Raw genomic sequence first — 57671 nt, 5'->3', positions numbered from 1 at the left:
ACCGCGCACAGAGATATTCTTCATTGGGCGCAGCCGCCTCACTTGCCCCTTTTTCAACAGCCGGTTACATTACCGTCCCGACCAGGCGGAACTGCTCCACATCCACCAGCCCCCGGTCCGTGATCTTCAGCGAGGGAATGACTGGCAGGGCCAGGAAGGAGAGCTGGATGAAGGGCTCTTCCAATGTGCAGCCCAAGGTCTTGGCGAGCCCGCGCAGCCGTTCGAGCGCCGTCGCCACCTCTTGCGGCGCCCGGTCGCACATGAGCCCGCCGATCGGCAGCGGCAAGGCCTCGAGGCTCGTCTCATCCAGCGCGACCACGATGCCCCCGTCGATCTCGCGCAGCCGGTTCAGGGCCACAGCCATAAGAGCCTCATCTGCGCCGACCACGATCGCATTGTGGGAATCGTGGTTGATGGACGTCGCGAGCGCGCCCCGTTGCATCCCGAATCCTTTGACAAACCCGACGGCGCGCCTCCCCGTCCCTCGATGCCGTTCGAAGACGGCGATTTTCAGCACATCCTGCGACACATCGCCGCGCACCGATCCGTCCAACACCGGCAACGTGGCTTCCAGCAAGTCCGTCACGATCTGCCGCCGCCGAACGCCGATCACCCGGACCCGCTGTTGCAACAAGCCGGGAGCAGCCGGAACCTGAAAGTCGGCTGCCGTACAGGCGGCGAGACGCAGGTTGGAACCATGGCCGGCCAAGGCCTGTGTCCGTGAGGAGATGGAGGCGACCTCCAACGCCGCCCGCTCCACGAGGGAGCCGCGCTTGTACACCGCCTCGACCGCCAGACCCGACTCCCACCGACCGGCCTCCTTCGGCCTGACCAGACAGAAATCCGCCAGGAACCCGGGAGCCACCACACCCCGATCCTCCAACCCGTAGGCCCGTGCCGTGGCGAAGCCGGCCGCGCGAAAGACAACCTCCGGCCTGAGGCCTGCGCGCAGCGCCTTGTCCACGATCCAGTTGATGTGGCCTTCGCGGACGATATCGGCCGGATTGCGGTCGTCGCTGCAGAGGCCGACGACGGCCGACGAATAGTCGTCCAGCAGCGGCAGGAGCGCGTCCGCATCCTTGGCGCAGGACCCCTCCCGGATCAGCACGTGCAGTCCCTTCTGCAATTTCTCCCGGGCTTCCTCCAGGGTCGTGGACTCATGACAACTGTGGATGCCCGCGGTGCCGTAGGCATTTAACTTCTTGCCCCGTAACCCCGGGCAGTGGCCGTCGAGCCGCCGTTCCTGGAAGGCCAGCAGCTTGCGCAATACGTCCGGCTCCCCGGCCAGGAGGCCCGGATAGTTCATCATCTCGGCCAGGCCCAGGACGCGCGGATGGTCGCAGAGAGCCGCCAGATCGTCGGCGTGCAGCTCCGCCCCGCTGGTCTCCAACTCCCGTTCGGGGCTGGTGGAGGGCACACAGCTGGACAGCATCACGAAGACATCAAGATCCAGACCATCCGTCGCCGCCAGGGCCCAGCGCAACCCGTCCACCCCGCGCACGTTGGCAATCTCGTGCGGGTCCCAGATCACGGTGGTCGTGCCTGAGGGCAGCACCATCTGCTGGAACCGGGCCGGCGTCAGGAGGCTGCTTTCGATATGGACGTGGGCGTCGATGAAGCCGGGCACCACGAGGAGGGAGGAGCCATCCAGCTCGCGCCGGCCCTGATAGACCTGCTGCGTGCCGGCGATGCGCCCGCGGTAGACGGCCACATCCCCGGGCAAAAACGCGCCGCTGTAGACATCCAGGAAACGGGTGTGCTTGATGACGAGGTCGGCCGGCTCGAGCCCCCGCGCGACGCGGATGTGGGCGGCGAGCTCTTCGGGCGTCCGGTAGGTGGTTTTGCCGGCCATGGGGTCTGCGCTCCGATGCTCGTGAGTCCACCATACTGGCTCCGGGCGCATCGGTCAAGGCGCGGCCGCTTCCCTCAGGCTCGGGATTCTGCTACACAGGAGGTCGGCGCGAACGCCGGAGGGACACGGTGAAGCTCCTGCACAAGATCATCGCCTGTTTCGTGACCTTCACGCTCCTGTTCGTCCTCCTGCGCACCACGGAGCACTTCAACAACCACATCCTCATGGATGAACTGCAGGAACTGAGCGGCGTGCCCTGACCGGAGGGTATGGATGGCTCTGGCCGGTTTAGGCAAACCGGCCGAAGAGAGTGACCGCCCTGAAGGTTAGGATCAGGAGGTTAGGAAAGGATTCAGGGAAGCTCGGGTCAGCACTTGGGCCCCGACGATTGAATGTACCGGATGGCCAAGCCCTTGAGCGATTTGACCTCCACGTCGTAGGGGACGGCCGCGCCCCCGCCATAGGCCGGATACCCGCCGTAATAGCCCATGCCATAGGGATAGGGCCCATACATCATCCCGCCGTAGCCGAATCCTCCGTACCCGAAAGGACTCATCATCATACCCGGCTGATAGGTGACTTGATGCTGGATCTGCTCTTCGGGCTTTGCGAAGACCACCGCGTCGGCCCCGATCCCGGCGGCTTTCTCCAGCATGTTCTGCTGCATGGTCCCGTAGCCGTCGGAGGTGTCCTCGACGCGTAGTTCCGCCAGGGCCACGTGCGGACAGGCCGGTACCTGCTGCAGCACCTCCACCTCCTCCACGGACCGTTTCGACGGGAACTGCTGGCTGGTGAGCCGGACCATGTCCACGCTGGCGCACCCGGCCAGCGCCAGCATCACGCCCAGGACAAGAACCGTGTGAGGACGCCGGTGGAGGATCTTCATCGCGACGGTCAAAACCGATTCAGGAGTTGTTGTTTTTTCTCTCGGTACTCGTCCTCGGTGACGAGGCCCCGTTCTTTCAGCCGTTGGAGCAACGCCAGCGAGTCTTCAACGGACGCTCCCGAAGCCGGCCCCGCCTGAGCCCCATCGGCCTTGCCCGGCGGCGCGGCAGGCTTGGAGCCGAGCGACGCCAACAGCAGCGGCTTGATGTCGATGGTGATGTCCGGCACCCCCGAGGCGATCAGGCGCCCCTGCAGTCCATACCGCCTGGCGAGGGTCTGAAACTCCCCCGGCGCCACGGCATAGAACGGCGGATAGGCATAGAGCGGCTGCTCCCACAAGAGCGCCCGGACGCCGGGAAGCGTGACCGGAAACCGATAGTTGGCCAGCAGCACGTGCAGCCGCTCCCCTTCGATATAGCAGGCGCCGGTCGTCAACTCGCTGACCTCCGTCGACGATCGGCGGGTCAGGGCGAACAAGACCCAATCATCCGTGCCGGCCTTGGCGAAGGCCTTGGAGAAGGTCTCGCTCAGGTAGGTTGTTTCCTCGGCGGTGAACGCCTCCGCCGGCGTCCCCTTCGAGGCCAGCAGCGGGAAGGCCTCCTCAATGCGCTGCATGCGCAGACTGCGCAACAGAAGCGTCCAGTCCTGTTGGCTCAGCGTGAACGGATGGGCGAACGACCGGCGCTCCGGTCCCGGCGCGTCGCTGCGGGCCTGCAGGCGGACGAACCGGTCTTCCTCTTCACATTGGCCGCAGACGATGCGGGCCGGCTGCGGGCCGGAACAAGCCTGGGCGAGATACGACACGCCCATGATGAGCAGCAGTGTCGGCCAAGACATCGTAAGAGGGTTCAAGATGTTCACGATCCTGTTACAGGGCGAAGTCGATGCCCGTGAAGAAGAGCTGCCCGACCGTGTCCCGGCCGTTGGTTCCCGTTGCCCTGGTCCGGAACCAATTGTATTCCGTGTGCCAGGCGACGTCCGTACGGGCTGATTGGTGGATATAGTAGCGGGTCATCCAGGTGTGGGAGTCCACGTTGTTGTAGTCGCCCGGAACCGTGCGGACACCCTGCTGCTCGTTGCGGATCAGGTCATAGCGGTAGAGAAGCATCCAGCCCGGCGTCCCGAAGAACGGCAGTTGGTTGGGGGACCAATCCAGTTCGGCGAATCCGCCGTTCCACACCGCATCCCGCCTGGGCCCCAACGTAGCGCTGTTGGCGATGAGGTCCTTGCTGTCCTTGGCATGGATGATCGAGCCAAAGAGGTTCCACTGGCCGTCGAAGGTCGTACTGGCATCGAGCGCGATCCGGTCGAAGGTCTTGCCGTTGGACGCGGTCCCATTGGCGGTCGTCAGCCCGTTGGGCGTGGTCGGGGAATCCCCGTGCCACCAGGACACGCCGACTCGGTGGCCGCTGACGATCCCGTACCCGTCGAAGGACTGGGTCGCGTGGCCGTAGAAGATCATGTTGCGCCCCCCGTTGTTCCCGAAAGGCCCGGTGGTCGAAAAGGCGTTCAGGGAATACCGGAAGTACCCGTTGGTCACCGAGGTGGACTTGATCCCGGCCAGTTCCGCTCCGTTCAGGCCCTGTTGCAACGACGACATGGTGGCGTTGCCGTAGCCATTGCTGACGGCGCTGTTCGACGGAAAGTTGGCCGAGTTGTAGGGAGTGCCAGCCCGATAGTTGTAGAACACGATGGGCGTGTTGAACTGGGTCGGGTTGCGGAACGCGCTGAAGGGCAGTTCCGGCTCGTACTTGCCGACCTTGAAATTCATCAAGTAGCTGTTCGCGTCCCCGCCCAGGAAGCGCTGGAGATTGTTGAACCGGACGAAGGCATTGGGCAGGTCTCCGCCCGTCGCCGCCGATCCATAGTTCCCGCTGTTCAGGGCCGGCGCATAGATGATGCCGTAGCTGATGTCCTTCGCCAGGACCCCGTAAGAGAGCAAATTGAGGGTCTTGAACCCGAAGCTGCCGGTGGAGACCTCGCCGCCACGGGCGCCGGGGGGACCGTAGGTCAGGCTCCGATAGCCCACCTGCGTCCGCAAGGAGACCGGCCAGTAGCCCATGTTGATGCTCTCGTGCTCCGGCAAGTCGCTCTCCGCGCCCAGTTGATAGCCATGGTCCCGGAACAGGTTGCCGAAGTCGTTGAGCTTGGGAAACCCGGGCACGTGACAGACGTTGCAGGCGAAATTGTATTTGCGGGCGAAGGCCGGGATCGCGTCCGCCTTCGGCACGAGCAGGCTCCACTCGTAGCTCAGGAAGGCGATCAGGCCGAAGACGATGATGATGAGGCTGCGTCGTTTCAACATGCGCATGATCACGGCGTCAGGGCCTCCGTCGAAGGGTCCGGGAACCGAGGGCACTCGTGCCTGCCGGGCGCCCGATCATGGCAACGTACAGAGGGACCGCAAATAGGCGACGATCTTCCAGGCCTCGATCTCTTTCAGCTTGCCGCTGTGCACCATGTCCACCATCGCCGTACCCGGCACTCCGTGGTCCATGGTCCAGAACAGCTCCCCATCGGTCCGTAGTTCATGCATTTTACAGCTGGTGAAATCTGCGGCGGGATGTTGGTACAGTTTGCTGCCGGCCGGCCCATCGCCTTTGCCGCCCTCGCCATGACAGTGGATACAGGCCCCCTTGCCCTCGAAGAGCCGCTTGCCTTCCGCCACGATCTCCGGCGGGGCGCTCTTGGCCGCTCCGAACGGAGCCTTCAGGGCCTTGGCCTCCTCCATATTCTGGGCCGGAACCTTTGGGGCCAGCGGATCATGCCGCGCACAGGATAGCAGTACGCCCACCAGCGCCACGAGCAGCAGAGAGAGAATGGCTCGAACTTCCTGGCGCATCATGACCGCGTTCCCCGATGACATCCCATTCCCCTATCGCCGCTTCGACCGGCAAGGATACCCCGATCACCAAACCGACGCAAGATCGCAGGCCCACAACGGCGGACCGGTCTTCTCAGCGCAGATACCGCTCCACCACTTGCGCCTCGACCTTGTGCCGCTGCTGCTCCAACTGATGCCGCTGCTGCCGCAGGCCGTCCAGAGCGCGCTCGTAGTCCTGCTCATGCTTGGTCCATTGCTCCAAAAGCTGGGCCTTGTTGTCCGGATGGGCCTTCACCTGCCGGAGCTGCTCCAGGGCAAACCGGAAGTGTTCGCGTTGGACCTTCAACTGTTGCTGGTGCAGCTGCCACCCGCTGAGGTCCAGGGCGCGAATTTCGCGCAAGGTGGGATCCGGGGTCTCCGGCACTTTTTGCAGATCGGCAAGCTGCTTGTCCAAGCGATCAACGTTGGCATCCAACTGGCCGAGGTGTCGCTCCAGCATGGTCACGACCAGGTCCGCCGGATGAGCCGCCTCGGGGGGCGGAGCCACCGCGGCGCAGCCCCAGCCGGTCAGCAGGAGGGCCGCCACTAGGTGGAGATAGATCCGCTCTCGCATAGCTGCTCCTTTCGTGTTCGTCAGGATGGCGGACCGCCTTGATGGAGAGCGGCCGTGGCCCCGTCTTTGTATCGAATCGCGATGCCCGATTGGTACTGGAGATACTCCACCCGATCCACCGGCGCCTGCACATACGTCCAGGGATCGAAAAAAAACGGCATCCCGCTCCCCATGCCGCCGAAAAGAGAATTCTGCATCCCGGGAGCGTTCGTCGACTGATAGGTCTGGCCCAGTCTGTTGGATTCGATCAGATCGTACTTGCCCATGACCACGGCATCGGCGCCATACCGGCCGGCAGAGACGAGGATTTTCCCTCTCAACGTATCCTCGTCCACGTAATCGGAGTCGCTGGTGGCAATAAACCGCGCCAAGTTCACGTGAGGCCGGGCCGGGTCAGCCTCCAAGGCTGCGGGCGGCCCGCCGGGGCGAGGGGGATAGGGCTCCAGCGACAGCGGCTCGACCTGGACCGAAACGCAGCCGGCCAGCCATGCCAGGGTCATGACCAATACGTAGCCTGAACAGGTCCAACGGTGTCGCATCGGGGGTTGATCCTGCTGGATTCGCCCGGCCTCTGTCAAGGAATGCGTGCGCCTCTCTCCAGTCAAGGCGTTCGGCCAACCTGTCATGAATTTTTCCCTTATCCGTCAAAGCCATGACGGCGTACAGTTCCACCAGGCGCAACGCCCGAGTCGCCTCGACACACCCAAGATACTGATATTAAAACTATTTCGGCACGATCACGCCCATATGGTACCTGGTGGCACGATTGATGCGTTGTCCCAGCAGCGCCAGTCAGTGTGGCTGTGTTTCCTAACCGAAAGGAGCGTGCTATGTGGAACCGTACCGATGGCCCCCAGAAGCAGGGGGGAGACGGCTTTGCCCAGACGACGGACGCGACCGACCAGGACACGAATCTCTTTGCCAATGAAGGAGCGGATAGCCAGGTCATGGCGTCCATCGCCAGGGGCATGGAGTTCAAGGGCTGTCTACGGTACAGCGGGACGGTCCGCATCGACGGCAAGATGGAAGGGGAAATCATCACCGACGGCACCGTGCTGATCGGGCGTGGCGCCGTGATCTTCGCGCAAGTCCAGGCCCGCAAAGTGCTCTGCCTCGGACAGATCACCGGCGACATCCTGGCCACCGAGAAAGTCCGGTTCCTGGCCCCGGCCATATTGACCGGCTCGGTCACGGCGCCCGTCGTGGCAATGGAAGAAGGGGTCCTGTTCAGCGGCACCTTGGAGATGCGGCAAGCGGACCAGCCCTCGGCGAAGCCCACCGTGGTCAGGGAAGCGCCCAGGGACAGGGATCGGGATGCCCTCCTACTGGCCCATACGGGGAACGGCCGGGCTGTGGCCGCCAGCTAAGCGACAAGCGAGCGATAGCTCAGTGGCGATGGGGCTCGAGGCGCCTGCGGCTCGCGGCCCCGGTGTCTTGCGGAAGCATCGTACGGAAGATGAGCGCGGAATCAGGCCGTGAGGCCGAGCAGCACGCAGCCCGTCACACGGGCTGGAGTGGCATTACGAAGGCTCGTCGGAGGCCGTCCGCAAGGACGAAGCAAGCCCGACCAGGGACAGGGTATAGATCAGCCACTTGGACGGGTCGAAATTGTACCAGCGGGGTCCGTTGCGGTAGTCGCTCTGATACGTATGGTGATAGTTGTGGTACCCCTCGCCGAACGTCAGCAGGGACACCCACCAACTGTCCCGGCTTGAGTCCGCCGACCCGTATTTCTGGCTGCCCCAGAGGTGGCAGACGGAATTGATGCAGAAGGTCGAATTGAGCACGAAGAACGTCCGCCCCACCCCCGCCAAGAGGAAGCAACCCACCCCGCCGCGCCATCCATTGTAGAGATAGCCGACGGCAAAAGGCAGCGCCAGCCCCGAGAGCACGATCGGCACGTACCACCGGTATTGCCACATCACCACCGCGTCCTGCCGCAAGCGGGTCAGGTATTTCTCGTCCTGATCGCGATGAGGATCTTTCAACACCACCCAGCCGCAGTGACTGAACCAAAAACCCCGTTGGGCATTGTAAGGGTCCTCGTCTTCATCGCAGCGGGCATGGTGCCGGATATGCGCGCCGGCCCATCTGAGCGCCGTGTTCTCCAAGGCCCAGCCGCCGGCGACAAGCAGCGCCCCCTTGACCCAATCGGGGCAGGTAAAGCTCCGGTGCGCGAGCAACCGATGATAGCCCACCGTAATTCCCAGACCGGTCACCACGTAGAGGAGGCCGAACATGGCCCAGTCCACCCAGCTGTACCCGACGTAGTAGCCGTAAGCGGGCACCCCGACCAACGCCACGAGGCAGACCAGGGCAAAGAGAAACGACGCCCCAAAACTGATGCGACGCGGAACAAAGGGACCGGCGGTGGCGGAAGATGAGGTCATTGGGCTGAAGCCCCCCTAGGTATATATGAAACGAGATACGAGTGGTGCGAGAACCTGCGAGAGAAGCGGGGGCGCCTCCCAGGAGGCGCCCCCGGCATATCAAACGACGGGGTTGTTAGAAGCGGCCGCCGCGGCCACCACGGTCGCCGCCGCCACCGAATCCGCCACGACCGCCGCCACCGCCCCCGGAGCGCGGCTCCTGCGGCTTGGCTTCATTGACGGTCAGCGTCCGGCCACCCATCTGGGTCGCATTCAACGCCGCAATCGCCTTCTTGGCATCCTCTTCCGTGGCCATTTCCACGAACCCGAACCCACGGGACTGGCCCGTGAACTTGTCCGTGATCACGCGCGCCGATTCAACGGTGCCGTGCGGCGCAAACAGCTCGCTGAGCTGCTGCTCGGTTGCGGAATACGGTAAGCCACCCACATAAATCTTCGAACCCATTGGGGTCCCTCCTCGCTAATGATATTGTCTTGGACTCGAGAAAAAAAGCACGATAGGAAGGAGCGGGCCGAAGGCGCGAAACATGAGGCGACTTGGTCTGGCTTCCGATCAGATTCCCGGGGCAAAACAACATCGGTTCCGGGCCTTGCTATTTGATGCTGCAGTGCCAGGCCCTAACAATGCAGCGTCCTCACCCTACCACAGGTCTGCCGGGAACGCAAGCACGAATCCGTCCCGCCGCACCTTGGGCGAAACGCCCCCTTCAGAGGCGCTCCCCGGTCTGGGCTTTGCGCACCTGCCGCGCCAGCTGATGCCGTTCCAGAAAATGGCCGACCTGAACCCCGATAGAGTTCAACATTTGCAGCAAATCGTGGTCCGGCTGCCGGACATCGTGACTGAAGAACTCCAGCACGCCCAGCACCCGGTCTCCGCTTAGAATGGGAAAGGCAAAGGCGCCGTGCAGGCACGCCTGCTCCGCCATCGGCGCGCGGGGGAAATTGCCGTCCCGCGAGACGTCGGAAATCCAGGCCGGCTTTTTCGACGCCCAGACCCGGCCGGGCAAGCCGATGCCGGGCGCAAAGGCCGCGCGCCGGCTGGCCGTTTCAAAGGCCGGGACCGTGTCGGCCGGCACATGCCAGAATTCGACGAACTCCAACTGGTTCGCCGCCTCATCCACCGTCCACATGAGCCCCACCGCCCAGTGCAGGCTGACGCAAATGGTTTCCAGGAGGCGGGGCGCCGCATCGTCCAAGGTGGAGGACTCCGCCAGAACTTTTGTCACCTCGTACTGCGCCTCCCGGCGGCGTTCGACCCTGGTCCGCTCGGTGATATCCCGCAAGGCCATCAACGCGCCGATCAGCTTGCCGGCGTCGTCCCGAATGGGCGACAACGTCCCTTCCACCATGACTTCGCGGCCCTGCTTGGACACCAGGACAATGGGAGGCAGCGACTTGGCCGTTCCATGGAGCGCCGGCTCGATCAGGCTATCCAGCGGTTGATCGGCCTTCCCCTGCCTGAACGTAATGGCCTCGTGGATTTTCTTGCCGAGCAATTCGTCCGGACTCCAGCCGATCAGCGCCTGAGCGGCCCGGTTCACGGACGTCACGAGGCCGGTCGGATCGGTCACGAGGACGGCATCGGCCGTGCTAGCCAAAGTGGCGGCCAACTGCGCTTCGTGCTTGAGGATGCGGGCCCATTCCTTGCGCAAGCGCAGGGAGGTCCAGAAGAGCAGGGTCAGCAAGGGCAGGCCCACGGCGGCGCCAGCAACCCCCACCTCGCCCATGATGCCATAGATGGGCCGGAGCACGTCTTTCCGCGCCACGTGCACGAGCACGCCCCATTGCAGCCCGGGAAACCGCCCGTAGCCTTCGGTCCGCGCATAGCCGGTCACGACTTTCACCCGCCGCGGAACCTGATCCTCCTCGACATAGCCGGCGGGCGCGGTCGAGGCGAGCAGCAGCGCGGAGGCCTGCCCGCGTTGCACCAGGTTCTCCCGGTCCGCCCGGCCCAGGGAGGAGTCGAACAGCAGCGATCCGTCCTTGGTCAGCAACCGCCATTGCACCATACCGCTGATCCCCCGCTCCAGTTGGAACAGACGGATCGTCCGCCCGAAGACCCCCTCCATCGCCGGCAACCCCATGCGCACGCTCACCGCCCCCAGGAACTTGCCCTCCGCGCTTTTGATCGGGGCCGTAAACGAGAGCGCCGCCACCCCGCCGGCTTCGGAGGAAACCTTGGCGTCTTCCACCAAGACCTCGTCCTTCTCCCGCACCGCCAGGAACCAACGGTCCTTACTGCGATCCTGCCCGACGTGTTGCAGATCGGTGGCCGCCACCAACCGGCCCCCCGCGTCCGTCACCCCCATCCAGAGATAGGCCGGGTGGACCTGCTGCCAAGCCGACAGATGTTTGGTTAAATGTTGCGGATCGGAGATGGCGGCATCCAGCGCCCCGGCCAGGATCTGGACCTCGCTGTAATGCTCGAACAGGAGCAAGTCCAGCTTGTCCGCAATGTCGGTGGCGGCGATCGCCAGGCTTTCTCCGGCAAAGGCCACCAGTTCGGTCTCCAGGTGGTGCAGAGCCAGGGTGCCCACGGCCAGCGCCACCACCGTCATGATGACGATCAGCCCCGGCAGCCAGGCATAGAGCTCGGCCCGTCGTTTGCGCATCTGCATGGAAACTACTGTAGCAGATTGGGCAGGCGATTGGAAAATCGGCGGGGAGAACCGTCCCCGACGGAAGGACGCTGACAAGCGCGCGCGGGACGGCTATACTCCTTCCCGCGCCATGGTACGCGCCCATGGCCATGGTAGGGAACACGGGAGCGGGGCGGCCGGACCGGGAGCCGTACAGGAGCCTCCGAAGATGAACCAGCATCCGCGCGCCGGACAGCCGGCCCTCCCCGAGCAACTCATCGACGTCACCCGGCTCGAACGGGAGTACGAGACGCGCCGGCCCGATCCGGCCGATCCGCAGCAGCGGGTCAGCTTCGGCACCAGCGGACACAGGGGCTCCGCCCTGCGCGGCACCTTCAACGAGGCCCACATCCTGGCCATCACGCAAGCCATCTGCGAACAGCGGCATCAGGCCGGCGTCACCGGGCCCCTCTACCTCGGCAAGGACACCCACGCCCTCTCCGAGCCGGCATTCCGGACCGCGTTGGAAGTCCTGGCGGCCAACGGCGTCCGGACGCGCATCGACCGGGAGGGAGGCTACACGCCCACCCCCGTCATTTCCCACGCCATCCTCATCTATAACCGAGGCCGCCAAAACGGCCTGGCCGACGGCATCGTCATCACCCCCTCGCACAATCCGCCCGAAGATGGAGGCTTCAAATACAACCCGCCGCACGGAGGCCCGGCGGACAGCCAGACGACCAAGGCCATCGAAAACCGGGCCAATGAGTTGCTCGCCGCCAACCTGACCGGCGTCGCCCGCCAGCCCTATGCCCAGGCGGCCAACGCCGCAGGCACAGAAAAGCACGACTACGTCGGCACCTATCTGGCGGACCTGAGCCACGTCGTGGACCTGGAGCGCATCCGCGGCGCCAAACTGAAGATCGGCATCGATCCGCTCGGCGGCGCGGCCGTCGCCTACTGGAAGCCGCTTGCCGACCGCTACGGCCTCGACCTCCAGGTCGTGAACGACCGCGTGGACCCGACCTTCCGGTTCATGACGCTCGACTGGGACGGCAAGATCCGCATGGACTGCTCCTCCCCCTACGCCATGGCCTCGCTCATTGCGCTCAAAGACCGCTTCGACCTGGCCTGCGGCAACGACACGGACGCCGACCGTCACGGCATCGTCACGCGGACCGGCGGCCTCATGAACCCCAACCATTTCCTCGCCGTCGCCATCGACTACCTCTTCGCCCACCGGCCTGGCTGGCGGGCGGAGGCGGCCGTCGGCAAGACCTGCGTCAGCAGCAGCATGATCGACCGCGTCGCCGCCAAGGCGGGGCGCCGTCTGCTGGAAGTGCCGGTCGGGTTCAAGTGGTTCGTGCAAGGTCTGCTCGACGGCTCGCTCGGCTTCGGCGGCGAAGAGAGCGCGGGCGCGGCCTTCCTCCGCCGCGACGGCACCGTGTGGGTCACCGACAAGGACGGCCTCATCATGGACCTCCTGGCCGCGGAGATCATGGCCGCCACGGGACGCGACCCAGCCGAGCGCTACCAAGAACTCACGCAAACGCTGGGAGACCCGGCCTATGAGCGGATCGACGCCCCGGTCACCCAGGCGCAGAAAGCCATCCTGCAGAAATTGTCGCCGCAGCAGATATCGGTCACCGAGCTGGCGGGGGAACCCATCACCGCCATCCTCACCCAGGCCCCCGGCAACGGCGGCGCCATCGGGGGCATCAAAGTCGTCACCGCGCAAGGCTGGTTCGCCGCCAGGCCCAGCGGCACCGAAGAGGTGTATAAGCTCTATGCAGAAAGTTTCCGCGGCCCGGCGCACTTACGGCGCATCCAGGAGGAGGCGCAAGCCCTGATCGCCACGGCTTTTGCCGCGGCGGGCGCCGGCCGGTGAGGTCCCGCCGGGCGGGGAGACGGCATGAACAGCAGGAAGCCGATGACATGCCCCATTTGCAAAAAACCCGCGAGCTGGGAAGGGAACCACTGGCGCCCCTTCTGCTCGGAACGGTGCCAGCTCATCGACCTGGGCGCCTGGGCCTCGGAGGAGTATCGCGTGCCGGGCCAGAGCCTCCTCGTCACCCCCTCCGAGCTGGACGACCCGGAGGACCAACAGTAGCGTCGTCACATCCGTCGGCAGCAGGAGGTTGAGACATGCTCCCTACTCGCGGCTATGCCACCCAGGGCCCCACGTCGAAGCTCGCCCCCTTCGCCTTCGAACGGCGCGAGCCGGGGCCCCACGACGTGCTCATCGAGATCGCCTATTGCGGCATCTGCCACTCCGACATCCATCAGGCCCGCGACGAATGGGGCGGCGCCCTCTTCCCCATGGTGCCGGGCCATGAGATCGTCGGACGCGTCACCCGCATCGGCGCGAACGTGACCCGCTTCAAGGTCGGCGACCTGGCCGGGGTCGGCTGCTTCGTGGACTCCTGCCGCGCCTGCGAGAGCTGCCGCGCGGGCGAGCAGCAATATTGCGACGCGATGCCGGTCTGGACTTACAACGCCAAGGACAAGAGCGGCGCGCCGACGTTCGGCGGCTACTCCAATCAGATCGTCGTGGAAGAACCCTTTTGCCTGAAGATTCCCGCCGGCCTCGCGCTGGCCGGCACGGCGCCGCTCCTCTGCGCCGGCATCACGACCTACTCCCCCCTGCGTCATTGGGGCGTCGGCAAGGGCCACAAGCTGGCCGTGGTGGGCCTGGGCGGGCTGGGCCACATGGGGGTCAAGTTCGGCAAGGCCTTCGGCGCGGAAGTGACCGTGCTCAGCCGCTCCGACAGCAAAAAGCAGGATGCCCTGCGCCTCGGCGCCGCCGACCATCAGGCCACGGGCAATCCGGAGACCTTCGCGAAGCTCGCCCGGCGGTTCGACTTCATCCTCGACACGGTCTCGGCCCCGCACGACTTCAACGCATATTTGGAACTGCTCAAGACGGACGGCACCATGATCCTGGTCGGGGCGCCGCCCGCGCCGACGCCGCTGTCCTCCTTCTCGCTCGTCCTGCGCCGCCGGCGGCTGGTCGGCTCGCTCATCGGCGGCATCCGCCAGACGCAGGAGATGCTGGATTATTGCGCGGCCAAGAACATCACCGCCGACGTGGAAGTCATTCCCATCCAGCAGGTCGAAACGGCCTACGAGCGGACGATCACAGGCGACGTGCGCTATCGCTTCGTCATCGACATGAAGACGCTGTGATGGGGCCACACCACCGCAGCGATAAGCAGGGCCGCACGGCCGCCCTCATCCTGCTGCTGGCCCTGGCCGGCTGCGCGCAGCCGCAGCAACCGACGCAACCGATCCAGGGCGAAGCGCCCCCGCCCCTCTCGCAGACCGCGCCCCCGGCGACGGCGGAGGGGATTGCCTCGGTGGACTATTGGCGGGACGTGCAGCCGATCCTCGAACGCCGCTGCGTCGTCTGCCACGGTTGCTACGACGCGCCCTGCCAGTTGAACCTCAGCGCCTACGAGGGCCTGGCCAGGGGCGCGCATAAGAAACCGGTCTACGACACCACCAGGCTGCTCAAGACGGAACCGACGCGCCTGTTCGCGGACGCCCAGTCGGTCGCGGACTGGCGGAAGAAGGACTTTTTCCCGGTCCTGGCCGAATCGGCGCAGCCGACCGAGGCGGCGCGCCAGGCCGGCCTGCTCGCGCGCATGCTGGCGCTCAAGCGGGCCCATCCCCTGCCGGCCCAGGCGCCCCTGCCCGACTCATTCGACTTCGCGTTGAACCGCGACCAACAATGTCCCACCGAGACCCAGTTCGACGGCTTTGCCGAGAAATATCCGCTCTGGGGCATGCCCTACGGCCTGCCCGGGCTGACCGAGCGCGAACACGAAACCCTGATCAGGTGGATCGGGCAGGGCGCCCCCTACCGGGAACCGGCCCCCCCGCCGTCCGACTATGACGCGCCCATCCGGGACTGGGAGGCCTTCCTCAACGGCGAGCAGCCCAAGCAGCAGTTGATGAGCCGCTACCTCTACGAGCACCTGCACCTGACCCACTTGTATTTCGAGGGCCTCCCCGACCGGCGCTGGTTCCGCCTGGTCCGCTCCCGCACGGCGCCGGGCCAGCCGATCGACCCGATCGCCACGCGCCGCCCCTACGACGATCCGGGCCCGGGCCGCTTCTATTACCGGCTCCAGTTGGACCGGTCCAGCCTGCTGGCCAAGACGCACATTCCCTATGCGCTCGGCCCGGCGCGCAAGCAGCGGTATCAGGAACTGTTCCTCGACACCGCCTATGAAGTCCGCTCGCTCCCCTCCTACAATCCGGCCGTCGCCTCCAACCCCTTCATCACCTTCCAGGCGCTGCCCGTCCGCGCGCGCTACAAATTTCTGCTCGACGACGCCCATGTCTTCGTCATGCAGTTCATCAAGGGACCGGTCTGCCGGGGCCCGGTCGCGCTGGACGTGATCGAAGACCGGTTCTGGATCTTCTTCGTGGACCCGGAGAGCGCCGCCCTCACGCACATCGAGGAGTTCCTGGCGCGCGAGAGCAAGCACCTCTACCTGCCGACCGAAGAGGGCACCGGCCGGCTGGGCCTGGTGTCCTGGTTGAAGTATTCCCACATGCAGAACGAGTTCCTCCAGGCCAAGCAGGTCTACCTCGAAAACCTGCAACTGAACGACGAGGCCGCCGAGCTGGCCTTCGTCTGGGACGGACGGGGGACCAACCAGAACGCGGCCCTGACCGTCTTCCGCCATGCCGACAGCGCCTCCGTCGTGCAAGGCTTCGTCGGCGACAATCCGAAAACCGCCTGGCTCGTCTCCTACGACCTGTTCGAACGGGTCTACTACCTGCTGGTCGCCGGCTTCGACGTCTTCGGCTTCGCGGGGCACCAGCTCGACACGCGCCTCTACATGGACTTCCTGCGCATGGAGGGGGAATTCAACTTCCTGATGCTCCTGCCCATGCAGATGCGGGAGAAGGAGCGAGACTACTGGTACCGGGACGCGCACCAGTCGGTGAAGGACTATGTCTACGGCAGCCGCATCCACTTCGACTACGAAAGCGGCATCCCCTACCGGACGAACAAACCCAAAGACGAGCTCTTCGACCTCCTGCGCCAGCGGCTCACCGGCTCGCTGAACCAGGCCTACGATCTCCAGGGCGAACCGGACGCGGAGCTGCGCAACCAGTTGACCGACCTGGCGCGGCTCAAGGGCCGGGCCCTGCAATGGCTGCCCGAAGTCATGTTCCTGGCCGTCACGGAGGGGGCAGGGCCTGAGATGCGCCCGGAGAATCAGCCGGAGATTCGGCCGGAGATTCGCAATGACCGCATGTACACGGTGATCCACGACGAGGCGTACAGCAACATCGCCTCGCTCTTCAACCTGGAGGCGCGCCGCCTGCCGGATGAAGACGCCCTGACCCTCGCGCGCGGCATCGTTGGCGCCTACCCCAACGCCTTCTACCGGGTCGAGCGGGCCAAGCTGCCCGAGTTCACCGCGGCCATCGCCGCCCTGACGAGCGAAGAGGACTACCGGAAGTTCGTCGAGCGTTTCGGCGTGCGGCGCACCAGCCCCGACTTCTGGCCGCACAGCGACCAGATGCACAAGGCCTACCGCCAGGCCACCCCCATCGAATGGGGGCTCTTCGACTACAACCGGCTGGAGAATCGGTGAGAAAAGATTGCTGTGGACCGCTCACCTGGAATTGTGCAAGCCGAGGACCAACCGCATGCCGGCTTCCACGGCATCCCAGGCTTGGGGAGGCAGGGACCCGATGCGTTCCTTCAGATATCGCTTCAGTTGATTCGTTCCACCATGACACCGAAGCGGGTCATAGTCCAGCCTCCAACGTTTCATCGGTGAACAAGCGCACGTAGGGGTCGTAGCGGAACCGCCGGTTGCGCGCATAACCGGTGATCTCCGCCAGGATATCCAGCTTAGCCAGACGTGCCACCAGGTTGTTGGCCGCCGCGTAAGTCGTCCCGGTCAGCTTGACGACATCGGACACCGAGACGATCGGACGGTCGAACAAGGACTCCAGCACTTTATGCCCGTTCCCCGCCGCCCGTCCGAGGTGATGCGTAATCGCACCGCGATGCTGCTCGCGTAGATGAAGGATGCGCTTCGCTGTCTCCGCAGATTCCTTGCTCACCGTGATCACGCCGCGCAGAAAGAAGGCGAGCCAGGACTCCCAATCCCCGCGATCACGCACCGCCTGCAGGCGATCATAGTAGGCCTGTCGATTGGCTTTGAAGTAATGTGACAAGTACAGCACCGGCTTGTGGAGCACGCCCCGCTCGGTAAGCAGAAAGGTGATGAGCAAGCGACCAACGCGGCCGTTGCCGTCGAGAAAGGGGTGAATGGTCTCGAATTGAGCGTGTGCAAGGCCAATCTGGATCAGGAGCGGCAGATCGTCGTCCTGGTGGAGGAAACGCTCCAGATCGGAGAGTGCCGCCGGCACAACGTCGGGGGGCGGCGGCACAAAGGCGGCCGTATTGAGCGCGCACCCCGCAGGTCCAATCCAATTCTGGCTGCGACGCAATTCGCCCGGCGTCATTCGGCTGCCGCGCACGCCGCGCAAGAGTTTCTCGTGAATCTCCCGAATCAAACGGACGGAGACAGGCAGTTCGGACAGACGCGCAAGCCCATGGTTCATCGCCGCGACATAGTTCACGACTTCGGCCACATCTGCAGGGCGCGCCTCGCCGAAAAGATCGGCTTCAGCCTCCAACAGGTCCTGTAGCGAACTCTGCGTCCCTTCGATTTGACTGGAGAGCACGGCTTCTTTACGCACATACATGAAGACGAAAAGATCGGGGTTGGGGAGCGTGAGGACCGAGCCGTCGAGCCGCCCCAATGCACGATCACCCTGCGAGAGCAGCCCCTGCAATTCTCCTGAAAGCCGCAGCGGCGGATCGGGTGGCAACGGGGCCGGAATGAACGCGCGGTAGCCGGTAGGCTGCTGCTGATAACTTCCAGCCCGGTCCGATCGATCCGATCTAGTCATGCTTGATCCTCCCTATCGCATGAGGGATCACGTCCGTCTGTATTATAGGCTGCATTTAACAAGGAAGCGAGCAACGGCCATATTCAAGGAAGGGAAGCGTAAGAGGCATTCCTGCCTTACCGGCGAAGCGCGATCAACTCACCGCCTCGCACCAGCCCCGACTTCTGGCCGCACAGCGACCAGATGCACAAGGCCTACCGCCAGGCCGCCCCCATCGAATGGGGGCTCTTCGACTACAACCGGCCCTCTCCCTTTCACCATTCACTTCTCACTGTTCACCGCCCAAGGGGTCAGCGAGGCGTCCGGATCACGGTCGCTGCCGGCCGAAATCTGAGCAGAGAGGGTCAGGAGGAAGCAGATCGCGGCGAGGAGTCGGGCTGGCTGCGGCATGAACCACCTCTTCGAGCGTGGCGCAGAGGGCGCGGGAGGAGGGGTCGGCTCCCGACCCCTTATTTTGCCTCGGCCGGATGTACTGCAGTTGACTTTACTTTAGTGCCGATGCTGTTTTTATGATCTCTGGAATATCGGAAACCTTCTTCGCGATGGCATACTGCCACCGGCCATAGGTTCCATCGGCATTCACCGCAGCCACCCACCGTTCAGCCGCAGCCCGTTTTACTTCTTCAAGAGGATCGTACCCCTTGGTCTCCAGGATCAGATAGCTTGCGGGCTCTGTCTTGAGTCGAATAAGAAAGTCGGGCACGTAATCGTGCATCTGACCGTTGTGTAGGTAGGGAATGGCGAAACCCAATCCGGCATTCTTCGCAAAAGCCTCGACCGCAGAATGCCGGTCAATGTGGTAAGCGGCTGCCTGTTCCCATTGCTTGGTATCAGCGACGACATAGTTCAAGTGACTCTTCACGACCTCCCGTACGTCGCGGCTAGTCCAGAAATCAACTTCGCTTGTCGTACCAGGGCCACGGCTCGTCTCGTAGCGGGGCACTTCAGGAATCTCGCCTTGCGTGACATCGGGACGAATACCATGGGCCACGAGGACCTCAATGACCCAGCCATAGTACGGCGAGAGGAACACGTCCAGCACGTTCGCGGGCGGCACCGGCTCGATCTTTTCTTGCAAGTACTGCTGAACGATCCGAACGATCTGTGGGAACAGCACATGAGCCGGCGCTTGGCACGATGGCTGCGCGACATACCCCCGCGTGACATCGCGTGCCAGGTCAAAAGCCAACTCTTGGAGGCGCTTGCCTGATCGAAACGGGTTCAGATCGACGCTTTCAATTTTGCCTGGACCAGTCAGCGAAGGACGTCCCCGGTTTGTAGGCAACGCTGCCTTCAGCTCAACTTCGTTAGGAATTTTGTTCGGATCAAGGCGAAGAGTCGGCACGGTCTTCCAATCCACCATCACCCGGTTACGAATGGCTTGCTGGTACCCCTCCACACGCGGGAAACGAATCTCGAACACAGCTTTTTCAGGAATCGCATGCACGTGATGCCGTTTGGGTTGCGGCGTAGCCTGCCCTTTGTTTTCTTTGAAGGGGATAACTTCAAACGGGACACCAAATACCTTGGCGACCTCTTCAACCAATCGCCCGTCCTCTGTAAAGTCCGAATAGCTGGCCCGTCGGAGCCCTCGGCCCACCACCTGTTCGCAGAGCAATTGGGACATGAACGGTCGCAGCCCGATAATGTGCGTGACGGTGTTACAGTCCCATCCCTCCGTGAGCATGGCGACACTCACGATGCACCGCACATCACGGCCCGGAGGATGGAGCGGTCGCTCTAACTTATTGGCGAGTTCCTCAAACCCTTCGGGATAGATAGGCCGTTCCTGCCGATCACTCGGCCATGTTCGCTTGCCAACTGTATCGAGTGTCAGACGCATCCACCGCGATTCATCATTCTTGGCTTCCCCCGTATCAGTCTCCTGCACCACTTTGGAGTCAACGCGGATAGTCCGATCGAAGCCGTTATGGTTCGTAAACGCATCAAGCCCCAAGGGAGGAATACCAGAAGGCGGTTCGTTTTTCGCCAACCAATCGAAAATGACTTTTGCAATCTTCGTGTTCTTGCACACAACGATGAAGACCGGCGGGCGAGGATCGTCCTTGGTGGATTCCCATTCCTTTCGTAGGACGTCCCAAAACCCGGAGAGAATGGCAATCGGGGTATGCGCCCACTTCAAAATAGCTTCAGGCTTGGGACTAGCTTTCTTGCCGCCCCGCTCGGCGGGAGTCAGTTGCTTGAGTATCCATCTCCAGATATTGAAGTAGCCGGGTATCTCGGAGCCGGTCGTATCTCGGACAGCCAGTTGAGGAATTTTCACCAGACCCGATTCAATGGCATCGGTCAGCCCAAAATCGCTCACGACCCATGGGAATGTCTTGTTCGTATCCTGGCCGACACGACCGAGAAAATACGGGGTGGCCGACAAATCGAGACAGAAATTGATGCTGCGAAGCTTATCAATGCGGTCGAGTCCTTCCACCCATACGGTGGCCTCTTTGAAAAACTCCTCGAAGTCGTCATCGTCACTCTCATCTTCATCGCCTTCATCTGGCTCTGCCTGCTTGATCCGATAGGCATGGTGGGCTTCGTCGTTGAAAACGAGCAGGTTCTGCTTCCCGCCAATGTCCCGGCCCAGCACACGTTCGACGAGTGCCGTATCGCTCTCCACATACTTCGTCGATTCGACGACCACCTTCTTGATCGTCCCATCATGATCTCGTTCTTCCTTCACAACCTGTATCAATCCCGCCGCCGCCTGACGGGTAAGATCGTCCAGAGTGAGATAGCGCTTCCCCCTCGCCGTAGTCTTCTTCGCCCCAATGGTGATCGTCTCACGCACTCGCGTAGGGACTCCGGCCTTGGTCACTTTGGCGCTGGTCCCGCCGACCTGGACGATTTGCGGCTCGAAGACGTGCCAGTTGGTCATCAGCACACGGCCTTGCACAAGGTCGGCCATCAGATGGCTTGGAACGAGATCGCGTGTGCGATAGAGACTGGCCTCGCCGTGGCGAGGGTCGAGTTCGCCGAGGCGGCTGCGAATCGTGACATTAGGACAGACCACCAGCACCACGTCGGAAAACCGCGCATCGCTCCGGTCATTCACTTTGTTCAGGATGCTCCAGGCCGCCAGCATACCCATCACCGTCGTCTTGCCGGACCCGGTCGCCATCTTGCAGGCGTAGCGGAGGAAGCCCCGATAGCCCTCCGCTTGACGATCAGCGCTGGGTTCATCGCGTGGCACCAAAATGCCCTGAAGGAAATCGGCGCGGGCCTCGGTTAAAAAGATAATCGTCTCGGCAGCTTCTCGCTGGGCAAAGAACAAGCGATGCTGCCGCCCTTCCCGTTGCCAGTAGTTCACCAATTCCAACGTCGTGCGTGAGACACCGGGATAGCCTTGCAAGCGCCAAGCGCCCATGCGCTCACGGATCAGATTCACGAGTGTCAGCGGCATCCATTGACCGCGGGCCTCGTGTTCACCGTCTCCAGATTCTGCGGGAATTCTCGGATCGCGATAGAAGTAGCCGGCTGGTCGTCGGCCGGTCATTTTGACGGGAGCACGGCCCTCTTCCAGGTTCCAGTACTTGGCGGGCTCGCTGTATGGGGGATTCAGAATTGGTTCAGGGACTTCGTAGGACTGAGCGCTCATAGAATATTAGGACAGCTTTTGCACAACGAGTAATTCATTGCCTCGGTCGTCAATCACTTTCACCGCAATCTGCTTGTGCTCGCCCGCCTCGAACGGCGCGCTCGTGGTTCCAGCAAGATGATCCCACACGCTGGTTTCGTACTCGCCTTTCAGAGCTTTCTTCAGATTCTCCCAGGCACCCGTCCGCGGGAAGAAGGCTTGCGAGACGTGGAAACACAGTTCGTTGTAGTCAGTGTCTAGGAGCCAGGCCGGCACATCCTCGCCGGTCCGGTGCGTGACCTCCATAGTAATGGGGTCAAACACGTCCAAGCCAAGCAATTCAACCTGATACTGTTTCTCCTTATTGCGTGAGACCTTGATTTCCGGCTGGCCGCACACGCTGAAAATCTGGCTCGACCGCATATTCTTGAGCAGGTCGCCCATCATCAAGTCCGGCGTCGCCTGGACATAGGTGGCGGCCACGCCCATCACATCGGCGCACTTGTCCACGAGTGTCCGGGCATTGGGCTGGATGGCAAACCCAACCACATAGAGATGGGTGTAGCTCTTGGCATGAGCCTCGCGCGCTGCTTCGTAGACCAATTTTTCGCTGACTGCGCCGTTCTCCGGGCCAAAGACGAGGGCTACAGCCTTTTCCCCGCCGTTGACGACAAGCGCCTCCGCCGATAGCGACAGAGTCTTGGCCGGGGGCCGGATGTTTCGGAACGTGACCGTTTTGTTCCCTTCCAGTCGCAGCACCGGACTCTTGCGCAACACCTCCAGCATCCGATCAACAAAGGACCCATAGGCTTCGGCTGAGACTGTGCCAGAGTCCTCTACACCATCGCCTTCCCAGTCCACCGGCGTCGGGATCGTCGCCTCGAAACAGAAGGGCCCGGTCACCCGCGTAATGCCGTTCTGTTCTTCCGGCCGTCCACCAACACCTCTTCATCTGGCGGTTCGTTGTTGGCGATGGTTTTGAGTGAGATGTGCGGCACAATGCCGCCGACTTCTTCGCCCTTCTTGTTCTGCTTCCGCTTGTAAGCGAACCCGCCGGCTGGGCCACGTGAATCGTCTTTCAATTCGTACCAGGGAAAGGTCGCAGTCAGGAGACGCTGCCGAGCCAAGGCCAGTGGCACACGACTCGTATCAACCGTAAGCCACCGTCGCCCCCATTGCTCGGCGACGTAGGCCGCTGTCCCACTGCCACAGGTCGGATCGAGGATAAGGTCGCCAGGGTCGGTGGTCATGAGGAGACAGCGTTCGACGATTGAGGTTGATGTTTGGACCACATATATCTTTGGGTCCGATCGGCTTTGCACTGCTCCACTGATATCAGCCCAAAGATTACCAACCTTGCCAAAAGGAAAATCATCCTTAAATCTTCGGTACCCAAGCTTTCCTTTTCCTGTAACATGCAGCCGACCAACTTTTGCCAATCGTTCCATTCCCGCCAAATCAGTTTTGAATGTTCCACTTCCAGGCGTGAAGTGTTTCCGAAGATACTCAAACTCCCTAAGGTCTCCTTCGCCTGCGGGACGAGAACTTGTAATGTTGTCAACGCGGAACAATCTTGCTCCCGATGATAACGGTATCAACCCTGTCATCTCTTCTTCCAGGGCAGGCCGCACTGTTCCGTCCGACAGCATGATTTGGTCGTAGCGGGATTCGGCTTCGTCACTTCGATCAATGTAGTGCTGGTGGTACTTGGTTCGCTCTCGATCTTTGGCATACCACAGAAGGAAATCTGATGTAGTGCCAAGATACTTAGTTCCCTCACTCGTTGTTTTCCGGACGACGATCACAGATAGACTATTCTCCACCCCAAACACTTCATCCATCACTTCGCGAACATGGTGCAGGTTCTCGTCGCTGATCTGGACGAAGATGCTGCCGCTCGGCGTGAGCAGATCGCGGGCGAGGAGCAGACGGTCGCGCAGGTATGTCAGATATGAGTGTAGGCCCAACTCCCACGTGTCCCGATAGGCTTGAACCATTTCGGGCTCACGGGTCATATCCTCGTCATCATTGTGCGAGACATCGCGCTTGCGGACGAATGGCTGGAAGTTCGACCCGAACTTCACCCCATAGGGCGGGTCCATGTAGATCATCTGTACCTGCCCGCCGAGTCCTTCGTAATGGAGTAACGAGTTCATCACCACCAACGAGTCACCCAGGACTATCCGGTTCGTCCAGTTGTCCTGGTACTCGTAAGCTTTCAACACCTGGTCGGCGATTGAATGCTGCGGATCGCCGAAGAGTTCGAACATGGACTGCTGCTGGTCGATCTTGTGCCCCCCCAGCGTTTCGATGATGGCTTTCGTAGACAACCGCTCGTGGATGAACAGGGGTAAGGTCGGCACATCGAAGGAGAGCCGTTCCATCTTCCCGGCCCAATTTAGAAAAGGCTTGCTCAGACTCTTGAGCTTGGAAGCTGCGGCCTTCGCTTCTTCCAGGTTCTTGGCATCGAGGACTTGCTTGATAAGGGCTTCGCCCTGTTCGCGGGCGGGATTCTTCGCGTCCCAGTCGAGTGAAGGCGATAGCGACGAGTCGTAGCGGTAGGTCTTCGGCGGCTTTTTCTTTTTGAACTGCGCCTGAGTCCCCACCTCCGGCCGCATGAGGCTGGTCGCTTCAGGATGCTTGTAACTCTGGGCCTGCTTGGGCTTGGGGGTGGACTTAGCTTTGCTGGATCGTCCGGCTTTGGGCATCCGCTTGTCCCTTATCTCCGTGGACGGTCGGCCGGAGAGCAGTAAAGCAGAACTCTTCAAAAAGGTCTAGCCCAGATGTCTTCTCGACGCCATCGCCCGGTTACGTGGCCCTATCAGGCGAGACCGCGCGAAGAATCTAAGCTCACTTGTGGCAAAGTACCACTCCGCCGCGATATGATCGAACGCGGCGGTTCAACCGAAGGTTGGTATGGACCCGAAGAACCCCTTCAACCCGATCAACAGCGTTGATCCGGGCAACCCGGCGAACCAGCTCAACAAGCTCAATCCCAACAATCCGTTCAATCCGATCAACGAGGTCAATCCCAAGAACCCGCTGAACCCGATCAACGAGACCAACCCCAACACGCCGTTCAAGCCGTTACGATGATAAGAGCGTATGGCGTATAGCCGATGGCTTATGGCCAGAGCCCAAGAGCTTATAGCCGATGGCGTATGGCAGGAGACGGAAAAGAGCTGAGAGCTAACGGCTGAGCGCTAAGAGCTTATAGCCTATGGCTAATGGCGGGAGGGGGAAGAGAGAAGCGCCGAGGGGTGACAATTCGCGCGATTCACCTAGGCTGCTGCATAGGTCCTGACATCCACCTGTACGCCTGATCGGACGGCCTCCTCGGCTGTCTTCAACAGGCGCGCGGTGACGCCCTCCTCCACGTATTCTTCACCGCAATTCTTGCACACATGCGCCGGCACTCCTTTGATCACCACGGTCGCGCCTTCGCGCTCGAGCGTGACCGTCGCGGTCCCAGGCCGGGTCTCACCCTGTTTACAAATCACGCAGGTCATCGGCGCTTCCTCCTCTTAAAGCCTGCTTCCCACTCTTCGATATCCGGTTGATAGACCGTGATCACGATCGTTTCCTGAGCATCCTCATTGTCGGCCACCACGACATGGACCGGGCGGGAGCCACACCAACCGAGTATCAATCGGCTTGGAAAAGGCTTGTCTTCCGGATATGTCTCAATGGTCTCTCCCGTCACGACGACCTGTCGCACTTCCTCCTCTCCGATCCTCCGCTGGAACATCCGCTGGATGGCATGCACCCGAAAGACCAGGCGAAAATGGCTCATTCCGTCGCAACCTTTGTCCTATTCACTTGCCGCTTTGGACCATGGGCAAAGAAGTCTAGCGCAACTCCGGCCTGAAAGCCACCCGACCGGGTATTCGAGTGGCCAGACGACGCGAGGGATGCGATGCTGGCGAGAATTGAGCTTCCCGAGGTGGTCGCAGATTGCGACCACCTCCGTCTTCTCTTTAGCGAACGTTGCTCTTCCTCGCGATTGTCATCTTCTGGAGCATTCCCATTTCTGCCGAGCCGGGCTTCGATGAGAAGTACCAGCGGGATTACAATATCTTCAATCCCATCAACCAATACCGCCCCGACAACCCGCTGAATCCGATCAACGAATACAATCCCAACACGCCGTTCAAGCCGTTACGATGATAAGAGCGTATGGCTAATGGCATATGGCAGAAGACGGAGAAGAGCTGACGGCCGAGAGCTACGAGAGGATTGGTTACCTGGCGACGGGATGGCCGGCGGATTCGATGGCGGCGAGAATCTTTGCCCGGCTCTTGGCATCGAAGTCGTCCCCGTAGAAGCGAAGAAAGAGGCCTCTGCGAATGGTCGCGACCGTGGCCTGCGGATCGTGCTCCCTCAGGGACGCTTCCACAAGGGCGCGCGCGGTGTCGCGCATGGCACATCCCATGATGAGCCGTTCTTCTCCGGACCGCTGCATGAGCATGGCCCGATAGCGGGCGTCCATGTCGGGCGATGTATCGTTCACGCCGACACCTCCCGGTAGAGTGATGAGAGACCCAATCGGTCCGCCCAGCGGGTCAGATAGGTTGTGTCGAGTCCCTGCACGGATCTGAGCAGATTCCGGACATCGTCCAGTTGCACCTGGGATCGGCTCTCCTTGGCCCAGTCCAGCTTGGAGAGGATGAGATCTTCGGGCGACACGATGAAGACCTGCCGGCCTGCGATGGCGACGGCCCGGCGACGCGCAAACTCTTCCCGGCGGTAGTCCGTCTCTTTTCTTACGACACAATCTACCTTGACCACCAGGGCGTTGTGAATCATGTTGAACATGGCATGGTCTCGGACGGCTCGTTGGACCATGTCACGATCGACATAGTATTCCTGTTGAAACAGGCAGGTGATTCGATCCACATCCCGTTCGGATAGCTCGATCACAAGGTCAATATCGCGGGTCATGCGAGGAACGGTGTAGAAGTTCGCCGCCATCGAGCCGGTCACCATATACGGAATGCCGGCCCCGTCCAATTGTGCGGTCACAGATTTAAGCACGTCTAACTCGTCGCTCACTGACTGGCTTGCCCCCCCTTTCGCCCGCATTGCCGCGAAGGATACGCTTTTCGGGGGGGGAAATCACGCCCCTTGGGGAGGGGGGCCGATGGCAAGAAGCGTGAAGCGTCGTTCGTGAAGCACATCTCACGGTCATGAACGGTTCAGACACAGGGCCAGACCATCCGCAAGAGCCGTATCCGCTCGCGGGCAGTGAAGTATGGTATAACCGCCTGGGTCCAGGGAGCAGCCTGATGCGCGCGATTGGATGGAGCCTCGTCGTTCTGCTGGTGGTCGGCTGTGCCGGCGCGCCACCGCCCCAGCCAGAGGCGGCCCCGGCTCACCCGGAACAGCACATTCAATTCGTCCAGACGACCGGCACCTACCATTGGCCGAAGCAGCCGGTGAAGGGCTCGGTCTGGGTAAAGGGGCCCAAGGGCCCCGGCTCGGACGAGGCGCTGATCGTGGCGCGGGGGGCGCTGCTGATGAAGGGGTTCGACGTGGTCGAGCGCGACAAGCTCGGCGCGCTGCTGAAGGAGCAGGAGACCCAGCTCCAATACGGCGACGACCGGTCGCAGGTGAGCGTGGGGAAGCTGGTGGGGGCGCAACTGGTCGCCTTCGTCGAGACGGCCAGCGCCGCGGGCAAGGGCTACTATGCGGACGGGTTCGACGTGAGCGTGTCCGTGCGCGTGGTGGGCGTGGAGACGGGCGAGGTCTTCTCCCTCGGCAAGGCCCGCTGGACCCAGCCGGTGGCCTCCCCGACCTACGGCATCGACCAGCTCGCGACCCAGGCGGTCCTGCGGGCCTTCTGCCCGACCGACCTGTGGGAGGACGCCTCTCCGCAGAACGGCTGGTCCGGCCGCTGCCGGCAGTAGCTTTCCATCAAGCCGCTCACTTTTCGATGCCATCCTCGAACAGTTGGTTTGACCTCTTCTTAGCCCAACTGTACAATTTTGCAGGCAATGGAGATGTCTATGAAGCGGCCTCGGGTTCCCGTAACCGTCTCGGTGCCGTCAGAACTGGCTGTACGGTTTGAAAAGCTGGCCAAGACCGAAGCGAAGAATAAGAGCCAGTTGTTCCGCGACATGTTTACGGCCTACGAACAGCGGCGGCGAGAAGAAGAGTTCCATCGCCTTCAGCGCTACGGAGTGCGCCAGGCCCGCAAGAAAGGCCTTGTGACCGAGGCTGAGGTTGAAGCCCTGGTGTTGCAAGGCCGCTGACCATGTGAGTGGTCACGCTCGCCGAGTTTCTGATCAGCCTCCGCGAAGAGCGACCCTAGCCGACAAAGACCGAGCCGGCCTTTGTCTTCCTCATTCGATGGTCGTCACGGTGCCGGTGGGCGCTACCGTCAGGTCCAGGCCTGGGCCGGACCAGGGGTGGAGGATGGGGCCCTCGTAGCGGAAGCCGCCTGTGACGGGATCGGTTGCCAGCAGCAGGGGCGTGTCCAAATCCAGATAGTCGAATCCGCCCAATCCCAGCACGAGCGCGAAGGAACAGCCCATGGCCACCCGCGCCTCGACCATGCCCCCGGCCATGAGGGACAACCCCGCGCCTTTTGCAAACTTGGCGATCTCGATGGCCTGCAGCAGGCCGGTCTTGGTGATCTTGATGTTGACGACCTGCGCCACCTGAGTCCTGGCCACCCGTTGCGCATCTTCCAGCGAGCGGACCGACTCGTCGGCTGCCACCGGCACCCCTGTTTCTTTCGCCAGTGCCGCCATCCCCTCCCAATCCTCCCGCGGGACCGGCTGCTCCAATAACAGGAGCGTGACGCCGATCTTTTTGAGCTCGGCGAGGAATCTCCGGCAGGCCTCGACGGTGAAGCCCTGGTTCGCGTCCGCGATGAAGGCGCTCCCGGGTAGCGCGCGATGGATGGCCTCCAGCCGGCGGATATCCCCTTCCACGTCCGTGCCGACTTTGGTTTTGAAGGTCCGAAATCCTCGTTGCGCCCAGCCGCGCGCCAGGGCAACGGTCTTCTCCCGGTCGGCGATGGGAATGGTGATGTCCGTCTCGCGCGTCCTCACGTCCGCCGCGCCCCAGAAGCCCCAGAGGGGGATACGCAAGTGGCGGCAGAGGGCATCCAGCAGCGCCGTCTCCAGCCCGCAGCGCGCGGCCGGATGGTTGGCGGCCTGCTCGTAGAACAGGCTGCCGAGCGGCTCATACTCCGTGACCGATCGGCCCAGGGCCATACGGCCCAGCTCCGTGGCCGCCGCCAACGCGGAGGCGCGATCCTCCCCGCCGACTTCGGGAAACGGCGCGATCTCGCCATAGCCCTGGACGCCGCCCGCCAGCGTGATGCGCAGGAACAGGAGTTCGGCGGTCACGCGGCTGCCCGTGGCCACGACGAAGGGGTCCATCAGCGGCAGGTCCGCCGGCCAGAGCTCGATTTTCGTGATCGCGGTCGGGTCGCTGGACATGGCTGCCTCCCACTTGCTCAGGCTTGGGCCTGCGCCGGTCGCCCCGTCAGTTGTAACAGACCGGGAACCCCGGCAGATAGGGGGCCGCACGTATAGGCCGACGGGCTTGACTTGAAAATGGGAGGCTGCCAAGACTGGGCCTATGCTGCGCTTGTTGTCCGCCCGAACGATTCGAACCATGGCCCCGGCTCTTGTTCCCCGCCGGCCCGCCGGTCGGGTCTGTCAGGTCGCCTGCTTGTGGCTCCTGTTTTTGTGGGCGGTCCTTCCCGCTCATGCCCAGGAGGCGCTGGAAGTCTACGAATTGAACTACTCGCGCGGCGCCATGGCCTTCGGGCTGGGCCACTACGAGCAGGCCGAAACATTTTTCCGCGCCGCCCTCGAGGCGAAACCGGACGATCCCGAGGCCGGCAACTATCTGGGCCAGTCGCTGCTGCGCCGCAAGCAGTATGCCGAGGCCGAAGCGCTGTTCCGGCGCATGCTCGCGCTGGATGCCTCGTCCGGCCCTGCCTGGTTGGGCCTGGGCATCGTCCAATACCATCAACAGCAGTATGCGGAGGCCAAAGCCAGTTTGCTCGCCGCCGAGAAAGTCCAGCCAGACGATGCGCTGGTGCATCTCTTTCTCGGTCTAGTCCATCATGCACTGGGCGAGTTCGAGGCGGCGCCGGACCGGTTTCAGCGGGCCGCGGAGTTGAGCCCGGACCTGGCGCCGACCGCCCAGTATTACAGCGGCGTGGCGCACTTTCGCCGCGGGGCCTTCACCGAAGCGAAGCAGACGCTGGAGGCGGCGATTGCGGCGGCGCCGGAGGCGGACTATGCCGCGGCAGCCAAGGACCTGCTCGCGCAGGCGCCGGCGGAGGCGCCCAAGGCCGAGCCCAGCGCCTGGAAGGTGACCGCCGCGGGCGGGATGGAATACGACACGAACGTGGTGCTGCTGCCCGGCGGCACCTCCCCGCCGGCCGGCGCCACCGGCATTTCCCGGCAGAGCGACTATCGGACGGTGCTCAACGGGTCCGTGGACTATCGCGCCCTGCAGCTCGATCGGTTCGCCGGCGGCATCTCCTACTCGATCTACCAGAGCTTCCATTCCAAGCTCAGCGGCTTCGACGTGGAGGACCATGCGCCCAGCGCCTACGTGCAATATCAAGACGGGCCTGTCAGCCTCAACCTGCAATACATTTATAACTACACGCTGGTGGGACGCTCGCCGTACCTGAACGCGAACACGGCCCTGACCTCGTTGACCCTGAGCGAATCCGACGTCACCTCGACGGTGCTCCAGTTCCGATACATGGACAAGGTCTTTCGCGACGGGCGGTTTCTGCTGAACTCCTCGCGCAACGGCAAAAACTGGCTGGTGGGCCTGACCCAATATCTCGCCTTGGGGGAAAAGGGCCGGGCCTGGCTGGGCTACATCTTCGACACGGATGTGACGGGCGGCGGCTCGCCCAAGGTGGCGGGCCCGCCCAACCAGCTGGACAATGCCGATTGGGCCTACCAGGGCCATCACATCACGACGGGGCTGGAGCTGCCGCCCGTCTACACCGTGGCGGTGTCCCTGGCGTTCGACTGGATTCATCAGCAGTATCTGAACCCGAATTCCTACGCGGTGGACCCCACGACCCGTCGGCGTGATAACATCTATAGCTTCACGGGGGCGGCCAGCCGGGACTTGAACGACCAACTGTCGCTGACGTTTCAGTACACGTATATGCGGGACGACACGAACGTGGACGTGTTCAGCTATACCAGAAGCATCTATTCGCTGATGCTGAACGCCTCGTTTTAACAGGATGTTGAAAAAGGCCTCCAGCGTCGTTCTCGCATCGCTCGCTCCCTCGACGTACGGCAACAAGTACGACTCGGGATCTCGCTTGCTGCGGCCTTGCTGAAGGCCTTTTTCAACATCCTGATATGCGTTCCGTTCGGCTGCACCACAATTCACCTGCGCACATGAGGTCGCCCATGACATCTCCATGCAAAAGCCCTTACGGCTTGACCCGGGGTTGGAGCCTGGCGGCAGCGCTGACGCCTGTCTTGTTTTTCTCGCCGGCTTGGGCCGAGGAACCGGCCCAAAGCACGGGCAAAGGGATCGGGGCCATCACGTCCGTGCAGGGCAAGGTCATGATGGACCATCTGGACCCGGCCGCGCCGTTTCCGGCCACGACGAAGGAGAGCCTGCAACAGAACGACGTGATCCAAACCCACGCGCAGGGGCGGACCAAGGTGTTGCTCGAAGGCGGCAACCTCCTCACGCTGGGCGAGAACAGCCGGGTCGAGATCCTCGACCACCGGCACGATTCGGCCCAAGCCCAGGCCGCCACGACGGTGCGGCTGACGCAAGGCAGCTTGCGCGCGATGGTGGGCAGCGCCCATACCGCCGGCGCGACGTTCGAGGTGCAGACGCCGACCTCCCGCGTCGTGGCCCACGGCGGCACGCTGGTGGTTTGGGCGGACGGGACCTTGAGCGGCGCGGCGAACATCGGAACGGCCGGCATGGTGGACTTCATCGCAGGCGGACAGATCAGCCGGTTGGAGGCGGGCCAATACTCCCACACCGATGGAGGCGCGCCGCCTGGCCCTCCGGCCTTGATCGCGGCCGGAACCCACGCGCGGATGCAGGATGCGATCGGGGCGACACACGTGAAGGAAAGCCTGAAGCACGAGGCGCCCAAGGACGCCTTGCGCGACATCGGCGCGCCCCGGGCCTTGGGGCTCGGTCTGGGCGGCGCACAGGTCGGGCCGGGGCAGGACCTGACGGCATCCAAAGACGGGAGCGCCGGCGTGGACCAGGCCCAGGGCGGCGGAGACAGCGGCAACAATGCCAAGTCCTCGACCACGGCCGGCCAGCCTCGCCACAACACCGTGCCGCATGCCCGTGCGCAGACCCCGCCGGGCGTGCACTCGGGGGCGAGCAATCGGCTGCTGCGTCCGGATGAGCACGGACCTATTCGGGGGGAAGGCCGGATCAGGCAGTAGGACGGATCGCGGTAGGACGGATGCGCCCGTCGTTACGGCGCGTCTTGCAGACAGCGGAAGCCCAGCACGTTGAGGCGGTAGGTGGGAATGATCCCGTGGCGATGCGCCGCGCGGAGCGTCCAGGGATCCACGAGCCAAGATCCGCCGCGGACGACCTTGGTGTCACGGTCGAAATCCGAACTCGTCCACTCGGTCACGCTGCCGGCCAGATCGTAGATGCCGTAAGGGCTCTTGCCGGCTTCAAAGGCCCCCACGGGCAAGAGGCCGCTATAGCCGTGCCAGCGCTGCTTCCCGTCCCAATCGTAGCTGGCCAAGTTGCGCGTCGGCTCGTGATTGCCCCAGGGGTAGATCCGCCCGTCCGTCCCCCGCGCCGCCTTTTCCCATTCCTCTTCCGTCGGCAGGCGTTCTCCGTAGTGGCGGCAATAGGCCTCCGCATCCTGCCAGTCCACGCCGATGATCGGCCGATCGCCCGCGCTGGCCTGGCTGCTTTCGTTGGACCGCTCCCGTTCCTTCCGCCCGATCTCTTGCAGGAATTTGGCATAGCGTTTCGTCGTCACTTCGTACTTGTCCATGTAGAACGGGGGCAGCGTCAGATGGCGTCGCTCGTCCCCCTCTCCGTAGATGAACTCGCCCCCCGGCACCAGCACCATCGGAGCGCCGTCCTTGCCCACGACCTCTTTGAGCGGTTCGGCCCGGAGCGGCAGGCCGCGGACCAGGAGACCCAGCCAGGCCAGGACCAGACTCGTAACGATCAGACGACGCATGGGTGACGATGTCGGTTGCGGGATTCGGACGTGACGGCTGCGTCCCATGCTAGGCAACGCCGATTCCGAATGCAAGGTCTTCGCTCGGAGGCCGGGGAGCCGCTCGGCACGCCCTTCGATCAGGGGCGTCCGCCGGAGCCCGGTGGTTGGAGGGCACAGCGGTTAATCCAGTCCGGCCGGCGGCGCGGGATGGTAGCGCGTCCGAAAGTTGTGCCCGCAGTGGTCGCAACTGAAGGGGTAGAGACCGAGAAGCAGGCTCATCAGCCGATCCCAGAAATGGCGATGCAGCCGGGAGAGCTCGGGGCTGTTGCACTTGGGACAGTGGAGCATGGCCGCGATCATAGCATAGCCGGCGTTTCGAGCCTACCGGAAGGTGCAAGAAACACCGACCTGCCGCCTGCGGCTACGGCCGGGGTGCGCCGCCGTTGCCGATCGCCGTCACATGCCGGCCCGCTTGGCTTGCTGCGGCGCGCGCCTTCCATCAGGCGTTCCCCACGGTCGTGGGGATGAACCAGCCGTGATGCACTACGGGGCAAGTCAGAGTAGCGCCCTTCCTTCGGGAAGGGCGAGGATTGAAACAGTTCTCGACCGATCGCACCACGGCCTGGCGCATCGGAGAGCAGGCCCGTTTCACGAAGAAGTTGGGTACTGGCTCTGGGACCCCAAGGAGAAACAAGTCCTGCGCTGTTTCATCGTGCCGCGCGGGGTCTCCGGCATCGCCGGGGGAACGGCGGAACCCACGGCAAAATCCTTCACGCTCTCCGCAGAGGCGGGATCGGAGACCTACGGCATCTGCTCGAACCGGTTCCTGGATCGGGCGTTCAAGACGGTCCGTTACGAACTGACCGTCACCGTCCACAACACCCAGACCTTCAGCTATGAAGAGGACACGCAGCTGCGCATCAAGGGGCAAGGCCAGCCGTTTCATCACCGCGACAAGAACCGTCTGAAGCGCATGCAGTCCGTCTAAGGCGCACGCTTCGGCGCGGTCGCGCCGCCGCGATGCCGGTCAGGCGCAGGTCAGTTGATCTTTCAAGCGTTTCAGCGCATCATTTTTATCGTGCCGATGATATGGCTCTGCTGCGCTTCGCACCCATGCTGCGAGGGGGGGCGCGCAAAGCAGCGCGCGAACCTTGTCGGGAACAGCCTACAAAAAGGAGACGACGGCATGCATCGCAAAAATTTTTGGTGGGGCCTCGCTGTCGGCGCATTCGTCACCTGCCTCCTCGGCCAGTTGGGTCTTTCCTCGGGAAGCAAGGCCATCGATCCGCCCAATGGCATCCCCCCCGAAATGGTTGCCGAGTATCTGCATGCAGTTATCCAGGCAGATCGAGCCGTGTACACCACGGAGGTGGTGGAGCGGATGCAGCTGCGCGGCGTCGTCTCTGCCGCAGAAAATTGGCGAGAGAGCGGACGGCTCCCCTTGCCGGCTCAATTTTTGATCGAGGCCGGCCGGTTGGTGGCGGAGCAGAGGAACGGCCTTCGATTCCGGCTCATCAGCAATTGGGCCATCAACAAACGGAACAGCCCAACGACCGAGTTCGAGAAGGCCGGGCTGGCGGAGGTCCAGGCCCATAGCGATCGCCCTTACACGGGCTTCACGACCGAGGGCGGCACGCGTTACTTCCAAGCCCTCTATGCCGACAAAGCGGTTTCTCAGAGTTGCATCGGCTGCCATAACGCCCATCCCGACAGTCCGAAAAATGATTTCAAGCTCCAGGGCGTCATAGGCGGGCTGCTGCTGCTGATCCCGCTCGCCCCCTAGGAACGGCCGGCGGAACAGGTGAGATGAGCCGCTCATGCTTCACGCTTTCGAGTATGGCTCATGGAAGTTAGGGGGACGTGATGAGAACCGTGACGTTCCGTAACTGGCGGATCGCTTCTCAATTCATGGTGATCATTTTCCCGGCCATTCTTCTGATGATCGGAACTATGGCATGGATCATTCATCAACACAACGGCACCAGACTGTACGATAAACTCGCGAAGAGAGCCCAGAGCATCAGCCTGCAGGTGCTGGCAGACCGAGATTACTATACGAGGGTTATTGTTCTTCGTTTAATCGAAATCGGGGGGGGAGTATCGGGGCGGAGTATAGCCAAACCCACGGACAATTCCCGCTCCCGGTGGTGTTCGTCCAAGAAGTATCTAGTCGGTTAGCTGCGCAAGGTGCCCTCTTTGGAGCCCGTCTCATCAGTTCGTGGCCCATTAATCCAAGCCGAGGTCTTTCCGATCAGTTTCAACGCGAGGCCTCGAGTATCTGCAGGGTACTCCAACGGGGCGGTTTTACCGGTTAGACGCACTGGGCGGCCGATCCGTCTTTCGCTATTTGACCACGGATCGTGCCGCGGCCCAGTCGTGAGTCGACTGCCATAATGGTCATCCCCGCAGCGTCAGACATGATTTTAAGTTGAACGATGTGCTCGGGGGCTTGGAGATCATCATTCCAGCAGACCAATATCTTCAAGAAGATCGTGACGATTTGTGGATGCTGCTGGCTGGAGGAGCCGGACTGAGCCTGCTGCGAATGGAATTGCTTACAATAGGGACTCGTCACATCATTACGCAACCGCTCGCCCGCTTGTCGGACCGTCTGGACCGAGACAGCAACAAGATCACCGGAGGTATGGCCATTTCAATGGCAGGCTCGTGGGGCAGCAATGAGCTAGTGCGCTTCGAGGTGTTTTTCAAAAAACTGCGGGCGCAGATTTTTGCACAACAGTCCAGGATTCAAGAACACGAGGCCGCGCTGGCCATCAACAATATACGTTTGCAAGAACAGGTCGAGCAACAGACTCGGGCCTGCCTCGCCTCCGAGCAAGAGATGCAAGCGATGCTCGATTACGTCAACGACGCGATCGTATATATCGACCTCGAGGGTGCCATTCAGTGGGGCAACCGAGCGATGGAACGGCTCGCAGACTGGCCGAGTCCCGATCTGGTCGGACGACCTATCTGGGCATTCCTCACGCCAGAGTCCAAGGCCAGCGCCAAGCCCGTTTGGCTGCGCTGAAAAATGGAGCCCCGGTTCCCTCCCGTGTGGAATTCGAGATCGTCACGAGAACCGGCAAGTCTGTGATAAGCGACGCCAATATTGCCAGTGTTCAGAATGAAGGCAAGGTCATCGGACGGGTGCCGGTGCTACGGAGTCGAGCCGTCGACCTTCCTCTCTTCATGACATCAGAGTCACGGCAGGGAATGCCTATATCGTCCGGGTAATGGGTCAGCTTGAATAATCGACACAGAAGAAATTTCACATCAACAAAGGAAACCGAGACCGGTGAGACGCACATAATGCAAGGGCTCCCGAAGGAGCCCTTGCGCCAGCCGATCGAAACCAAAAGGGGAGTAGTGCGTGTCAATTACTCTTATCGGAAGAATGTGACATATGCTAAAGCTCATGGGTTGCGTCTTATAAATTCAAATAGTTAAATTGCGTGCCCACTACCATCTCCTGAAGCCGTGCTGATGATTATGTGTGATACGAGACACCTGAAACGCCCATCACCGATCGTACAGTGCGCTCGTTCCCCATCGCAAAGCGCACCGTAAGCGAATACGTCACGATGACACCGTTTCTCAGTTGTCACTCGATGCACGACAAAATCGGCAAGACCGTCAAGACAAGTCAAATGGGCGAGCTATTTAGATGTTCGCATGGGAAGAACGTAAGGGGAAGCTGTCGAGTACTTTCCGTACCTCCCGGGCAAGTACCGTCGGCGTATATGGCTTTTCAAGCAAAGTCACAGCATGATCAAGAACACCGTGACGGATGATGTTCTCCTCCGTATAACCTGATATATACAGTAATTTGATGTCAGGCCGGTCGCATGCCAACTGTTCGGCTACTTTGGGGCCGCTTTCACCCGGCATGACCACATCGGTTACCAATAGGTGGATGACGCCCTCGTAAGTATCGCTGAGACCGCGCGCTTCGCTGCCATCCCGTGCCACCAAGACCGTGTACCCATATTCCTCCAAAACTGTCTCTGTGAATGCCCGAACATCGTCCTGGTCTTCGACTAAGAGAATCGTCTCCGTTCCCTTGAGAAGGGGCTCTAATTGAGGATGTCCCGCAGATACCGCCATCCGATCTTGAGTCATGGGCAGGTAAATTTTAAATGTGCTGCCTTGGTTCAACGTGCTGGAGAGCTGAATGAAGCCTCCATTTTGTTTTACCACGCCATACACGATCGAGAGCCCCAACCCCGTACCTTTCCCGCGTTCTTTGGTTGTAAAAAATGGTTCAAAGATGCGGGCCTTGGTCTCGGCATCCATCCCACAGCCTGTATCACTTACGGCCAGCATCACGTATGAACCTGGCAAGACGTCAAGGGGGCGGTCGGCATCGGCCTGTTCCAACACCATGTTCGCAGTTTCTATCGTGAGTGATCCGCCTTGCAGCATGGCATCGCGCGCATTAATGGCCAGATTCAAGATAACTTGGTCGAGTTGACCCGGATCAACCTTTATAGGCCCAAGGTTTGGTTGGAGGATGGTTTGCAAGATGATATCTTCTCCAAGTAACCGCCGGACCAACTGCTCAGCATGACTGATGACCCTATTGAGATCCAGCACGATCGGTTGAAGCACCTGCCGGCGACTGAAGGTCAGCAATTGCTTGGTCAGCGCGGCGGCCCGCTCGCCTGTTTCCTTGATTTGTTCCACTTTGTTGCGATGGGCTCTTTGCAAGTCGTGCTTACTTAGCAAGAGCATGCTTTGACCGATAATGACGGTCAGCATGTTGTTGAAGTCATGCGCGATACCACCGGCCAGCTGTCCCACCGTTTCCATTTTCTGAGACTGACGGAACTGTTCTGCAAGTTGTTTTTGTTCCGTAATGTCATCCGCAATGCCAATCAGGCGATAGATGGTTCCAGATGCTTCTCGTATAGGAAAGGCGCGATCTTCGATCCAGCGCACAGACCCATCCGGTCGGATAATCCGATACTCTTCATGGTATTCACCAGTCTCTTGTTTCGTAAGTGCGGCATGCAGAACTCGACCTCGGTCTTCGGGATGGATAGCATCCAGCCAATCACGCGGTGAGGCGTATAGACTTGCACGGGTGCGGCCCCAAATCGCCTCGTAGGCAGGGCTGATGTAGAGCATTGTATTTTTGTCCGGTGTCGTCATCCAGAAAACCTGCTGAATATTCTCAGCCAGTTGTCGGAATCGCTCTTCTGATTCTCGCAGCGTCAATTCCGCTTGTTTGCGATCCGTGATGTCTCGAATCGCGCTCATGGTAAACACGCCTTCATCGGTCTCAAGCGGACTGAGACTGACCTCCACGGGGAATTCGGTTCCATCCTTGCGCAAGCCGTAAAGATCCAAACCAGCGCGCATACCGCGCACTCTTGGATTCCTGGAATAATCTCTGCGATTGAAGGCATGGCCATGACGAAACCGCTCTGGCACTAGGACTTCGACCGGCTGTCCTAGCACGTCCTTTCGCTCATATCCGAACAGACGTTCGGCCTGTGAGTTCACGAGCACGACCTGCCCGGCCGAGTCCGCAATCACCATGGCGTCCGGCGCCGCCTCCAGCAGGCGCCGGAACCTGTCCTCGGACCGTTTGCGCTCACTAATATTGCGCACGATCACCAGGATTTGACCTTCGCACTCTGGAACAAGCCGCGCTTCATACCAGGTTGCCTGATCGCTCTCCTCTAAGACATATTCGAGACTGACCAGAGGTTTTCCCGTTTGAATGCTCTGAATGGCGTCGGCGAACTGCTCCCCTACCTGTCCCATCGGGATATCTTGGATCCGTTTGCCAATTAGCCGCCGCGACGGGAGATAGAAATCCGTCAGGTTCCCGCCCTTGCACGCCAGAATTGTTCCGTCCGACCGTAACAAGAAGAAAATATCCGGAAAGGCCTGTACCATAGCACGCATTTCCGAATTCGCATGAAGAAGTTCCTGTGAGCTCAACTCGAGCGAACGCTCCAACATATTGCGGTCTTGATCTGCAGCCTGATACGCCTGATTCACGGCGTCCATAAATGCTTGGAAGGTGAAGGTACCGGATAAGAACTGTTTGAGCTGGCGGGCAAGCAGCCGATGCAGCGTCATTTTTCGCGCTCCGAAAAGGTAGTGACGGTCATCGTCTGATTGTGTAACTCACACTTCGCGCCTCGGGTAAACGGGGAAATTTCACCATAGGAATAAAAGCCCGCCAGGACGGTCCGATTGCCGAGGATCTCTCGAACGCTTTCCACCTCTTCCTCAATGCGTTGTTTGAGCACCAGTTTGCGGCCAACACAACTGATCAGCACAGCCAAATCCGGCGACGAAGAGCCAAGAGCCTCATAGGACGTCCTAGCCGCACCGACGGCACCGTCAATCAGACGGTCGAAATTGGCCTTCATTAATCGCGCATAGGTGCCTTCCGGTATCTCGCCGGCAAAGGTCAGGCTCTCGTCGAGAGGATTGGTTGAGAGGATGGTTCGAACCACTCCATGTTCCTCGCCTGGAATGCGAATGCTGAGCGGAAAGAATAGTCCGGTCGCCGGCAGCCCTTTCGCATGCTCACCCAAATATTGGGCATATAATGCCAGCGCTGATTTACCATCGAGCTCATACAAGACATTCCCTTCTGCTCGTGTGATGAGTCGCTCCGGCCCGAAAGGGTCCCATCCTCCCAGTGATCCATATCCCACCGCGATCCGATTTCCGTAGAAGCCGAGCGCCGTAATTATGTGTGGCTGCGGGGGGCCATCCAATAGGACCAGCGTTTCATGAAACCGATCGCCATCCCCTGATAAGCCTCCCGTCACCGTGACGCTTGAGGGCAAATACTGCATAAGGCCCTTGACCAATTCAGTACCATTGATCGCAAGCCCGTCGCTCAGCACAAACACGTGGACGAGTCCTTCATGTTTGAACGACTGTGCCAGCCGGTAACCGGCTGCCAGACTACTCCCCGCCTCGGCAAGTGAAATACTGACGCCTTGAAGGGTGGTGGATTCAAACTGCACGGCCGTGACGACGAGCGAATCGTCCAAGACCTGGGTCCCGAAAATTTCACCAGCCGTCGAGCATCCCATGAAACGGGCGCGGGGATACAACTGTTTCATTTCATTCAAAGGTATGCCTGCCTTAAGAATTGCCGTAGCGCCGAAGAGCAACACTAATTGAGCCGACATACCTAACCGCCCAGGCGGCTCAGGCTCCCATCCTCTTGCTTGTGTCCAGCAAGTCTGTTCGAGCTTCATAAGCTTAAATCAGCACGGCCATTGTTATGAAACTCGCATTCCTACAGAGTGTCGCTTCGGAAGAGCGTACGTATCGGAGCGGCAAGCAATGAGAAATTGATCGAGGCCGAGAAGGCATAGCGCGCGAAAGAAAAACAACGGCATGCGGCTCGGTTGGCATGCGAAATCGTATTCTTCTGCCTATGCTCTGTCAATTGAAAAGTGAAAGAGTATAAATACTGACATGCACAAGAAAAACAGCGACAGCTTCAAACTAACATGCGCAAATGGTTCAGGTCGTGCATACGCTGCGCCAAGCAGAAAGTGGAAGTCCGTCGGCGATATTTGCCGGCAGTTGAGGGTGAGCGAAGGCACCGCCTACGCATGAAAAAAACGAGTACATAGGGACGTGAGTGACATCCGCCAGTTCCGGCAACTAGAGGAGGAAAATGAGCGATTGAAACGTCTAGTCGCGGATCGCATGCTCGACTAGCACATGCTATCGCGGCGCTTATACATTCTTGAGGGAGAGTCGGTATGAAGACGCTCACCATTGTCTGCAAAGAGGACATCCAAGATGAGGTGTGGGCTGTGCTGACGGAGTCTGGGGTCACACGCTACACGGTGATCGGCAACGTGACACACCGTGGGATATACGACACCGTGCCGCCTACTCCGTTCACGGAGGAGGATTATGTCATGCTCGACGTCATCCTCATGGACGACCAAGCGGACAAGGCCACCGCAGCCCTCAGAGCCTTTCACGATCAGATGGTCGGCATCCATGGCCATAAGATCCCGCTTCAAGTGGCTGTGCAAGCATGCGAGGTCATTCTCTAAGTTCCGGCACAGGTCCTCTGTATACTGCCCCAGTTAATTTGTGGACAGCGTATTTGCCTCGTTGACCATCCAGCTACGAGAATGCGTGCGTCTTCGTGGCTTCGTGCCCAAGGGGAAGTCTGGGCATCACCGGCTGATCCTTTGCTCGAAGGTCCCCTACTGGCTCCCATCACGATCGTTTTGAACCGATTTCGCCGAGTTTCCCGCATTCCCGACGGATTATTCTCCTGTCCCCATTTTAAGCGGGGCACAAGACGCACCGTGAAGGACCGAGCGGCGAAGCCGCGCTCATCGGCAGCGCATCCTCGTTTGCAGTAGAATCCTGGCTCTGGCAGCACCCTTACCAAGGAGATCCCGACGATGCTCGTGACGCCGGAGGCCAATGGTCGAAACCAGCGGCAGGCTCTCGTGGCCGCTGGGCTGGTTGTCCTAGCGGGGGGAGTTGTAGGCTGGCTCTCCCCTCCTCTGTGGCTCCTGCTGGGACTCAGTCCGCTCATTTACTGGCTGGTGCGGCGACGCTGCCTCCGGCGGGTGGCGGTGATGCGGCAGCCGTTTCCTGAGGACTGGGAACAGATTCTTCGCGGGCACGTCGCATTCTTCGAAGCCCTTGACGAGGTGGGGAAGGCGCGGTTTCGGCAACTGGTGCAGATCTTTCTCGACGAAGTCCGGATCACGGGCATTCGCACGGAGGTCGATGAGACGATTCGGGTGCTGGTGGCGGCGAGCGCGGCGATCCCCATCTTCGGCTTCCACGACTGGGAATACCATCGGCTGCGCGAGGTGCTGATCTACCCGGACGCGTTTGACGACGCCTACCGGAGCACGGGCAGGTCCGATGAAAATATTCTTGGGATGGTCGGCCTGCACCATTTGAGCGGGGTAATGATTCTCTCCAAGCCGGCCCTCCTGGCAGGATTCGCCCATCCATCAGGCAAGCACAATGTGGGGGTACATGAGTTTGCGCACCTGGTCGAGAAGGAAGCGAGCGAGTATGGGCTCCCGCCCGAGGTGCCCTGGATGGCGGTCCGGCAGTGGATGCGGTACGTCGCCCGGGAGCTGGATCGGCCGTCGAGGCATCGAGCCCACGTCAACCCCTATGCCTACGCGAACGAACACGAATTCTTCGCGGTGTTGGCCGAATATTTCTTCACGTCGCCCGAGCTGTTGAAGCGTCGGGATCCCGTCTTGTACGCCATGCTGCGGGATATGTTTCACCAAGACACGGGATCGCTGCTCCCGTTGGTGCCTCCGCGTCGCCAGGGTATCGGTCGCAACGCGCCCTGTCCCTGCGGCAGCGGCAAGAAATACAAGGCCTGCTGTGGTCGCGGGGGAGGCGAAGGGCGGATAGCGGGGCTCGCGCGTGAGGGGTGAGGGCGTGTCACTTCAGCATTTTTGCCAAAGGGATCGACAGCAGGAATTGGGGTGAGTGAATGAGTTTTAGCACTTATGCGGGATAAGAATGGGCCATTTCGGGCCATTTTTCCGCAGATCCGCAACCCAGGAGCAACATGATTTTGGCCCTGTATCGAACGTCAGTTTGACATTATACCTATTTAGATATAACATTTGAATGCCGATGACGGACGTGAAACCTCTCTATTGGATCGGGAGCAGCAAGAAAGACCTCCGGTCTCTGCCCGAGGATGTTCAGGACATCTTTGGTTATGCCTTGTATCTGGCGCAAGTTGGAAAGAAGCATGCCGATGCGAAGCCGTTACGGGGTTTCGGATCAGCCGGCGTCTTAGAAGTCGTTGAGGACTATCGAGGCGATACCTATCGTGCCGTCTATACTGTTCGCTTTGCAGCAAAGGTGTTCGTCCTGCATGTGTTTCAAAAGAAATCCACGAAGGGAATCGGCACCCCGAAGCACGATATCGACGTGATTCGTGAACGGTTGAAAGCAGCGGAGGCCAAGGCAAAGGAGTAAGGACCATGAGCAAACGAAAATCCATTCATGGAGTCGCAGTCGAAGAAGGCAGCGGGAACGTCTATGCGGATCTGGGCTTCCGCGATGCCGACGCGATGCTCATGAAAGCCCAACTTGTTACGAAGATTGACGAGCTGATCAAACAAAAGGGCCTGACTCAAACGCAGGCGGGGCAACTGCTCGGGCTACCTCAACCCAAAGTGTCTGCGCTCTTAAAAGGAAACTTCCGAGGGGTCTCGGAACGTCGTTTGATGGATTGTCTCACTAGACTCGGTCGCGACGTGCAGGTGGTCGTGAAAGCGACACCTCGCAATCGCCATACCGGCAAGCTTTCCGTTGTGTTTGCTTAAAACTCCCACCACCCAAAGCCACGGATGCCGGCTTCCTATTCTAGTTTCGACCTGCCGTCATTTTCCTGGGAGACGTCACAGATAAGGTTTTATGGGAGACCAGACCACCCATCACGAAGTTAGACCATTCAGAAGTTTGGGGTGAGTGACGGGTTTCGAACCCGCGACCTCCGGATCCACAATCCGGCGCTCTAACCAGCTGAGCTACACCCACCACCCGGGGACGTATCGGAGGATACGTGGCAGACCGCCATCTTAGCAAATGGGCGGATGGGCCGCAAGACGGCACGCCGGGTGTCCGGACGGAAGCATGAGGGTTGCATGCCCAGGTCGGCTGGGAGAATGGGTCGGGTGGAGGCGGGAGGAACGCTCGCCTTCACCCGATGGCCGGAGTGGCACAACTCCAACCCCCATCTCACACCTGCCTGATCGGTCGGTCACGCGGGTTTCTTGAGCGGTCTGAACGGTCGATCCGCCTCCGGCGCACCCCGGCCCCCATGCATGGAGAAACAGACGCCGTCTCGGAGCCGCACCCCAAATAGCAGACGAGCAGACATTTGTTGGTGATGGAAGAAAAGAACCGTAAAACCGGACTTCCGGCTCAGGCCGGACGGGCGTCGAAGGCTGCCTGCATCTCGGCCAGGACCGCCTGCGCCGCTTCCTTCGGCTCCTCCGCGTCGCGGATGGGCCGCCCCACAACCAGATAATCGGACCCGGCCTTGATGGATTGCGTCGGCGTCGTGGGCCGCGCATGGTCGTCCAGCCCCTTGCCCGCCGGCCTGATGCCGGGCGTGACAATGAGCAGCTTGGGCCCGACGTTGCGGCGGATGATGGCGGGCTCTTCGCCCGACGCCACCACGCCATCGCAGCCCAGCTCCGCGGCCAGCTTGGCCCGCGCCACCACCAGATCGGCCACGCTCCATTGGATGCCCATGTCGCGCAGGTCGGCGCTGTCGAAGTTCGTGAGCACGGTAACGGCCAGCAACTTGAGCGGATGCTCTTCCCGCCCCTCGACGGCAGCATTCAAGGCCTTGCGGTTGGCATGGACGGTCAGGAACTCCACGCCCAACTCGGCTACGCGGGCCGTGGCCCGGCGCACCGTCTCGTCGATGTCCAGGAACTTGAGGTCCAGGAACACCCGGTTCCCCCGGTCCAGCGCGCGCTTGACGATGTCGGGGCCCGCCGCCGTGTACAGCTCGAGCCCGATCTTGACGAACCGGACCGTCCCTTCCACCCGGCGCATGAGCCGGTCGGCTTCTTCGGCCGACGGCACGTCCAGGGCCAGAATCAACCGGTCATGAGCGGCAATCTTGGTCATCAATTGATGGCTCCGCAGTCTTTGTTGTTAGTCTGCCAACTCTTGAGCACCTTCTTGTCGTCGAAGAGCAGCTCGTAGTTGTAACACACTTCCGCGTCCCGGTTCGCATAGGTCAGGTAGGTCGCGGTGCTCACGTGGATGATATAGATCCACTTGGTCTCGCCGTTGTCCAATGCATAGCGGTGATCGGGGCGGCCCAAGCGGGCCGTCACCTCGTCCTGTGTGGCTTTTCCGACGTTCTCCTTGAAGTAGGCGTCCGGCAAGCCCATGCAGGCCGTCAGCACCGCCGATAGAACAAGGGCCAGGATCAGGGTTGTGATGGGTTTGCTCATGATTCCCTCGCGTTGGGGGAGCATCCCGCTCCCGGCGCCCGGCCGCTTGACCGGGCCGCCATGCCTATGTTACAAGAACATTCCTTTACACTCAGAATCAACGGAGAACATCCCATGCCAGTTGTGCACAAGTCAACGATTAAGCGGGCCCGTCAGGCCATCAAGCGCCACCAGCGGAACCGGACCATCCAGAGTTCGGTGAAAGGGATTCTGAAGAAGGTCCTGACCGCTGTGGAGGAGAAAAAGGCCGACGAAGCCAAGGCCGGGTTGCGCGAAGCCGCGTCGGCTCTGGGGAAGGCCGTCAGCAAAGGCGTTCTCAAGCCCAACACCGCGTCCCGACGGATTTCGCGTCTCACCGTCAAGGTCAACGCCCTCGCCGCCGCGAAGTAACTCCCCGTTCATCGCGATCCTCTCATCGCGAGGCGCCGCGCCCGGCTTCCTTCGGGCGCGCGCAGAGGTCCAGCAGCAGCGTTTCCAGCACGCGGGTCTTGGAGCCGCCGCTTGCCCCTTTCAACTTGGAATCCGTCTCCGCAAACTTCTCGAAGGCCGACCGGAGGCGGGCCTCTGAAAAGGACCGGCCCAGGTCCGACTCCCTCCCCCACTGTCCTCCCTGCTCCTTCGCCTTCCACATCCGCCGATATTGCCAGGCCAGCGCGCCCAGGATGCGCAAGGGATCTTCTCCCGCTTCCAGGTTGCGCGCGAGGATGCGCAGCGCCTGCGCCCGATTCTGCGCGCCGATTGCGCCGGTCAAGTCGAAGACCGAGGCGCCCGGTTCCGTGCCCTTGAGGGTCTGCACGTCGGCCGCGCGCGCGACGGCCCCTTCGCCCACGTAGGCCGCCAGCTTCTCCAGCTCGCGTCGGATCAGGTAGAGGGAACCGCCGGCCATGTCTTTCAACGACGCAGCCATGTCCTTGAGCAACAGCACGGCTTCGTCTTCCACCTTCACCCCGACCCGGCTCGCTTCCGCCTTGATCCAGGCCGGCAACTGGCCCTCCGGCGGCGGCGCACAGTCCGCGAGGACCGCGCGCTTCATGAGCGCTTGGGAGAACTTCCGCCGCTCGTCCATCTTCTTCCCCGCCACGAAGACCAGCGCGGTGGTCTCGCAGGGCTCCGCCAGGTAGGACAACAGCTTTTCCCCTTCCGCCGCCGGCAACTTGTCGGCCGTCTTGACCAGGATCAACCGGCGCGACGCGAAGACGGGGGCCTCCCCGGCGCGGGCCAGGATCTCCGACGCGTCGGTTTCATCGCCATAGAGGAGATCGTAGTTGAAGACTTCCGTGCCGCTGCGGTCCGCCCCCTCGGCCCCGCCGAGCACTGCCGCTTTGATCGCGGCCACCGCCTGGTCCACCAGATAATCGTCCACCTCGAAACTGTCTTTCCTGCCTCCCCGCTTTTCGCCGGTGACCAGATAGAGGGGCGCCGCCCCGTCTTTCGCGATGGTGGAAACGATGTCCTGGAGTCGCACGTGAGCCCTCGGTGTTCCCTATTTGGCGTCGGGACGGGCGGCCGGCGGAGTTGCCGGATTTGAGGAGGCCTTCGTGGGGCCATTGTCCAAGCGGGCCAGGAAGCGCGTGGCCAGATCCGCCGCGATCTGTCGGCCCGCCTGTTCCAGCGCCCGGTTTTGGAGCACACGGTTGAACTGCAAATCGTTCGTCAGGAAGAACTCGCCGGCCCCGATGGATTGCTGCGTCCAGATTTCTTTCCCTTGGCGAAGATCCTGCACTGTGGCCTTGACGGTCACCGTCACCCGTTGCTCGAAGGTGGCGTTCTGGTTGAAGCTGAGCGAGGGGGTGACGACGTTGACGATCTGTGCTTTCATAAACAGATCGGCGGCGACCTTGTCGTTGACGACCTCCACCCCGCCGCCCGCGGAAAATTCGTGCCTCGTGTAGGCGGTGAACTTCTGTTCGAGGTTCGGTTCGAAGGTATGGTTGTCGAACGGAGCGATGGCCAGCTTCGGCGTCGGCCCCTTTGGCTTATCGGTTTTGTCGGTCTGGGCGGAGGACGGCTTCCCGCCCACGACCGGCCCCGCCCCTTCCACCCGGAACTGATAGCCGCAACCGGCCGTGAACGGTAAAAAGTAAAAAGTGAACAGTGAAAAGTAAAGAGCGAATGGCACCCTGAGCCGACTTCCTACCAGACCTTTCACTGTTGACCTTTCACTTTTCACGGTTCGTCGGCTGACTAGACGACGAAATTGACGAGCTTCTTCGGCACATAAATCACTTTGCGCGGCGGTTTGCCCTGAAGCCACTCGACGAGCTTTTGGTCCTGCTGCGCCAGTGCGACGATCTCCGCCTCGCTGGCATCCGCCGCGACCTCGATCTTGCTCCGCAGCTTCCCGTTCACCTGGAGGGGAATTTCCAACCGCTCGCTCACGACCAGGGCCGGATCATAGGCCGGCCAGGGCTGCTCGGAGACGCTGGGTTGCTTGCTCAGCCGTTCCCACAATTCCTCGGCCAGATGCGGGGCGAAGGGCGCCAGCAAGAGGAGGAACGGCTCCAACAGAGCCCGCGGCCGCTGCTCGAGCTTGGTCATCTCGTTGGTGAAGACCATCATTTGCGCGATTGCCGTGTTGAACCGCAGCGCGTCGATATCCTCGGTCACTTTCTTGATCGTCTGATGGAGCACCCGCAGCTGATCCGGCGCCGGCTCGGCTCCGGTGACGGCCTTGCTCAGATGCCCCTCCTCGTCCATCGCCAGCCGCCAGACCCGGTCCAGAAAGCGCGTGATGCCTTCGACGCCCCTGCTGCTCCAAGGCTTGGCCGCTTCCAAGGGCCCCATGAACATTTCATAGAGACGCACGGCGTCCGCCCCGAACTGGTCCATCATGTCGTCCGGGTTCACGACGTTGCCGCGCGACTTGGACATCTTCTGGTTGTCTTCGCCCAACACGGTCCCCTGGTGGACCAGCTTCTTGAACGGCTCCGGAGTACTCACCACGCCGATGTCGTGGAGCACTTTGTGCCAGAAGCGCGAGTAAAGCAGGTGCAGGACCGCGTGCTCGCTCCCGCCGATGTAGAGGTCCACGGGCATCCAGTACCGTTCCTTGGCCTGGTCCACCAACCGGCTCTGGTTCTTCGGATCGATGAAGCGCAGGTAGTACCAGCAAGAGCCGGCCCACTGGGGCATGGTGTTGGTCTCGCGGCGGGCCGGCTTGCCCGAGGCCGGATCGAGGGTGGCGAGCCAGTCGGTCAGGTTGGCGAGCGGGCTCTCGCCGGTCCCCGACGGTTTGAAGGTCGTGGATTCGGGCAGCCGCAGCGGCAATTGGTCCTCCGGAAGGGGGCGAGGTTCTCCGTCCACCCAGACAATGGGAAAGGGTTCGCCCCAATAGCGCTGCCGCGCGAAAAGCCAGTCGCGCAGCTTGTAGTTGACGGCCTTGCGGCCCTTGCCCGAAGACTCCAGCCAGGCGGTGATCTTCGGCATCGCGTCGGCGGGCAGGAGACCATTGATCGAGAAGGACCCGTCAGGCGTGGTGGAATTGACGACGATCCCACGCCCCGTGTCCACGAACACTTCCTGTTCGACGTTCCCTCCGGCGATGACCTCCCGGATCGGCAACCGATAGGTGCGGGCGAACTGCCAGTCCCGTTCGTCATGGGCCGGCACCGCCATGATGGCGCCGGTGCCGTAGCTCATCAGCACGTAGTCGGCGATCCAGACGGGCAGCCGCTCCCCGTTCACAGGGTTGATCGCATAGCCGCCCGTGAAGCAGCCGGTCTTCTCCTTCTCCAATTCCTGCCGTTGCAGGTCACTCTTGCGCGCCGCAGCCTCCCGATAGGCCGTGACCTCGGAGCGATGCTCGGCCGTCGTCACCGCCTCCACCAGCGGATGTTCGGGCGCCAACACCATATACGTGGCACCGAAAAGAGTGTCCGGTCTGGTGGTGAAGATGCGCAAGTTGCCATTGACCCCGGCCAGGGGAAACTCTACTTCGGCGCCGATCGAGCGACCGATCCAGTTTTTCTGCATTTCCAACGTGCTGGTCGGCCAATCCACCAGCTTCAGGTCGTCCAACAGCCGGTCCGCATAGGCCGTGATCTTCAATACCCACTGGCGCATGGGTTTGCGGACAACCTCGAAGCCGCCGACCTCGCTCTTCCCGTCCACGATCTCTTCGTTGGCCAGGACGGTCCCCAGGGCCGGGCACCAGTTGACCGGCACTTCCGCCACATAGGCCAGGCCCCGCTCGAAGAGTTTCAGAAAGATCCACTGGGTCCAACGGTAATAATCCGGATCGGTCGTGCTGAACTCGCGTTCCCAATCGTATGACAGCCCCGCGCGTTTCATCTGGCGCCGGAAGGTGGCGATGTTCTGGGCCGTCGTGGTGGCCGGATGGATGCCGGTCTTCACGGCATACTGCTCCGCCGGCAGGCCGAAGGCGTCCCAGCCCATCGGGTGCAGGACGTTAAAGCCCTTCATCCGTTTGTAGCGGGAGACGATGTCCGTGGCGGTGTACCCCTCCAGGTGACCGACGTGCAGGCCTGAGCCGGAGGGGTAAGGGAACATGTCGAGGCAGTAAAACTTGGGCTTGCCCGGCTCCTCCGTGACGCGGAACGTCCGGTGCATTTCCCAGTAAGCCTGCCACTTGGCTTCGATCGCCCGATGGTCGTAGGTTTTGCTCATGAATCAAGAACGTCCAAAAGTCATAAAGTCTAAAAATCTTCAAGTCCGACAGACTTTATGACGTTAAGACTTGCCGACTTTCAGACTGTTGTTGCGACGCGAATCTAACATAGACGAACCATGAAGGCCAATTGCGGCCAACTGGACATATCGGTGATCGCCTGTTAGGCTACGGCCTTCATTTTGCCGCACCAGTTCCTATGAGCAGGAAGAAACGCCCCTCCGTGACCAAACGCTCACCCCGCCCCGCAGTGCGCAAGCCGCAGGCATCTCGCACCGCCGCCTCGCAGAAGACCAAGCACCTCGCGCACTTGCAAACGCTCTATGCGCTCGGCATGACCCTGTCCGGGGATCCTTTGGAGGTCTTCGCGCAGGCCGCGCGCATGATCGGCGAGTCGTTCGACGTGCGCGTGGTCTGTTTATCGGAAATCGTCGGGGAAGAATTGTACTTCAAGGCCGTCTATATCAACGGCCAGGTCATGACGGATGCGGGACATTGTCCGCTGGCCGTCACGCCCTGCGCCACTGTCGAGCGCACCAGGGACGTGCAAATCTTCGACCGCGTCATGGAGCGATTCCCACAGGCGACTTTTCTCCAGGAGCATGACGCTTACGCCTATTGCGGCTTCCCCGCCTTGGCCAACGATCACCGTGTCGTCGCGGTCACGTGCCTTCTGGACGACAAACCGCGGGAGTTCAGCGAGGAGGATCAAGAGGTCCTGCGCATTTTCGGTCAGCGCATCGCCCTGGAAATCGAGCGCGATCGCCACCTCACCGAGCGCAAGCAAGCCGACGAAGATTTGCGGCTGGCCCGATTTACGATCGAGCAGGCCAGTGACGCAATTTACTGGGTCAACCCGCACGCCGAGATCATGGAGGTCAACGAAGCGGCCAGCGTCATGCTGGGTTACTCCAAAGATGAATTGTGTCGCATGACCGTGCACGACATCAACCCCGATTTCCACACGGACATGTGGCCGGCCTACTGGGCCGCTACCAAGGAAAAAGGGGGAGCGGTATTCGAAACCTCCCATCGCGCCAAGGACGGCCGGCGCATCCCGATCGAGATCAACGTCAAATACCTCTCCTTCGAGGGACGCGAGTACCACTGCGCGTTCGTGCGCGACATCACCGAACGCAAGCGGGCGGAGAAACTGCTCGCCCGATCGCGTGATTTCTATCTCGGCATCCTCCAAAATTTCCCGGCGATGATATGGCGCTCGGGCGTGGACGCGAAGTGCGACTATTTCAACAACACCTGGCTGACCTTCACGGGTCGAACGCTGGAACAGGAACTGGGGAACGGCTGGGCCGAAGGCGTGCATCCCGATGACGTGGACCGATGCATTACACACTACCTGAAAGCATTTCACGCCCGTGAACCGTTCATCCTGGAGTATCGGCTGCGCCGTTATGACGGCGAATACCGGTACATTACCGATTATGGAGGCCCCTTCCACGACTTGGAGGGAAGCTTCACGGGGTTTATCGGTGCCTGTTTCGACATCACCGAACGCAAGCGGGCGGAAGAAGCGCTCACAATGCAATCTCGCGTGCTGGAGAGCATGGCGGAAGGCGTCAGCCTATCCGACGAACAGGGGTTTATCCGTTACACCAATCCGGCCGAGGATGCCATGTTCGGATACCGACAAGGCGAGCTGATCGGCCAACACGTCACGGCTCTGAACGCCTATCCCCCGGACGAAAACTCGCGGATCGTCGGCGACGTGGTCGAGCAACTGAAGGCGCGGGGGGTCTGGTCCGGCGAATTCGGCAACCGCAAGAAGGACGGCACGCCTTTTACGACGTTTGCCCGCATCACCGCCCTGGCAATATCAAACAAGACGTACTGGGTGTGCGTTCAGGAAGACGTCACCGGACGCAAGCAAGCGGAAGGAGCCCTGCGCCAGCTCCAGGCTTTCCTCAACTCAATCGTCGAGAACATTCCCGGCATGGTTTTTGTGAAGGACGCTCAGGATCTGCGGTTCGTACTGTTTAACAAGGCCGGCGAGGACTTGATCGGCTACTTGCGTGGGGATTTGATCGGGAAGAGCGACTACGACTTCTTCACGAAAGAGCAAGCCGATTTCTTCACGGCCATGGATCGGGCAGTCTTGGCTGACGGTCGACTCTTGGACATTCCGGAAGAACCGATCCAAACCAAGGATAAGGGCCAGAGACTGTTGCATACCAAAAAGATTCCCATCCTGGATGAGCAGGGTGTGCCCCGCTATCTGCTGGGTCTGTCCGAGGACATCACCGACCGCAAGCGTCTCGAGGAAGAGCTGCGCCAGGCGCAGAAGATGGAGGCGGTCGGGCGGCTGGCCGGCGGCATTGCACATGACTTCAATAATTTGTTGACCGTGATCGGCGGGTGCAGCGACCTCATCCGGTGCCGGATTGAGCTCCAGGACCCGCTGAGCCGGTATGTCCGCGACATTAAGACGGCCTCCGACCGGGCCACGTCGCTGACCCGACAGTTGCTGGCGTTCAGCCGGCGGCAGGTGCTGGAACCCAAGGTGTTGTGCCTCAACGACTCCATACTCGCCATGGACCCGATCCTCCGACGACTGATCGGCGAACATATCGAGTTGGTGCCGGCCTTGAGCCAGGACCTCGGCCCGGTTAAGGCGGATCCCGGTCAGATCGAGCAAGTCATCATGAACCTGGCTCTCAACGCACGGGATTCCATGCCGAACGGAGGCCGGCTGACGATCGCAACCGTGAACGCGACCTTCGACCAGGGCGACGCCGGCAAGCCTTCCAACCTTCCGTCCGGCGTCTACGCGCAGCTGATCGTCACCGATACCGGCCAGGGCATGGACAAGGCCACCTTGGCCCACCTGTTTGAGCCATTCTTCACGACGAAGGACGTGGGGAAAGGAACCGGGCTTGGGCTCGCGACGGTCTATGGGATCGTGGCGCAAAGCGGCGGAGCCATCTGGGCATCCAGCGAGCCGGGTCAGGGCGCCACGTTTACGGTCTGCCTTCCGCAGGTGGCGCAAGCACCGGAACCATCGTTACCCTCGGAGCCGTCACACCGATCGACCCGCGGTTCCGAAACCATTCTTCTGGCCGAGGACGAACCAACCGTCCGTGCACTGGTTCGCGAAGTGCTGGAAGAGCAGGGCTACCGGGTGCTGGAAGCGAAGAACGGGGCGGAAGCCTTGGCGCTCGCCGGACAACATGCCGGTCCGATTCACCTCCTCCTGACCGACCTCGTCATGCCCGAGATGAGCGGTCACGCGCTGGCACGCCGATTGACGTCGGCCCGTCGAGAGCTCAAGGTTTTATACATGTCCGGCTACACCGAAGATCAAAACCTACACCAAGGCATCCACGACGCGCAGGCGGCGTTTCTGCCCAAACCCATGCCGCCCCAGACGCTCCTCCACAAAGTCCGCGACCTATTGGATGCCTCTTCCTAGCCCGCATCATTCATGAGGGCTAGCGCGGGAGGCCTCGGTTCATCAGCACATGAAACGTCTCGATGGACCGGTGACGGGACGACGGTTGGGGCGGGAGCTGCGAGCTGGACGTGGAGCGGTGGACGATGTGGCCGATCCCGAAGGCTTGCGCGGCGGCCAAACAGGATTCGTCGTCGTCGATATAGAGGGACCGGGCGGGATCGAAGCCGATGAGTTGCCGGCAGACGGGCCAGTATTCCGGCCGCATCTTCAGGTAGCCGACCTCGAAGGCATTGACGATCCGTTCCACGTGTCGGTCTACGCCGGTTTTGGCGGCCTTGATCGCAATCCCGCTTGCATGGGCGTTCGTGACGATATGGACGCGCTTGCCCTGCTCGCGCAGGTGGGCGAGAAAGTCTTCCGCATCCGGCAGAAAGCGAATCAAATGGTCGAACTCTTTGGTCAGCGCCACCAGATCCATGTCCAGCAGCCGGGACCAATAATGGAGGTCCGTCCAGGCCAGCTCCGTTTCGACCGACCGGTACATGGCGAGCAGCTTCGCCAGGGCCTCCGCGAACGGGAGCCCATGCCTGGCCGCATAGCGTCGCGGCAATTCTTCTTCGAAAAAGAAATTGTCGAAATGCCGGTCGAGCAACGTCCCGTCCATGTCCAGCAGGACGTCGTCCACGGCATCCCAATCGAAGACGTGAGGGGCGAGGGGTGAGGGGTGAGAAGTCATTGCAGCAAGAGCATACGTTACGGCCCGGCCCGTTCGACCAGGCGGACGCCTCGCCTTAAGAGCTCGGGGCTCCCGAGGAGCTGCGGGGTCTGTTCGTTGTTGAAGTCCCGCCTGGCCTTCCGTTCCACCTGCGGCTTCAGATAGCTGAAGAGCTCGGCCAGATCCACCGACCCGTCCTTGTTTCGATCGGCCTCCCCTTGCAACCCTTTGAGGAAGAAATAGGTCAGGAGTCCGTGGCCTTTCTGGTCATAGGTGCTGGAGACCTGATCGCCCTGGCTGGCCGCCAGCACGACCGTCTTGCCTCCGGCCAGGACCGGATTCTCCACCGAGAGGACCATCGGCCTCATCCCTTTGGCGATCACCGATCGGCCGCCCGCGCCGGAGAAACAAGAATCCAACATGACGACGATTTCCTTGGCTTGGAGCTTGCCCACCTGGTCGTAGAGCCGCTTCAAGGGGTAGCCGGTCGCGTCCACAAAGGCCGGATCTCCGTCGTAGGGCACCAGGTAGGCATCACCGGTCTTGGGATTGGGCGCGCCGTGCCCGGAAAAATAAATGAACACTGAGGCCCCCGGCTCGACTCGCTTGGGCAGCCAATGTTCGATGTACTTTTCCAAGTCGGTCTTGGCGGCTCGGTCATTGAGCAGCACCGCCACGTTCTCCTCCTCATAACCCATGACGTTCGTCAGATAGGTACCCATAATCTCGGCATCATGGGAGGCATAGTCGGCCTTCGGAAGCTTATTGCGATAGGTATCGATGCCGATGACGACTGCGTAGGCGTTCTCCCTGGGCTTCGCACGTACAGCCGGCGGCTGGTCCACGTCGCTCGCCGGGACGGCTGCTGGTGCGGGTGACGCGGGCGCCGCAGTGGGCACCGACGGGGCATCGGCCGCTCCCAATAGCCGAGCCTCGGCCTGTTGAAGCAGCCGGATAACCCTGGTATTGCCCTTCTCCTGCGCGACCGTCAAGGGAGGGCGCCAGTCCTGCATGATATCGATTTCCCTGCCTTTGACGCCCGGATCTGCGCCATGCTCCAACAGCATTTGCACGATCTCGGCATTCCCATTGCCTCTCACCGCCCACCAGAGAGGCTGCGTACCCCAGTAATCGGGTATCGAGACGTCCGCCCCTCGATCGAGCAATAACTTCACGACTTGTGCATGGCCTGCTGAAGCTGCCGAGGACAAGGGAGTAAACTTGAAGCGATTCTGACTGTTGACGTTGGCTCCTCGCTCCAGCAACAGCTGCACAATCGAGAGATGTCCACCGGCAGCCGCAGCATGTAGGGCGGTCCGTTCAAAGTCATCGGCCTTATTCACATCTGCACCGTGGCTGAGCAGGAACTGCACGACTTCCATCTTGCCGTTTTGCGCCGCCCCGACCAGCGGCACCTCTCCGTCAATACCCGATGCCTCGTTAATGACCGCCCCCTGACCCACCAGGGTCTGAACGGCCTTGAGATCGCCCCGCTCCGCCGCATTGTACAACTCCGACGCGCAGCCGCTCGACAGCCCTGCGAACAACACCAGGCCCAGCATGATTCTGATCCGTGGCTTCATGGCACTTCCTCGCACACCGGCAATGAATCGCCCGAGGCCTCAACCGCCTTTATTATACGCTGCCCCCTCCTACGTTTCTTGTCTTTGTCGAAACCCCTGTGGTACGGTCCGTTGCCATGTCTGCACCATTGATCGCCATCATCGGCCGGCCCAACGTGGGCAAGTCCACGCTGTTCAACCGCATCCTGGGCGGGAAGCCCGCGATCGTGGACGACGTGCCGGGCGTGACCCGCGACCGCAACTACGCCGACGGGACCTACCGGGGCCGGCCGTTCCGCCTCGTGGATACGGGCGGACTGGACCCGGCTGCCGCCGACGGCATGTTGGCCCTGATCAAGCGCCAATCGCAGATCGCGATCGCGGAAGCGGACATCCTGATCTTCGTGATGGATGGGCGCGCGGGTCTGACGCCTCCGGACGAGGAAGTGGTCACCCTTCTGCGCGGCATCAACAAGCCGGTGTTCTACGCGATCAATAAGATCGACACGCTCAAAGCCGAGGCTCTGATGGCCGACTTCTACAAGATCGGACAGGGCCAGTTCTTCCCGGTCTCGGCCGAGCACGGCATCGGGGTGGATGACTTGCTCGATGCCTTCCATCACCTGCTGCCGGAAGGGGAAACCGACCAGAGCCCGGCGAACCTGCCGCGCATCGCCGTGGTGGGCCGCCCCAATGTCGGCAAATCCACGCTGGTGAACAGCCTCCTCGGGGAAGATCGGGTCCTGGTCAGCGCCGTAGCCGGCACCACGCGCGATCCGATCGATACGCTCGTGACCTATCAGGACCGCAAGTACGTCTTCACCGACACGGCCGGCATCCGGCGCCGCGGCAAGATCGAACGGGGCATCGAAGGCTTCAGCGTGGCCCGGGCTCTGAAAGCCATGGGCCGGTCGGACATCGCCGTCCTGCTGCTGGATGCGGTCGAGGGCATCACCGAACAGGATACGAAGATCGCCGGGCTCGCCCTGAAGCAAGGCCGCGCCTGCATCCTGGTGGTCAACAAGTGGGACCTGCGCGAGAGCGACCCGGAGGCCCGCCAGGAATACGAGGCCGAACTCCAGCGGAAGTTCCCGTTCCTGCCCTGGGCGCCGGTGCTGTACGGCTCGGCCATGAAGCCGGACTCGGTGCGCGAGATCTTCCGGCTGATCGATCGGGTGGTCAATGCTTTCACGGTCCGCGTGCCCACCGGACCGCTGAACAAGTTCCTGCAAGCCATTCTGGAAGAGAATCCCCTCCCGGTCCGCAAGGGCAAGCCCAGCAAGGCGATCAAATCCGTCTTCATGACCCAAGTGGCGACGAAACCGCCGGCCTTCGCGCTCTTCGTGGGCCACCCGGACGACGTGACTAAAAACTACCTCCGGTTCCTGGAAAACCGCCTGCGGGAACAATACGACTTCCTCGGAACCCCCCTCCGCATTCTCGTGCGCAAGAAGTAAGCGCCGTGTTTTGGCGCATGCGCCCAGGGCTCGCCGCATGACTTGACAAATTCTTAAGTTAGAATTAGTCTAATCACCATGAAGACGCCGGCCCAACATCTCATCGAAAAATCCGTCAAGGTCACGGCCCAGCGGGCGGCCGTCCTGGAATTTCTCCAGGGCAATACGGATCACCCCTCGCCCGACGAGGTCTATCGCAAGGTCCACAAGCGCTTTCCCTATATCTCCCGCGCCACGGTCTATAACACGATCAAGACGCTGGTGAAGGCCGGCATGCTCCAGGAAGTGCTGATCCAGCAGGACAAGACACGCGTGGACCCCAACGTGTCTCAGCATCACCACTTCAAGTGTCTGCGGTGCGGGAACGTGGAAGACATGCCCTATGCGCTGATGACGGCCGATCGTGTGCGCAAGAGTCTTAAGCGCTACCAGGTCGAGGAGGTGCGCCTAGTCGTCGAAGGAGTATGCGCCCGATGCCGCTGAACGATTGCGCGGCATGTGTCGAACATCACATGGCCTGTTGCAGGATTTGGGAAGGAGGTTCGCAATGAAATTCAAACCGTTGATGATCCTGTTGTCCGCATGTTTGTTGACGGCGCTGGGGCCAGGCAGCGCGCTCCCGTCCGACGCGGCGCGCGGGGCCGTATCGCCCGCCACGGGGAACTACAAGTTGCAGCTCCCCTTCGGTCTGGACGAGAGCGCCATCGTCATCCCGGCCGACAATCCCCTGACGAAGGGCAAGATCGAGTTGGGACGGCTCCTGTTTTTCGACAAGCGCTTGTCGAAAAACAATACGATCGCCTGCGCCAGCTGCCACATGGCGCAATTCGCCTTCACGGACGGCAAGCCGGTGTCGGCCGGCATCCACGGGCTCAAGGGAGGCCGCAGCGCGCCCGCGTCGCTCAACCGGCTGTTCAGCAAGGCCCAGTTCTGGGATGGCCGGGCCGCCACGTTGGAGGAGCAGTCGGTCGGGCCGCTTGTCAACCCCGTCGAGCATGGCTTTGCCAATCATGACGAGATGGTCGCCAAGATGAAGAAAATTCCCGGCTACCGGAAACTGTTCAAGG

52 protein-coding genes, 1 tRNA gene and 1 pseudogene are annotated in these 57671 nt (G+C 61.5%); 23 read left to right on the top strand and 31 right to left on the bottom strand.

Annotated elements, in window-relative coordinates:
* Positions 1-64: 64 nt before the first annotated feature.
* The 7 genes from ade to EPO61_00555 all read right to left on the bottom strand — a co-directional run bounded on the left by ade (position 65) and on the right by EPO61_00555 (position 6674).
* On the bottom strand, positions 65-1852 hold the full coding sequence (gene ade, locus EPO61_00585) for an adenine deaminase (protein TAJ10811.1): 1788 nt from the start codon (positions 1850-1852) through the stop codon (positions 65-67).
* Positions 1853-2219: 367 nt separating this feature from the next.
* Positions 2220-2738, bottom strand: a complete 519-nt coding sequence (locus EPO61_00580) for a hypothetical protein (protein ID TAJ10810.1) — start codon at positions 2736-2738, stop codon at positions 2220-2222.
* 8 nt (positions 2739-2746) lie between these two features.
* Positions 2747-3574: an SHOCT domain-containing protein gene (locus tag EPO61_00575; protein ID TAJ10809.1), complete on the bottom strand. Its 828-nt coding sequence runs from the start codon at positions 3572-3574 to the stop codon at positions 2747-2749.
* A 31-nt stretch (positions 3575-3605) separates the two neighbouring features.
* Positions 3606-5048 (bottom strand): hypothetical protein, encoded by a 1443-nt coding sequence (locus EPO61_00570; protein ID TAJ10808.1) that lies wholly within the window; start codon positions 5046-5048, stop codon positions 3606-3608.
* Positions 5049-5117: 69 nt separating this feature from the next.
* The gene (locus EPO61_00565; protein TAJ10807.1) at positions 5118-5603 is read right to left on the bottom strand and encodes a cytochrome c; all 486 of its coding nucleotides are present in this window, start codon (positions 5601-5603) and stop codon (positions 5118-5120) included.
* A 91-nt stretch (positions 5604-5694) separates the two neighbouring features.
* Entirely contained in the window at positions 5695-6174 is a 480-nt protein-coding gene (locus EPO61_00560; GenBank protein TAJ10806.1) for a hypothetical protein, read from the bottom strand.
* 20 nt (positions 6175-6194) lie between these two features.
* Complete coding sequence (locus tag EPO61_00555; GenBank protein ID TAJ10805.1) at positions 6195-6674, bottom strand: hypothetical protein; 480 nt, start codon at positions 6672-6674, stop codon at positions 6195-6197.
* A 330-nt stretch (positions 6675-7004) separates the two neighbouring features.
* Here EPO61_00555 and EPO61_00550 point away from each other — a divergent pair, with 330 nt between their 5' ends.
* Complete coding sequence (locus tag EPO61_00550) at positions 7005-7541, top strand: polymer-forming cytoskeletal protein (protein ID TAJ10804.1); 537 nt, start codon at positions 7005-7007, stop codon at positions 7539-7541.
* A gap of 153 nt (positions 7542-7694) precedes the next feature.
* On the opposite strand, the gene EPO61_00545 is transcribed toward EPO61_00550, so the two are convergent.
* The 3 genes from EPO61_00545 to EPO61_00535 form a co-directional block, all read right to left on the bottom strand.
* A complete protein-coding gene (locus tag EPO61_00545; protein TAJ10803.1) occupies positions 7695-8564 on the bottom strand; it encodes an acyl-CoA desaturase in 870 nt (289 codons plus the stop codon).
* Positions 8565-8679: 115 nt separating this feature from the next.
* Complete coding sequence (locus EPO61_00540) at positions 8680-9009, bottom strand: RNA-binding protein (GenBank protein TAJ10802.1); 330 nt, start codon at positions 9007-9009, stop codon at positions 8680-8682.
* A gap of 262 nt (positions 9010-9271) precedes the next feature.
* Entirely contained in the window at positions 9272-11176 is a 1905-nt protein-coding gene (locus EPO61_00535) for a PAS domain S-box protein (GenBank protein ID TAJ10801.1), read from the bottom strand.
* 196 nt (positions 11177-11372) lie between these two features.
* Here EPO61_00535 and EPO61_00530 point away from each other — a divergent pair, with 196 nt between their 5' ends.
* Genes EPO61_00530 through EPO61_00515 form a run of 4 tightly spaced genes read left to right on the top strand, consistent with a single transcriptional unit; the run spans position 11373 to position 16758 of the window.
* Complete coding sequence (locus EPO61_00530; protein TAJ10800.1) at positions 11373-13031, top strand: alpha-D-glucose phosphate-specific phosphoglucomutase; 1659 nt, start codon at positions 11373-11375, stop codon at positions 13029-13031.
* A gap of 24 nt (positions 13032-13055) precedes the next feature.
* Positions 13056-13253 (top strand): DNA gyrase inhibitor YacG, encoded by a 198-nt coding sequence (gene yacG, locus EPO61_00525; GenBank protein TAJ10799.1) that lies wholly within the window; start codon positions 13056-13058, stop codon positions 13251-13253.
* A 35-nt stretch (positions 13254-13288) separates the two neighbouring features.
* Positions 13289-14329: an NAD(P)-dependent alcohol dehydrogenase gene (locus EPO61_00520; GenBank protein ID TAJ10798.1), complete on the top strand. Its 1041-nt coding sequence runs from the start codon at positions 13289-13291 to the stop codon at positions 14327-14329.
* Positions 14329-16758, top strand: coding sequence for a peptidylprolyl isomerase (locus EPO61_00515; protein ID TAJ10797.1), 2430 nt, complete (start codon positions 14329-14331; stop codon positions 16756-16758). Before EPO61_00520 ends, EPO61_00515 begins: the two co-directional genes overlap by 1 nt.
* Positions 16759-16915: 157 nt before the next feature.
* Here EPO61_00515 and EPO61_00510 read toward each other — a convergent pair whose 3' ends face one another.
* Positions 16916-18091, bottom strand: a complete 1176-nt coding sequence (locus EPO61_00510) for a Fic family protein (GenBank protein TAJ10796.1) — start codon at positions 18089-18091, stop codon at positions 16916-16918.
* A gap of 111 nt (positions 18092-18202) precedes the next feature.
* On the opposite strand from EPO61_00510, the gene EPO61_00505 reads away from it, so the two are divergent.
* Positions 18203-18604 carry a hypothetical protein gene (locus EPO61_00505; GenBank protein TAJ10979.1) on the top strand — a complete coding sequence of 134 codons (402 nt, stop codon included), beginning with the start codon at positions 18203-18205 and terminating at the stop codon, positions 18602-18604.
* On the opposite strand, the gene EPO61_00500 is transcribed toward EPO61_00505, so the two are convergent.
* From EPO61_00500 to EPO61_00480, 5 genes and pseudogenes are all read right to left on the bottom strand, one after another.
* On the bottom strand, positions 18576-21704 hold the full coding sequence (locus EPO61_00500) for a type III restriction endonuclease subunit R (GenBank protein ID TAJ10795.1): 3129 nt from the start codon (positions 21702-21704) through the stop codon (positions 18576-18578). The two genes, EPO61_00505 and EPO61_00500, sit on opposite strands and share 29 nt — an antisense overlap.
* Before the next feature lie 6 nt (positions 21705-21710).
* Positions 21711-24391: pseudogene (locus EPO61_00495) on the bottom strand (site-specific DNA-methyltransferase).
* Positions 24392-24583: 192 nt separating this feature from the next.
* Positions 24584-24766, bottom strand: a complete 183-nt coding sequence (locus EPO61_00490; GenBank protein ID TAJ10794.1) for a hypothetical protein — start codon at positions 24764-24766, stop codon at positions 24584-24586.
* 198 nt (positions 24767-24964) lie between these two features.
* Positions 24965-25192, bottom strand: a complete 228-nt coding sequence (locus tag EPO61_00485; protein ID TAJ10793.1) for a type II toxin-antitoxin system MqsA family antitoxin — start codon at positions 25190-25192, stop codon at positions 24965-24967.
* Complete coding sequence (locus EPO61_00480; GenBank protein TAJ10792.1) at positions 25189-25476, bottom strand: DUF4258 domain-containing protein; 288 nt, start codon at positions 25474-25476, stop codon at positions 25189-25191. The genes EPO61_00485 and EPO61_00480 overlap by 4 nt, the downstream gene beginning before the upstream one ends.
* A gap of 194 nt (positions 25477-25670) precedes the next feature.
* Between EPO61_00480 and EPO61_00475 the strand changes: the two genes are divergently transcribed.
* Entirely contained in the window at positions 25671-25850 is a 180-nt protein-coding gene (locus EPO61_00475) for a hypothetical protein (protein TAJ10791.1), read from the top strand.
* A 73-nt stretch (positions 25851-25923) separates the two neighbouring features.
* Here the strand turns inward: EPO61_00475 and EPO61_00470 are convergent, their stop codons facing one another.
* Both EPO61_00470 and EPO61_00465 read right to left on the bottom strand, forming a co-directional pair.
* A complete protein-coding gene (locus tag EPO61_00470) occupies positions 25924-26193 on the bottom strand; it encodes a hypothetical protein (GenBank protein ID TAJ10790.1) in 270 nt (89 codons plus the stop codon).
* The gene (locus EPO61_00465; protein ID TAJ10789.1) at positions 26190-26765 is read right to left on the bottom strand and encodes a hypothetical protein; all 576 of its coding nucleotides are present in this window, start codon (positions 26763-26765) and stop codon (positions 26190-26192) included. Before EPO61_00465 ends, EPO61_00470 begins: the two co-directional genes overlap by 4 nt.
* Before the next feature lie 104 nt (positions 26766-26869).
* On the opposite strand from EPO61_00465, the gene EPO61_00460 reads away from it, so the two are divergent.
* Together EPO61_00460 and EPO61_00455 are read left to right on the top strand one after the other, a co-directional pair.
* On the top strand, positions 26870-27589 hold the full coding sequence (locus EPO61_00460; GenBank protein TAJ10788.1) for a hypothetical protein: 720 nt from the start codon (positions 26870-26872) through the stop codon (positions 27587-27589).
* A gap of 99 nt (positions 27590-27688) precedes the next feature.
* Positions 27689-27934, top strand: a complete 246-nt coding sequence (locus EPO61_00455; GenBank protein TAJ10787.1) for a ribbon-helix-helix protein, CopG family — start codon at positions 27689-27691, stop codon at positions 27932-27934.
* Between the two features lie 90 nt (positions 27935-28024).
* Here EPO61_00455 and EPO61_00450 read toward each other — a convergent pair whose 3' ends face one another.
* Positions 28025-29131 carry a dipeptide epimerase gene (locus EPO61_00450; GenBank protein ID TAJ10786.1) on the bottom strand — a complete coding sequence of 369 codons (1107 nt, stop codon included), beginning with the start codon at positions 29129-29131 and terminating at the stop codon, positions 28025-28027.
* A gap of 142 nt (positions 29132-29273) precedes the next feature.
* Between EPO61_00450 and EPO61_00445 the strand changes: the two genes are divergently transcribed.
* Positions 29274-30917: a tetratricopeptide repeat protein gene (locus EPO61_00445; GenBank protein ID TAJ10785.1), complete on the top strand. Its 1644-nt coding sequence runs from the start codon at positions 29274-29276 to the stop codon at positions 30915-30917.
* A gap of 125 nt (positions 30918-31042) precedes the next feature.
* Positions 31043-32107 (top strand): hypothetical protein, encoded by a 1065-nt coding sequence (locus EPO61_00440; protein ID TAJ10784.1) that lies wholly within the window; start codon positions 31043-31045, stop codon positions 32105-32107.
* Between the two features lie 32 nt (positions 32108-32139).
* Here the strand turns inward: EPO61_00440 and EPO61_00435 are convergent, their stop codons facing one another.
* Together EPO61_00435 and EPO61_00430 are read right to left on the bottom strand one after the other, a co-directional pair.
* On the bottom strand, positions 32140-32919 hold the full coding sequence (locus EPO61_00435) for a hypothetical protein (protein TAJ10783.1): 780 nt from the start codon (positions 32917-32919) through the stop codon (positions 32140-32142).
* A 114-nt stretch (positions 32920-33033) separates the two neighbouring features.
* Complete coding sequence (locus tag EPO61_00430) at positions 33034-33213, bottom strand: hypothetical protein (GenBank protein ID TAJ10782.1); 180 nt, start codon at positions 33211-33213, stop codon at positions 33034-33036.
* 100 nt (positions 33214-33313) lie between these two features.
* Between EPO61_00430 and EPO61_00425 the strand changes: the two genes are divergently transcribed.
* From EPO61_00425 to EPO61_00415, 3 genes are all read left to right on the top strand, one after another.
* The gene (locus tag EPO61_00425; protein ID TAJ10781.1) at positions 33314-33841 is read left to right on the top strand and encodes a DUF1794 domain-containing protein; all 528 of its coding nucleotides are present in this window, start codon (positions 33314-33316) and stop codon (positions 33839-33841) included.
* Positions 33842-34039: 198 nt separating this feature from the next.
* Positions 34040-34636 carry a DUF3365 domain-containing protein gene (locus EPO61_00420; GenBank protein ID TAJ10780.1) on the top strand — a complete coding sequence of 199 codons (597 nt, stop codon included), beginning with the start codon at positions 34040-34042 and terminating at the stop codon, positions 34634-34636.
* A gap of 666 nt (positions 34637-35302) precedes the next feature.
* Complete coding sequence (locus EPO61_00415; GenBank protein ID TAJ10779.1) at positions 35303-35884, top strand: PAS domain S-box protein; 582 nt, start codon at positions 35303-35305, stop codon at positions 35882-35884.
* A gap of 632 nt (positions 35885-36516) precedes the next feature.
* On the opposite strand, the gene EPO61_00410 is transcribed toward EPO61_00415, so the two are convergent.
* Both EPO61_00410 and EPO61_00405 read right to left on the bottom strand, forming a co-directional pair.
* The gene (locus tag EPO61_00410; GenBank protein TAJ10778.1) at positions 36517-38946 is read right to left on the bottom strand and encodes a PAS domain S-box protein; all 2430 of its coding nucleotides are present in this window, start codon (positions 38944-38946) and stop codon (positions 36517-36519) included.
* Entirely contained in the window at positions 38943-40088 is a 1146-nt protein-coding gene (locus EPO61_00405) for a hypothetical protein (protein ID TAJ10777.1), read from the bottom strand. Before EPO61_00405 ends, EPO61_00410 begins: the two co-directional genes overlap by 4 nt.
* Before the next feature lie 516 nt (positions 40089-40604).
* Between EPO61_00405 and EPO61_00400 the strand changes: the two genes are divergently transcribed.
* From EPO61_00400 to EPO61_00385, 4 genes are all read left to right on the top strand, one after another.
* Positions 40605-40907, top strand: coding sequence for a hypothetical protein (locus EPO61_00400; protein TAJ10776.1), 303 nt, complete (start codon positions 40605-40607; stop codon positions 40905-40907).
* Positions 40908-41267: 360 nt separating this feature from the next.
* Entirely contained in the window at positions 41268-42278 is a 1011-nt protein-coding gene (locus EPO61_00395) for a hypothetical protein (protein ID TAJ10775.1), read from the top strand.
* A gap of 205 nt (positions 42279-42483) precedes the next feature.
* Positions 42484-42834, top strand: coding sequence for an addiction module toxin RelE (locus EPO61_00390; GenBank protein TAJ10774.1), 351 nt, complete (start codon positions 42484-42486; stop codon positions 42832-42834).
* 5 nt (positions 42835-42839) lie between these two features.
* Positions 42840-43184 carry an XRE family transcriptional regulator gene (locus EPO61_00385; protein ID TAJ10773.1) on the top strand — a complete coding sequence of 115 codons (345 nt, stop codon included), beginning with the start codon at positions 42840-42842 and terminating at the stop codon, positions 43182-43184.
* A gap of 137 nt (positions 43185-43321) precedes the next feature.
* Here EPO61_00385 and EPO61_00380 read toward each other — a convergent pair.
* The 3 genes from EPO61_00380 to EPO61_00370 form a co-directional block, all read right to left on the bottom strand.
* A tRNA-His gene (locus tag EPO61_00380) sits at positions 43322-43398 on the bottom strand.
* Positions 43399-43785: 387 nt separating this feature from the next.
* The gene (locus EPO61_00375; protein ID TAJ10772.1) at positions 43786-44505 is read right to left on the bottom strand and encodes an orotidine-5'-phosphate decarboxylase; all 720 of its coding nucleotides are present in this window, start codon (positions 44503-44505) and stop codon (positions 43786-43788) included.
* Positions 44502-44834: a hypothetical protein gene (locus EPO61_00370; GenBank protein TAJ10771.1), complete on the bottom strand. Its 333-nt coding sequence runs from the start codon at positions 44832-44834 to the stop codon at positions 44502-44504. The genes EPO61_00375 and EPO61_00370 overlap by 4 nt, the downstream gene beginning before the upstream one ends.
* A 114-nt stretch (positions 44835-44948) precedes the next feature.
* Between EPO61_00370 and EPO61_00365 the strand changes: the two genes are divergently transcribed.
* A complete protein-coding gene (locus tag EPO61_00365) occupies positions 44949-45224 on the top strand; it encodes a 30S ribosomal protein S20 (GenBank protein TAJ10770.1) in 276 nt (91 codons plus the stop codon).
* Between the two features lie 22 nt (positions 45225-45246).
* Here EPO61_00365 and holA read toward each other — a convergent pair whose 3' ends face one another.
* The 3 genes from holA to EPO61_00350 are packed head-to-tail and all read right to left on the bottom strand — an operon-like array spanning position 45247 to position 49460.
* Positions 45247-46299 carry a DNA polymerase III subunit delta gene (holA, locus tag EPO61_00360; protein ID TAJ10769.1) on the bottom strand — a complete coding sequence of 351 codons (1053 nt, stop codon included), beginning with the start codon at positions 46297-46299 and terminating at the stop codon, positions 45247-45249.
* Between the two features lie 18 nt (positions 46300-46317).
* Positions 46318-47088, bottom strand: a complete 771-nt coding sequence (locus EPO61_00355) for a hypothetical protein (GenBank protein TAJ10768.1) — start codon at positions 47086-47088, stop codon at positions 46318-46320.
* Positions 47019-49460 (bottom strand): leucine--tRNA ligase, encoded by a 2442-nt coding sequence (locus EPO61_00350; GenBank protein TAJ10767.1) that lies wholly within the window; start codon positions 49458-49460, stop codon positions 47019-47021. Before EPO61_00350 ends, EPO61_00355 begins: the two co-directional genes overlap by 70 nt.
* 200 nt (positions 49461-49660) lie before the next feature.
* Here EPO61_00350 and EPO61_00345 point away from each other — a divergent pair, with 200 nt between their 5' ends.
* Positions 49661-52888: a PAS domain S-box protein gene (locus tag EPO61_00345; protein TAJ10766.1), complete on the top strand. Its 3228-nt coding sequence runs from the start codon at positions 49661-49663 to the stop codon at positions 52886-52888.
* A gap of 19 nt (positions 52889-52907) precedes the next feature.
* On the opposite strand, the gene EPO61_00340 is transcribed toward EPO61_00345, so the two are convergent.
* Positions 52908-53606 carry a haloacid dehalogenase gene (locus tag EPO61_00340; GenBank protein ID TAJ10765.1) on the bottom strand — a complete coding sequence of 233 codons (699 nt, stop codon included), beginning with the start codon at positions 53604-53606 and terminating at the stop codon, positions 52908-52910.
* Between the two features lie 17 nt (positions 53607-53623).
* Positions 53624-55168, bottom strand: coding sequence for a peptidase C14 (locus tag EPO61_00335; protein ID TAJ10764.1), 1545 nt, complete (start codon positions 55166-55168; stop codon positions 53624-53626).
* Between the two features lie 116 nt (positions 55169-55284).
* Here EPO61_00335 and der point away from each other — a divergent pair, with 116 nt between their 5' ends.
* From der to EPO61_00320, 3 genes are all read left to right on the top strand, one after another.
* Entirely contained in the window at positions 55285-56604 is a 1320-nt protein-coding gene (der, locus tag EPO61_00330; protein TAJ10763.1) for a ribosome biogenesis GTPase Der, read from the top strand.
* A 78-nt stretch (positions 56605-56682) separates the two neighbouring features.
* The gene (locus EPO61_00325) at positions 56683-57087 is read left to right on the top strand and encodes a transcriptional repressor (GenBank protein ID TAJ10762.1); all 405 of its coding nucleotides are present in this window, start codon (positions 56683-56685) and stop codon (positions 57085-57087) included.
* An 82-nt stretch (positions 57088-57169) separates the two neighbouring features.
* Positions 57170-57671 (top strand): hypothetical protein (locus EPO61_00320; protein ID TAJ10978.1); only part of this gene is annotated, 502 nt, incomplete at its 3' end.

This window comes from Nitrospirota bacterium (assembly GCA_004296885.1).
GTDB lineage: Bacteria > Nitrospirota > Nitrospiria > Nitrospirales > Nitrospiraceae > SYGV01.
This window is presented reverse-complemented; position numbering and strand designations above follow the sequence as displayed.

What these genes read in the sequence shown, in the direction of transcription:
- ade (TAJ10811.1), bottom strand. Translation starts at nt 1,852, where the DNA reads ATGGCCGGCAAAACCACCTACCGGACGCCCGAAGAGCTCGCCGCCCAC.
- EPO61_00580 (TAJ10810.1), bottom strand. Translation starts at nt 2,738, where the DNA reads ATGAAGATCCTCCACCGGCGTCCTCACACGGTTCTTGTCCTGGGCGTG.
- EPO61_00575 (TAJ10809.1), bottom strand. Translation starts at nt 3,574, where the DNA reads ATGTCTTGGCCGACACTGCTGCTCATCATGGGCGTGTCGTATCTCGCC.
- EPO61_00570 (TAJ10808.1), bottom strand. Translation starts at nt 5,048, where the DNA reads ATGCGCATGTTGAAACGACGCAGCCTCATCATCATCGTCTTCGGCCTG.
- EPO61_00565 (TAJ10807.1), bottom strand. Translation starts at nt 5,603, where the DNA reads ATGTCATCGGGGAACGCGGTCATGATGCGCCAGGAAGTTCGAGCCATT.
- EPO61_00560 (TAJ10806.1), bottom strand. Translation starts at nt 6,174, where the DNA reads ATGCGAGAGCGGATCTATCTCCACCTAGTGGCGGCCCTCCTGCTGACC.
- EPO61_00555 (TAJ10805.1), bottom strand. Translation starts at nt 6,674, where the DNA reads ATGACCCTGGCATGGCTGGCCGGCTGCGTTTCGGTCCAGGTCGAGCCG.
- EPO61_00550 (TAJ10804.1), top strand. Translation starts at nt 7,005, where the DNA reads ATGTGGAACCGTACCGATGGCCCCCAGAAGCAGGGGGGAGACGGCTTT.
- EPO61_00545 (TAJ10803.1), bottom strand. Translation starts at nt 8,564, where the DNA reads ATGACCTCATCTTCCGCCACCGCCGGTCCCTTTGTTCCGCGTCGCATC.
- EPO61_00540 (TAJ10802.1), bottom strand. Translation starts at nt 9,009, where the DNA reads ATGGGTTCGAAGATTTATGTGGGTGGCTTACCGTATTCCGCAACCGAG.
- EPO61_00535 (TAJ10801.1), bottom strand. Translation starts at nt 11,176, where the DNA reads ATGCGCAAACGACGGGCCGAGCTCTATGCCTGGCTGCCGGGGCTGATC.
- EPO61_00530 (TAJ10800.1), top strand. Translation starts at nt 11,373, where the DNA reads ATGAACCAGCATCCGCGCGCCGGACAGCCGGCCCTCCCCGAGCAACTC.
- yacG (TAJ10799.1), top strand. Translation starts at nt 13,056, where the DNA reads ATGAACAGCAGGAAGCCGATGACATGCCCCATTTGCAAAAAACCCGCG.
- EPO61_00520 (TAJ10798.1), top strand. Translation starts at nt 13,289, where the DNA reads ATGCTCCCTACTCGCGGCTATGCCACCCAGGGCCCCACGTCGAAGCTC.
- EPO61_00515 (TAJ10797.1), top strand. Translation starts at nt 14,329, where the DNA reads ATGGGGCCACACCACCGCAGCGATAAGCAGGGCCGCACGGCCGCCCTC.
- EPO61_00510 (TAJ10796.1), bottom strand. Translation starts at nt 18,091, where the DNA reads ATGACTAGATCGGATCGATCGGACCGGGCTGGAAGTTATCAGCAGCAG.
- EPO61_00500 (TAJ10795.1), bottom strand. Translation starts at nt 21,704, where the DNA reads ATGAGCGCTCAGTCCTACGAAGTCCCTGAACCAATTCTGAATCCCCCA.
- EPO61_00485 (TAJ10793.1), bottom strand. Translation starts at nt 25,192, where the DNA reads ATGACCTGCGTGATTTGTAAACAGGGTGAGACCCGGCCTGGGACCGCG.
- EPO61_00480 (TAJ10792.1), bottom strand. Translation starts at nt 25,476, where the DNA reads ATGAGCCATTTTCGCCTGGTCTTTCGGGTGCATGCCATCCAGCGGATG.
- EPO61_00465 (TAJ10789.1), bottom strand. Translation starts at nt 26,765, where the DNA reads ATGCGGGCGAAAGGGGGGGCAAGCCAGTCAGTGAGCGACGAGTTAGAC.
- EPO61_00460 (TAJ10788.1), top strand. Translation starts at nt 26,870, where the DNA reads ATGAACGGTTCAGACACAGGGCCAGACCATCCGCAAGAGCCGTATCCG.
- EPO61_00455 (TAJ10787.1), top strand. Translation starts at nt 27,689, where the DNA reads ATGAAGCGGCCTCGGGTTCCCGTAACCGTCTCGGTGCCGTCAGAACTG.
- EPO61_00450 (TAJ10786.1), bottom strand. Translation starts at nt 29,131, where the DNA reads ATGTCCAGCGACCCGACCGCGATCACGAAAATCGAGCTCTGGCCGGCG.
- EPO61_00445 (TAJ10785.1), top strand. Translation starts at nt 29,274, where the DNA reads ATGCTGCGCTTGTTGTCCGCCCGAACGATTCGAACCATGGCCCCGGCT.
- EPO61_00440 (TAJ10784.1), top strand. Translation starts at nt 31,043, where the DNA reads ATGCGTTCCGTTCGGCTGCACCACAATTCACCTGCGCACATGAGGTCG.
- EPO61_00435 (TAJ10783.1), bottom strand. Translation starts at nt 32,919, where the DNA reads ATGGGACGCAGCCGTCACGTCCGAATCCCGCAACCGACATCGTCACCC.
- EPO61_00430 (TAJ10782.1), bottom strand. Translation starts at nt 33,213, where the DNA reads ATGATCGCGGCCATGCTCCACTGTCCCAAGTGCAACAGCCCCGAGCTC.
- EPO61_00425 (TAJ10781.1), top strand. Translation starts at nt 33,314, where the DNA reads ATGCCGGCCCGCTTGGCTTGCTGCGGCGCGCGCCTTCCATCAGGCGTT.
- EPO61_00420 (TAJ10780.1), top strand. Translation starts at nt 34,040, where the DNA reads ATGCATCGCAAAAATTTTTGGTGGGGCCTCGCTGTCGGCGCATTCGTC.
- EPO61_00410 (TAJ10778.1), bottom strand. Translation starts at nt 38,946, where the DNA reads ATGACGCTGCATCGGCTGCTTGCCCGCCAGCTCAAACAGTTCTTATCC.
- EPO61_00405 (TAJ10777.1), bottom strand. Translation starts at nt 40,088, where the DNA reads ATGAAGCTCGAACAGACTTGCTGGACACAAGCAAGAGGATGGGAGCCT.
- EPO61_00400 (TAJ10776.1), top strand. Translation starts at nt 40,605, where the DNA reads ATGAAGACGCTCACCATTGTCTGCAAAGAGGACATCCAAGATGAGGTG.
- EPO61_00395 (TAJ10775.1), top strand. Translation starts at nt 41,268, where the DNA reads ATGCTCGTGACGCCGGAGGCCAATGGTCGAAACCAGCGGCAGGCTCTC.
- EPO61_00390 (TAJ10774.1), top strand. Translation starts at nt 42,484, where the DNA reads ATGACGGACGTGAAACCTCTCTATTGGATCGGGAGCAGCAAGAAAGAC.
- EPO61_00385 (TAJ10773.1), top strand. Translation starts at nt 42,840, where the DNA reads ATGAGCAAACGAAAATCCATTCATGGAGTCGCAGTCGAAGAAGGCAGC.
- EPO61_00370 (TAJ10771.1), bottom strand. Translation starts at nt 44,834, where the DNA reads ATGAGCAAACCCATCACAACCCTGATCCTGGCCCTTGTTCTATCGGCG.
- EPO61_00365 (TAJ10770.1), top strand. Translation starts at nt 44,949, where the DNA reads ATGCCAGTTGTGCACAAGTCAACGATTAAGCGGGCCCGTCAGGCCATC.
- EPO61_00350 (TAJ10767.1), bottom strand. Translation starts at nt 49,460, where the DNA reads ATGAGCAAAACCTACGACCATCGGGCGATCGAAGCCAAGTGGCAGGCT.
- EPO61_00345 (TAJ10766.1), top strand. Translation starts at nt 49,661, where the DNA reads ATGAGCAGGAAGAAACGCCCCTCCGTGACCAAACGCTCACCCCGCCCC.
- EPO61_00340 (TAJ10765.1), bottom strand. Translation starts at nt 53,606, where the DNA reads ATGACTTCTCACCCCTCACCCCTCGCCCCTCACGTCTTCGATTGGGAT.
- EPO61_00335 (TAJ10764.1), bottom strand. Translation starts at nt 55,168, where the DNA reads ATGAAGCCACGGATCAGAATCATGCTGGGCCTGGTGTTGTTCGCAGGG.
- der (TAJ10763.1), top strand. Translation starts at nt 55,285, where the DNA reads ATGTCTGCACCATTGATCGCCATCATCGGCCGGCCCAACGTGGGCAAG.
- EPO61_00325 (TAJ10762.1), top strand. Translation starts at nt 56,683, where the DNA reads ATGAAGACGCCGGCCCAACATCTCATCGAAAAATCCGTCAAGGTCACG.